General features: G+C 48.5%; 52 protein-coding genes, 1 rRNA gene and 1 riboswitch (1 of these 54 running past the window's edge). Of the genes, 48 read left to right on the forward strand and 5 right to left on the reverse strand.

Annotated features, from left to right (window positions below):
* Nucleotides 1-13: 13 nt before the first annotated feature.
* The 20 genes from rrf (at nucleotide 14) to ASL11_RS09135 (ending at nucleotide 22,518) form a co-directional block, all read left to right on the forward strand.
* Nucleotides 14-130, forward strand: a 5S ribosomal RNA gene (rrf, locus tag ASL11_RS09040).
* A gap of 536 nt (nucleotides 131-666) precedes the next feature.
* On the forward strand, nucleotides 667-1,260 hold the full coding sequence (locus ASL11_RS09045) for a chromate transporter (protein ID WP_442953053.1): 594 nt from the start codon (nucleotides 667-669) through the stop codon (nucleotides 1,258-1,260).
* Entirely contained in the window at nucleotides 1,257-1,793 is a 537-nt protein-coding gene (locus ASL11_RS09050) for a chromate transporter (RefSeq protein ID WP_056612705.1), read from the forward strand. The genes ASL11_RS09045 and ASL11_RS09050 overlap by 4 nt, the downstream gene beginning before the upstream one ends.
* Nucleotides 1,794-2,067: 274 nt before the next feature.
* Nucleotides 2,068-3,573, forward strand: a complete 1,506-nt coding sequence (locus tag ASL11_RS09055) for an ABC transporter ATP-binding protein (RefSeq protein WP_056612938.1) — start codon at nucleotides 2,068-2,070, stop codon at nucleotides 3,571-3,573.
* Nucleotides 3,570-4,691, forward strand: a complete 1,122-nt coding sequence (locus tag ASL11_RS09060; protein WP_056612707.1) for an ABC transporter permease — start codon at nucleotides 3,570-3,572, stop codon at nucleotides 4,689-4,691. Before ASL11_RS09055 ends, ASL11_RS09060 begins: the two co-directional genes overlap by 4 nt.
* Nucleotides 4,692-4,796: 105 nt before the next feature.
* The gene (locus ASL11_RS09065) at nucleotides 4,797-5,726 is read left to right on the forward strand and encodes an ABC transporter permease (RefSeq protein WP_056612709.1); all 930 of its coding nucleotides are present in this window, start codon (nucleotides 4,797-4,799) and stop codon (nucleotides 5,724-5,726) included.
* Between the two features lie 50 nt (nucleotides 5,727-5,776).
* A complete protein-coding gene (locus tag ASL11_RS09070; protein ID WP_056612712.1) occupies nucleotides 5,777-6,262 on the forward strand; it encodes a nucleoside deaminase in 486 nt (161 codons plus the stop codon).
* A gap of 908 nt (nucleotides 6,263-7,170) precedes the next feature.
* Nucleotides 7,171-8,640 carry a factor-independent urate hydroxylase gene (gene pucL, locus ASL11_RS09075; protein WP_056612714.1) on the forward strand — a complete coding sequence of 490 codons (1,470 nt, stop codon included), beginning with the start codon at nucleotides 7,171-7,173 and terminating at the stop codon, nucleotides 8,638-8,640.
* Nucleotides 8,637-8,993 (forward strand): hydroxyisourate hydrolase, encoded by a 357-nt coding sequence (gene uraH / locus ASL11_RS09080; protein ID WP_056612716.1) that lies wholly within the window; start codon nucleotides 8,637-8,639, stop codon nucleotides 8,991-8,993. The genes pucL and uraH overlap by 4 nt, the downstream gene beginning before the upstream one ends.
* Nucleotides 8,994-9,049: 56 nt before the next feature.
* Nucleotides 9,050-10,441: an allantoinase gene (locus tag ASL11_RS09085; protein ID WP_056612718.1), complete on the forward strand. Its 1,392-nt coding sequence runs from the start codon at nucleotides 9,050-9,052 to the stop codon at nucleotides 10,439-10,441.
* A complete protein-coding gene (locus tag ASL11_RS09090; protein WP_063795521.1) occupies nucleotides 10,434-11,726 on the forward strand; it encodes a Zn-dependent hydrolase in 1,293 nt (430 codons plus the stop codon). The genes ASL11_RS09085 and ASL11_RS09090 overlap by 8 nt, the downstream gene beginning before the upstream one ends.
* Nucleotides 11,713-12,948: a pyridoxal-phosphate-dependent aminotransferase family protein gene (locus tag ASL11_RS09095; RefSeq protein ID WP_056612720.1), complete on the forward strand. Its 1,236-nt coding sequence runs from the start codon at nucleotides 11,713-11,715 to the stop codon at nucleotides 12,946-12,948. Before ASL11_RS09090 ends, ASL11_RS09095 begins: the two co-directional genes overlap by 14 nt.
* Before the next feature lie 2 nt (nucleotides 12,949-12,950).
* Entirely contained in the window at nucleotides 12,951-14,546 is a 1,596-nt protein-coding gene (ggt, locus tag ASL11_RS09100; protein WP_056612721.1) for a gamma-glutamyltransferase, read from the forward strand.
* 86 nt (nucleotides 14,547-14,632) lie between these two features.
* Nucleotides 14,633-15,649, forward strand: a complete 1,017-nt coding sequence (locus ASL11_RS09105) for an XdhC family protein (RefSeq protein WP_056612723.1) — start codon at nucleotides 14,633-14,635, stop codon at nucleotides 15,647-15,649.
* Entirely contained in the window at nucleotides 15,643-16,317 is a 675-nt protein-coding gene (locus tag ASL11_RS09110; RefSeq protein ID WP_056612725.1) for a nucleotidyltransferase family protein, read from the forward strand. Before ASL11_RS09105 ends, ASL11_RS09110 begins: the two co-directional genes overlap by 7 nt.
* 323 nt (nucleotides 16,318-16,640) lie before the next feature.
* Complete coding sequence (locus ASL11_RS09115; protein WP_056612727.1) at nucleotides 16,641-17,627, forward strand: FAD binding domain-containing protein; 987 nt, start codon at nucleotides 16,641-16,643, stop codon at nucleotides 17,625-17,627.
* On the forward strand, nucleotides 17,617-19,905 hold the full coding sequence (gene pucD, locus ASL11_RS09120) for a xanthine dehydrogenase subunit D (protein ID WP_056612729.1): 2,289 nt from the start codon (nucleotides 17,617-17,619) through the stop codon (nucleotides 19,903-19,905). Before ASL11_RS09115 ends, pucD begins: the two co-directional genes overlap by 11 nt.
* Nucleotides 19,898-20,383: a (2Fe-2S)-binding protein gene (locus tag ASL11_RS09125; RefSeq protein ID WP_056612731.1), complete on the forward strand. Its 486-nt coding sequence runs from the start codon at nucleotides 19,898-19,900 to the stop codon at nucleotides 20,381-20,383. The genes pucD and ASL11_RS09125 overlap by 8 nt, the downstream gene beginning before the upstream one ends.
* A gap of 7 nt (nucleotides 20,384-20,390) precedes the next feature.
* Entirely contained in the window at nucleotides 20,391-21,518 is a 1,128-nt protein-coding gene (locus ASL11_RS09130; protein WP_056612733.1) for a BMP family ABC transporter substrate-binding protein, read from the forward strand.
* 22 nt (nucleotides 21,519-21,540) lie between these two features.
* Nucleotides 21,541-22,518 (forward strand): aromatic ring-hydroxylating dioxygenase subunit alpha, encoded by a 978-nt coding sequence (locus ASL11_RS09135; protein WP_056612735.1) that lies wholly within the window; start codon nucleotides 21,541-21,543, stop codon nucleotides 22,516-22,518.
* A 125-nt stretch (nucleotides 22,519-22,643) separates the two neighbouring features.
* Here ASL11_RS09135 and ASL11_RS09140 read toward each other — a convergent pair whose 3' ends face one another.
* Nucleotides 22,644-22,844 (reverse strand): hypothetical protein, encoded by a 201-nt coding sequence (locus tag ASL11_RS09140; protein ID WP_056612737.1) that lies wholly within the window; start codon nucleotides 22,842-22,844, stop codon nucleotides 22,644-22,646.
* Between the two features lie 77 nt (nucleotides 22,845-22,921).
* On the opposite strand from ASL11_RS09140, the gene ASL11_RS09145 reads away from it, so the two are divergent.
* The 11 genes from ASL11_RS09145 (at nucleotide 22,922) to ASL11_RS09195 (ending at nucleotide 37,615) form a co-directional block, all read left to right on the forward strand.
* Entirely contained in the window at nucleotides 22,922-25,228 is a 2,307-nt protein-coding gene (locus ASL11_RS09145) for an ATP-binding protein (protein ID WP_056612738.1), read from the forward strand.
* On the forward strand, nucleotides 25,225-25,857 hold the full coding sequence (locus ASL11_RS09150) for a response regulator transcription factor (protein ID WP_056612741.1): 633 nt from the start codon (nucleotides 25,225-25,227) through the stop codon (nucleotides 25,855-25,857). The genes ASL11_RS09145 and ASL11_RS09150 overlap by 4 nt, the downstream gene beginning before the upstream one ends.
* A gap of 15 nt (nucleotides 25,858-25,872) precedes the next feature.
* Nucleotides 25,873-26,811: a polyprenyl synthetase family protein gene (locus ASL11_RS09155; protein ID WP_056612743.1), complete on the forward strand. Its 939-nt coding sequence runs from the start codon at nucleotides 25,873-25,875 to the stop codon at nucleotides 26,809-26,811.
* 404 nt (nucleotides 26,812-27,215) lie between these two features.
* Nucleotides 27,216-28,712, forward strand: coding sequence for a response regulator transcription factor (locus tag ASL11_RS09160; protein WP_056612745.1), 1,497 nt, complete (start codon nucleotides 27,216-27,218; stop codon nucleotides 28,710-28,712).
* Nucleotide 28,713: 1 nt separating this feature from the next.
* Complete coding sequence (locus ASL11_RS09165) at nucleotides 28,714-30,465, forward strand: sensor histidine kinase (protein ID WP_056612746.1); 1,752 nt, start codon at nucleotides 28,714-28,716, stop codon at nucleotides 30,463-30,465.
* A 157-nt stretch (nucleotides 30,466-30,622) separates the two neighbouring features.
* A complete protein-coding gene (locus ASL11_RS09170; RefSeq protein ID WP_056612748.1) occupies nucleotides 30,623-31,540 on the forward strand; it encodes an ABC transporter permease in 918 nt (305 codons plus the stop codon).
* Nucleotides 31,541-31,565: 25 nt separating this feature from the next.
* Nucleotides 31,566-32,447, forward strand: a complete 882-nt coding sequence (locus ASL11_RS09175) for a carbohydrate ABC transporter permease (protein WP_056612751.1) — start codon at nucleotides 31,566-31,568, stop codon at nucleotides 32,445-32,447.
* A gap of 56 nt (nucleotides 32,448-32,503) precedes the next feature.
* Nucleotides 32,504-34,132 carry an extracellular solute-binding protein gene (locus tag ASL11_RS09180; protein WP_056612753.1) on the forward strand — a complete coding sequence of 543 codons (1,629 nt, stop codon included), beginning with the start codon at nucleotides 32,504-32,506 and terminating at the stop codon, nucleotides 34,130-34,132.
* 98 nt (nucleotides 34,133-34,230) lie between these two features.
* Entirely contained in the window at nucleotides 34,231-35,769 is a 1,539-nt protein-coding gene (locus tag ASL11_RS09185) for an ABC transporter substrate-binding protein (protein ID WP_056612755.1), read from the forward strand.
* A complete protein-coding gene (locus ASL11_RS09190; protein ID WP_056612757.1) occupies nucleotides 35,766-36,731 on the forward strand; it encodes a pectinesterase family protein in 966 nt (321 codons plus the stop codon). Before ASL11_RS09185 ends, ASL11_RS09190 begins: the two co-directional genes overlap by 4 nt.
* Before the next feature lie 611 nt (nucleotides 36,732-37,342).
* Entirely contained in the window at nucleotides 37,343-37,615 is a 273-nt protein-coding gene (locus ASL11_RS09195; RefSeq protein ID WP_056612759.1) for a Fur family transcriptional regulator, read from the forward strand.
* Between the two features lie 18 nt (nucleotides 37,616-37,633).
* On the opposite strand, the gene ASL11_RS09200 is transcribed toward ASL11_RS09195, so the two are convergent.
* Nucleotides 37,634-38,194: a YdeI/OmpD-associated family protein gene (locus ASL11_RS09200; protein ID WP_056612761.1), complete on the reverse strand. Its 561-nt coding sequence runs from the start codon at nucleotides 38,192-38,194 to the stop codon at nucleotides 37,634-37,636.
* A gap of 326 nt (nucleotides 38,195-38,520) precedes the next feature.
* Nucleotides 38,521-38,622: riboswitch (purine riboswitch) on the forward strand.
* Nucleotides 38,623-38,755: 133 nt separating this feature from the next.
* Here ASL11_RS09200 and purE point away from each other — a divergent pair.
* From purE to ASL11_RS09270, 14 genes are all read left to right on the forward strand, one after another.
* The gene (purE, locus tag ASL11_RS09205; RefSeq protein WP_056612763.1) at nucleotides 38,756-39,241 is read left to right on the forward strand and encodes a 5-(carboxyamino)imidazole ribonucleotide mutase; all 486 of its coding nucleotides are present in this window, start codon (nucleotides 38,756-38,758) and stop codon (nucleotides 39,239-39,241) included.
* Entirely contained in the window at nucleotides 39,238-40,410 is a 1,173-nt protein-coding gene (purK, locus tag ASL11_RS09210) for a 5-(carboxyamino)imidazole ribonucleotide synthase (RefSeq protein WP_056612765.1), read from the forward strand. The genes purE and purK overlap by 4 nt, the downstream gene beginning before the upstream one ends.
* 26 nt (nucleotides 40,411-40,436) lie before the next feature.
* Nucleotides 40,437-41,732 carry an adenylosuccinate lyase gene (gene purB / locus ASL11_RS09215; RefSeq protein WP_056612767.1) on the forward strand — a complete coding sequence of 432 codons (1,296 nt, stop codon included), beginning with the start codon at nucleotides 40,437-40,439 and terminating at the stop codon, nucleotides 41,730-41,732.
* 63 nt (nucleotides 41,733-41,795) lie between these two features.
* Complete coding sequence (locus ASL11_RS09220; protein WP_200962422.1) at nucleotides 41,796-42,677, forward strand: phosphoribosylaminoimidazolesuccinocarboxamide synthase; 882 nt, start codon at nucleotides 41,796-41,798, stop codon at nucleotides 42,675-42,677.
* 26 nt (nucleotides 42,678-42,703) lie between these two features.
* A complete protein-coding gene (gene purS / locus ASL11_RS09225; RefSeq protein ID WP_028556672.1) occupies nucleotides 42,704-42,943 on the forward strand; it encodes a phosphoribosylformylglycinamidine synthase subunit PurS in 240 nt (79 codons plus the stop codon).
* 36 nt (nucleotides 42,944-42,979) lie between these two features.
* A complete protein-coding gene (gene purQ / locus ASL11_RS09230) occupies nucleotides 42,980-43,675 on the forward strand; it encodes a phosphoribosylformylglycinamidine synthase subunit PurQ (protein WP_056612769.1) in 696 nt (231 codons plus the stop codon).
* Complete coding sequence (gene purL, locus ASL11_RS09235) at nucleotides 43,653-45,896, forward strand: phosphoribosylformylglycinamidine synthase subunit PurL (RefSeq protein WP_056612771.1); 2,244 nt, start codon at nucleotides 43,653-43,655, stop codon at nucleotides 45,894-45,896. Before purQ ends, purL begins: the two co-directional genes overlap by 23 nt.
* Nucleotides 45,881-47,413 carry an amidophosphoribosyltransferase gene (gene purF, locus ASL11_RS09240; RefSeq protein WP_082595342.1) on the forward strand — a complete coding sequence of 511 codons (1,533 nt, stop codon included), beginning with the start codon at nucleotides 45,881-45,883 and terminating at the stop codon, nucleotides 47,411-47,413. Before purL ends, purF begins: the two co-directional genes overlap by 16 nt.
* A 101-nt stretch (nucleotides 47,414-47,514) precedes the next feature.
* Nucleotides 47,515-48,555: a phosphoribosylformylglycinamidine cyclo-ligase gene (purM, locus tag ASL11_RS09245; RefSeq protein ID WP_056612773.1), complete on the forward strand. Its 1,041-nt coding sequence runs from the start codon at nucleotides 47,515-47,517 to the stop codon at nucleotides 48,553-48,555.
* Complete coding sequence (purN, locus tag ASL11_RS09250) at nucleotides 48,555-49,166, forward strand: phosphoribosylglycinamide formyltransferase (protein ID WP_056612775.1); 612 nt, start codon at nucleotides 48,555-48,557, stop codon at nucleotides 49,164-49,166. Before purM ends, purN begins: the two co-directional genes overlap by 1 nt.
* A 308-nt stretch (nucleotides 49,167-49,474) precedes the next feature.
* A complete protein-coding gene (gene purH, locus ASL11_RS09255; protein WP_056612777.1) occupies nucleotides 49,475-51,022 on the forward strand; it encodes a bifunctional phosphoribosylaminoimidazolecarboxamide formyltransferase/IMP cyclohydrolase in 1,548 nt (515 codons plus the stop codon).
* Nucleotides 51,023-51,089: 67 nt separating this feature from the next.
* Nucleotides 51,090-52,355 (forward strand): phosphoribosylamine--glycine ligase, encoded by a 1,266-nt coding sequence (gene purD / locus ASL11_RS09260; protein WP_056612779.1) that lies wholly within the window; start codon nucleotides 51,090-51,092, stop codon nucleotides 52,353-52,355.
* 532 nt (nucleotides 52,356-52,887) lie between these two features.
* On the forward strand, nucleotides 52,888-53,811 hold the full coding sequence (locus ASL11_RS09265; protein ID WP_157256865.1) for an N-acetylmuramoyl-L-alanine amidase family protein: 924 nt from the start codon (nucleotides 52,888-52,890) through the stop codon (nucleotides 53,809-53,811).
* A gap of 91 nt (nucleotides 53,812-53,902) precedes the next feature.
* On the forward strand, nucleotides 53,903-54,700 hold the full coding sequence (locus ASL11_RS09270) for a DODA-type extradiol aromatic ring-opening family dioxygenase (protein ID WP_056612783.1): 798 nt from the start codon (nucleotides 53,903-53,905) through the stop codon (nucleotides 54,698-54,700).
* 80 nt (nucleotides 54,701-54,780) lie between these two features.
* Here the strand turns inward: ASL11_RS09270 and ASL11_RS09275 are convergent, their stop codons facing one another.
* Nucleotides 54,781-55,194, reverse strand: coding sequence for a thiol-disulfide oxidoreductase DCC family protein (locus ASL11_RS09275; protein WP_056612785.1), 414 nt, complete (start codon nucleotides 55,192-55,194; stop codon nucleotides 54,781-54,783).
* A gap of 160 nt (nucleotides 55,195-55,354) precedes the next feature.
* Between ASL11_RS09275 and ASL11_RS09280 the strand changes: the two genes are divergently transcribed.
* Both ASL11_RS09280 and ASL11_RS09285 read left to right on the forward strand, forming a co-directional pair.
* Entirely contained in the window at nucleotides 55,355-55,615 is a 261-nt protein-coding gene (locus ASL11_RS09280; protein ID WP_056612786.1) for a metal-sensitive transcriptional regulator, read from the forward strand.
* A 24-nt stretch (nucleotides 55,616-55,639) separates the two neighbouring features.
* The gene (locus ASL11_RS09285) at nucleotides 55,640-56,029 is read left to right on the forward strand and encodes a rhodanese-like domain-containing protein (protein ID WP_056612788.1); all 390 of its coding nucleotides are present in this window, start codon (nucleotides 55,640-55,642) and stop codon (nucleotides 56,027-56,029) included.
* Between the two features lie 50 nt (nucleotides 56,030-56,079).
* Here ASL11_RS09285 and ASL11_RS09290 read toward each other — a convergent pair whose 3' ends face one another.
* Both ASL11_RS09290 and ASL11_RS09295 read right to left on the reverse strand, forming a co-directional pair.
* Entirely contained in the window at nucleotides 56,080-56,451 is a 372-nt protein-coding gene (locus ASL11_RS09290; protein WP_056612789.1) for a DUF2512 family protein, read from the reverse strand.
* Between the two features lie 75 nt (nucleotides 56,452-56,526).
* Nucleotides 56,527-56,991 (reverse strand): ferritin-like domain-containing protein, encoded by a 465-nt coding sequence (locus tag ASL11_RS09295; RefSeq protein WP_056612791.1) that lies wholly within the window; start codon nucleotides 56,989-56,991, stop codon nucleotides 56,527-56,529.
* A 279-nt stretch (nucleotides 56,992-57,270) separates the two neighbouring features.
* On the opposite strand from ASL11_RS09295, the gene ASL11_RS09300 reads away from it, so the two are divergent.
* A protein-coding gene (locus tag ASL11_RS09300; protein ID WP_056612794.1) for an MBL fold metallo-hydrolase crosses the window boundary here: on the forward strand, nucleotides 57,271-57,671 show its start. 748 nt of this gene lie beyond the right edge of the window; only the first 401 of its 1,149 coding nucleotides appear in the window; the start codon lies at nucleotides 57,271-57,273; its stop codon lies beyond the right edge, outside the window.

A 57,671-nucleotide genomic window follows, 5' to 3' on the forward strand; every position in this document is an offset into this window, starting at 1 on the left:
AACGCTTTGACTGTTTGGTGATGATGGCGGAGGGGACCCACGCGTTCCCATCTCGAACACGACCGTTAAGCCCTCCAGCGTCGATGGTACTTGAACCGTAGGGTTCTGGGAGAGTAGAACGTTGCCAAGCGACTAAAAGAGCTTTACTTGGAGATATCCAGGTAAGGCTTTTTTTGCATTAGCCTATGTTTCACCCATTTACTTAACCATCAACTGTATTTCCTACAGCTAAGTTCATGGAATTACTCCGAAAAATTGATTTAGATGGAAAACCTACATCTAATAACATGGGAATTCCCCATATTCAGTTAGTTTAACTGAAATTAACTACATAAAATCCATCTATTTCGATGATTGTGGCAAATGGAGCGAAATTAACTGGATAAAATCCATTTAAGTGTGAGGGGTGGAGAGAGACCTTTGGGGGGACGGAGTGAGGCGGGGAGTGGAGAGGAAGAGTAGTGGTCGAGTGAGTATGGAAACTAATGGAATGCTGGTGGGAGAGTAGAGTAGCTGAGAGGTGGTCAAGGGTCAGGGCGATACGTCAAGCCAAGTCCCAAGATTTCAAAATAACTTTGTCATTTTCACAAAAATATATGAAGAATCCTAATAATGGCTTCATTTTATAATACAATAAAGCTTAGTTGACTTTTAGGGGAGTGATACATAGTGGAGAACGCCTATGTTCAGATAGGTACGGCGATGTTTCGGACAGGGATTTTGGGATATGGCGGCGGGCCGTCGATCGTGCCATTAATTCGGTATGAAGCGGTGACGCGTTTTAAGTGGATGAAGGATGAGGAGTTCATGGAGGTGCTCGCGATAGCGAATACGCTGCCGGGGCCGATTGCGACGAAGCTGGCAGGTTATTTGGGGTATCGGCTCAAAGGGAGCTGGGGAGCGGTAATTGGTCTGCTAGCTCATATTTTGCCTACTTGCGTCGCGATGGTGGGGTTGTATTCATTTATTACGTTTTTCAGTACGTCGCATGTGATTAAGGGGATGATTGCTGCCGTAGTGCCGATTGTCGCGGTCATGCTAGGCGTGATGGCGTATGAGTTTGGTGAGAAAGCGATCAAAGGGTTAGGCTGGCCAGCGGGGGTTACCTTTTTCATCATTGCCTTCCTGCTGCTACAACCTTTATCGGTGCACCCCGCTATCGTGATATTCATGTTCCTCCTATATGGGGCCTTCCATCACAAGCTAAAGGACAAGTGGACGAAGAGTAAGAAGACGCTTGGCAAAGGTGATGGCGTATGATGGATTGGTGGCATTTGCTCGTTAGTTTCTTTCTTGCCAATGTATTTGGCTATGGCGGCGGTCCTTCGTCGATCCCGCTGATGTTTCAAGAGATCGTGACGAATCACAATTGGATGAACAGCAGTGAGTTCTCCAACATGTTGGCGCTGGGGAATGCGCTGCCGGGGCCGATTGCGACGAAAATCGCCGCGTACGTAGGCTACCAAATCGGCGGATGGATTGGCGTGCTGATTGCGGTGGCGGCAACGGTAGTTCCGTCGATTATTGCACTTATTATTTTGCTAAATATGCTGCAGAAATACAAGCAATCCCCTGTCATTAAAGGCATGACACTGCTGGTTCAGCCCGTGATTGCGATTATGATGGTGCTGGTCACCTGGAGCAGCTTAGTGGAGTCTACGAAAGCGATTGGGTATCTACAGTTTATCGGAATCGCCGCGGTGGCCTTTTATTTAATTCAAATTCGGAAGATACATCCAGCCTTTGTGATTCTTGCAGGGTTCGTATATGGTGGGATTTTTCTGTCCACGTAATCTAATCTCACACATTTTTGGCGCTAAGCACAAAGCTTGCGCCTCTTTTCGTTACGACACCAAACTTGATGTCACGTTTATTGACGCCCAAGATAGGCGGGCCGTATAGTGATGTGAGAGGGATAAGAAGTAAACTGATCGATGATCTCGGAATCTGGAAACAGCAAATCCCTAGTGGGAGATGCTGTTTTGTCATATCAAGGTGAGTAGATATTGTCTAACGGAATAAGGAGGTCGGGGGCCTGTGCGTACACAAGAGAAGGATGCTGTCGAGATGGTCCAAATCGTTAAGCAGTTCGGTTCTGTGCTGGCGAATGATGAGGTGGATTTCAGAGCGAGATCTGGGGAAATACATGCGCTGCTAGGCGAAAATGGTGCGGGCAAGAGTACGATGATGTGCATGCTGTCCGGCGTGTATCGTCCGACGAGCGGAGAGATTTACATACATGGCGAGCAGGTGCGTATTCGCTCACCGAAGGATGCGATGAAGCTGGGGATCGGTATGGTGTTTCAGAACTTCCGCCTCGTGCAGACCCTGACGGCTGCGGAGAATATTGTGCTTGGGGAAGCTGGCTCTGTCTGGCGCGGACCTGGTTGGTTGTCGAAGAAATCGGAGGAGATCGAGGCGATTTCGAAGCATTTTGGGCTGCTGTTTCCCGTAGATCGGCCCATCTGGCAGCTATCTGTTGGCGAGCAGCAGCGAGTGGAAATTGTAAAGACGCTCTATCGGGGAGCGGATTTTATTATTCTAGATGAGCCAACGTCGGTGTTGACACCGGGAGAGGTTGATCAGCTTTTTGAGACGCTGAACCGGATGAAAAAGGAAGGCAAAACGGTCATTATGACGACGCATAAGCTCAAAGAGGTGATGTTCGCGGCGGATCATATCTCGGTCATGCGCAAGGGCAAGATGATTGCGACAATGGCGAAATCGGAAACGAGCGAGCGTGAGCTTGCGCAGTTGATGGTGGGCGAGATGAACTTAGCGAGCCGGGCACAACAAAGAACGCGAGCGAAGGAGAAGCCGATGCTCACGGTCAAGGGGCTTGACGTGTATGCGGACCACGGACGCAAAGTGCTGGATGGGCTTCATTTTGAGGTAAATGAAGGGGAGATTGTCGGTGTTGCAGGCGTCTCTGGGAACGGCCAGAAGGAGCTGGCAGAAGTGTTGACGGGGCTGCGCGTTTGGAAGCAGGGGGAGGTCCATTTTGACGGAAAGGCGTTGCGGAATGGTTCGGTTCGGGGAGCGATTGAGCTTGGAATCGGGCACGTACCGGAGAACCGGATGCGCAGCGGCCTTGCGGGAAGTTTGGACTCGGTGGATAATCTGTTGTTCAAAACATACCGCTCCTCGGAACGGTCACGATTTGGTTTGCTGCGGACAGGGAGCAATCGGACTTGGTCTCAGCGGTTGGTTGAGATGTTCGATGTGAAAACGTCGGGGATTGATTCGCCCGTTCAATTCATGTCGGGTGGGAATCAGCAGAAGCTGCTTTTTGCTAGGGAGATTGATCAAGGTCCTAAGCTTATGATTGCAGTACATCCAACACAGGGACTCGATGTAGGTGCGTCGGAGGGTGTGTATCAACTGCTGGAGGATTTGCGAAGTAAGGGGCGCTCTGTGCTGCTCATTTCAGAGGATTTGGATGAGGTACTGCAGCTGGCTGACCGTATTCTGGTGATGTACGATGGGCGCATTGTTGGGAATATATCGAGGGAAGCGGCGAGCCGCGAACACATCGGTATGCTGATGGCCGGATCGGAGGAGGATGCAGGATGAGTGAACAACGAACAGCAGGCAGCATTCCCATCGAAAATAAAGTGAGTAAGCGCGGAATCGGCTTTCGTGTGCCATATCGTTTGGAAATCGATCCCGCAGGTGCGAATAGCCCTTGGTGGGTGACGATCATTGCCATCGCTTTGGCGTTGGTGGCTTGTGGGATTTTTATCGCGTTGAATGGGATGAACCCCTTCATGGTCTACAGCAAAATGGTGAAGGGGGCCTTCGGCTCCACCTTTGGATTGACGGAAACATTAGTGAAGGCGATACCTTTGCTCCTTTGCGGGCTAGGGGTGTCGATTGCCTACCGCATCTCTGTGTGGAACATCGGGGCGGAAGGTCAGTTTGTGGCAGGGGCGATGGCGGCGACGGCGATTACAGTTTATTTTCCGCATCTACCTATGTACCTCTCAATTCCAGCTATGATGGTCGCGGGCATCGTGGCGGGCGGCTTCTGGGGATTGCTGACGGCGATACCACGGAACTATTTTCAGGTAAACGAACTCATTACCTCGTTGATGCTAAATTATGTGGCACTACTGGCGCTGAACTATGTGGTTTTCGGACCGTGGAAAGATCCTAAAGGCTTTAACTTCCCAGGATCCCCGATGTTTACGGTTGCGCAGTCCTTGCCTACCTTTGGTACATCGCGGCTGCATTTGGGGTTGGTTTTTGCCATCATCGCTGTGCTGATTTACGCCTTCGTCGTCCGTTATACACGCTGGGGCTATGAGCTGAGACTGATTGGTGCTAATAGTGAGGCGGCTAAAAATGCTGGCATTCGTATTTCTAGACACGTGCTGCTGGTAATGGTGATTAGCGGAGGATTGGCGGGGCTTGCTGGCATGGGGGAAGTCTCTGGCGTAGCGCACCGTCTCATGTATGGGATCTCTCCCGGGTATGGGTACACGGCTATTATTGTGGCTTGGCTGGCGAAACTGAATCCGATTGGGCTTGTGGTTGCTTCGGTGCTCTTCGGTGGGCTCATTGTTGGCGGGTATAGTGTGCAAACGATCGGGCTTCCGTCTTCCATTTCCTCTATGATTCAAGGAGCTATTCTGTTCTTTCTCATTGCTGGAGGGATGGCGGGGAAATTCCGTATTCGTCGGAACAGCTAAGGGCTCTGAGGAGGATGCGGATCGACATGAGAAGTGTTGGGGAGTCGGGGGAAAGTAATTTTAGTTAATGGTGTTAATTGACGGGGAGATAAGGGGGTGTAAGAGATGGATACGATCACACAAATCATTGTTTCGGCGATCTCTTCGGGTACACCATTGCTTTTGGCCGTATTGGGCGGCATCTTGATCGAAAGATCCGGTATCATGCAGCTAGGCGCTGAGGGTTTGATGTTAATGGGTGCGGTGACTTCGTGCCTCGTTTTCATACATACAGGAAGTTTAGTACTGGCTATTCTATGTGTGCTCGCGGTAGGTGGGGTACTCGGAGTACTTCATGGTTTCTTATGCGTAACACTGCATGCGAATCAAGTTGTTTGCGGTTTGGCGATGACGATATTCGGCGCGGGGCTAAGTGCATATTTAGGTAAGCCTGTGAGTGGTCAGCCACTTGTAGGTGCGGTGCCGAAGCTCGATATGCCGTGGTTGGAGCCCGTTCCGGTGATCGGTAAAATTTTTGCCCATATGGATTTGTTTACGTGGTTAAGTTTCGTGCTCGTACTGGCTATGCACTTGTTCATCCACCGCACATCATGGGGGCTTCATCTTCGTGCAGTGGGGGATAATCCGGCTACGGCGGATGTGATGGGGATTCCTGTGATCGCGATTCGCTACGGGTGCATTGTTGTTGGCTCGATGCTGATTGGGATTGGCGGCGCGGATTTGCTGCTTGTGTATACACCGACTTGGAACGAGGGGATGACCTCCGGGCGTGGTTGGATCGCGGTGGCGCTCATTATTTTTGCGAGGTGGAATCCAATTCGTGCCCTCGTTTGCGCGTACTTCTTCGGTGTGCTAGATAGTCTGGGGTTCCGTGTGCAGCTGATCGGCAGCCATATTCCTTCTTACTTTCTGAAAATGATTCCGTACGTCGTCACCATTCTGGTACTGATGTTCCTCGGTTGGCGGAATAAAAATAAGCCATCTGGTGCGCCTGAGGCGCTGGGTGTGCCTTATATACGGGAGCAGAGATTTTAGTTTATTGGGAGACGACTAGGAAAACAGGGGAAAAACTAGGAGGGCAAAAGATGGGTGAATTTGAGGTTCATATTCCTTATTTAAAAAGATGTGTAGAGCTTTCTGTGCAGGCTAGAGAAGCTGGCAATACACCGTTTGGTTCGTTGCTTGTGGGGCCTACTGGGGAGATTCTGCTGGAACACGGTAATGTTGAGATTACCGAATCGAATTGCACGGGGCACGCGGAAACAATGCTCATGGAGGTAGCCTCCAAGCGATATAGCAAGGAAGAGTTGTGGGCATGTACGCTGTACACCTCTACAGAGCCGTGCGCCATGTGCGCGGGCGCGATTTATTGGGGCAACGTCGGGCGCGTTGTCTTCGGCATGTCGGAAGCCATGCTTGCAGGGCTGACAGGAGATAATGAGCAAAATCCGACGTTGATGCTGCCTTGTCGGGAGGTTTTTGCCAGAGGGAACAAGCCGATCCAAGTGATCGGTCCTGTTCCTGAGGTTGTGGAGGCAGCCGTCGCTGCGCATGACGGATATTGGGATTAATAAGGGAAGCCATCAGGATGTTTGTTGTCCTGGTGGCTTTTTTTGCGTGGGTTGGTGCTGGGAGATGGCCTTTTGGAGGGCTGGGTGGATGGTCCATAGCTTCAATGCTGTATTTTGTACAACATGATTGAATGTTATTGCCCTGAAAAGGGGGTGAGGTTGTATTCTGTACAACATTTTCGGCGAAATTGACCTGAAATGAACCGAATTGAAGAATAATGTTGTACGTTATACAACTCGCAAAGTGATTTAGCTTGTTTAAGGGATCGAATGTTGTATGAATTACAACATTCGGAGAAGGTTGGGAGAGGAGCGGAGGTGAGGAGTGGGAGGCTGGAGTAGAAGGTGAGGAGTAGGAGGTTGGAGTGGAAGATGAGGAGTGGAAGTAGGGAGTAGGAGGTGAGGAGTGGAGGTGAGGAGTGGGAGGCTGGAGTAGAAGGTGAGGAGTGGGAGGTTGGAGTAGGAGGTGGGGAGTGGGAGGTTGGAGTAGGAGGTGAGGAGTGGGAGGCTGGAGTAGGAGGTGAGGAGTGGGAGGTTGGAGTAGGAGGTGAGGAGTAGGAGGTTGGAGTAGAAGGTGAGGAGTGGGATGGGGAGTAGGAGGTGAGGAGTAGAAGGTTGGAGTGGAAGATGAGGAGTGGAAGTAGGGAGTAGAGCTGAGGAAAGAAAACTAGATGTGCCGGAGGTTGATTGTGGAGTAGACAAGCGGTTGGCTTAATGTGTGTATGGACAAGGGATGGGAGCCCCGCCTCCCGCCGATTTTAGCAAAAATACAAAAAAAGTTAACGATGTTATGAAAGATTACAAACTTCTTTCATATAAATTGACCCATAGGGATGGCGCAATTACAATGAAACAAATCTTGGAAAAGAATGCATGACATTTAAGGCAGAAATCGAGGTGTCGGGGTTATGAAGATCACACGGAAGCAAGTCAATGACATGAGTCAAGAAGCGTTCATTGCAGCGTTTGGTCCGCTGTTTGAACACTCGCCTTGGGTGGCAGGACGGGCTGAAGGATCTCGGCCGTTTGCTGGAATCATGGATATGATGAGTGTCCTTGAACAAGAGGTAGAGCGAGCGAGTCGTGAAGAGCAGCTGGCGCTGCTTCGGGCTCATCCTGATCTAGGTACACGCGTCCGGATGACCGATCACTCGGTTCAGGAGCAGTCAGGTGCCGGTCTCAACCAGTTAACCCCAGAAGAATACGAACAGTTTCTTTCTTTAAATAAACAGTACACAGACCGATTCGAGTTCCCTTTTATCATGGCGGTGAAGGGTCAGACCAAGGATACAATACGCGAGGCGTTAGGTCATCGTATACAAGGAACTCTGGAAGTGGAGCTGCTTACCGCACTACAAGAGGTTTGTAAGATTGGGCGATTCCGCCTGGCAGATATCGTGATGAATGAAAAGGAGGAGAAAGCGATGGAACAAGCAAAAGGCGCAGAGAGAATCATGTACTACGGGAAAGGTGATGTTTGGGTCTATCGTTCCTATGCCAAGCCGCTCACGAATATCACGCTGATTCCGGAATCGGGTTTCACAGGGCGAGATAATGTGCTGTTCGGCATGAATATTAAAGTAGCAGTGAGCGGAGAGAAGCTGTTCACATCATTTAGCGAGGGAGATAACACCAATGTTGTAGCTACGGATTCGATGAAGAACTTCATTTTACGCAAAGCAGGTGAGTATGAAGGATCTACAGCAGAAGGATTTCTGGCTTTCGCGAGCCGGCTCTTCCTTGAGAAGTATCCATGGATGACGGGGATCAAAATGAGTGCGGATCAGGTGGCATTTGAAACGTTGCCGGTACCAGGCTCAAATGGCTTCGAAGCAGGAGACTTGGTGTATCGCTATTCTCAAAATGAACATCCAACCGCATTCGTGGAGCTCGTTCGGGTTGCAGACGATATCGTCCTCGCCGATCACTCTGCTGGCATAGCCGATCTTAAACTGATCAAAGTCAAAGGAAGTTCGTTCGCTGGTTTCGTTCGTGATGAGTACACGACACTACCAGAATCGTCGGATCGCCCTCTGTTTATATTCCTAGACATCGCATGGAGCTATGAATCAGCTGAAGATGCTTTCGATGCTGATCTAGGGCGGTACGTAGCCGCTGAGCAAATTCGTGATATTGCGCATACCGTATTCCATGAGCAGCATTCGCCATCGATCCAAAACCTCATTTATCGCATCGGGCAACGTTCGTTACTGCGCTTCCCGCAGTTGAAAGAAATTCGCTTCGAGTCCAATAATCGGACGTGGGAAACGATTCTAGAGGAAGTTTCTGCTGGGGAAGGCAAAGTGTTTACTGAGCCTAGACCGCCGTATGGTTTCCAAGGTTTTTCGATGACAAAACGTGATCTGGAGGGCCTATGAGGGTAGGGATTACTTCGCACGTTCTGGATGTAAGCAGCGGCCAACCAGCGGTTGGCGTGAGAATCGACTTGTTCCGGCTTGAAGGAGGCGTAGCAGCGATGCTCCGCTCCGATGTTACGAACACAGATGGCAGATTGCCAGGGCCGATGCTGAGTGGGGATGATTTTACAAAAGGGACGTATGAGCTTCTCTTCCATGTAGGTGACTACTTCAGAGGGAGGGGTGTGGAGCTCCCTGAGCCGGCATTTCTAGATCAAGTACCGATTCGTTTCGGTATTGCGGATAACACTTGCCACTATCACGTTCCCTTATTAATTGCACCGTGGGGGTATAACACGTATCGCGGGAGTTAATGCAAAGAAGTCAGCGTTAATTGAATAGAGAGAGCTTCGAGGGAGGGTTTCGTAGGATGAATCGATTGGATCTTATCATTCGCAAAGGGACTGTGGTCCTGCAAGATGAGTGTCGACAGCTGGATATTGGCATACAGAACGGCAAAATTGCAGCATTAGGCGAAAACCTCGTTGTCTCGGAGCAAACACCTGTTTATGACGCAGAAGGCTTAACGATCCTGCCGGGCATGATTGATGCTCATGTTCATTTCAATGAACCTGCTCTTGGTCATTGGGAGGGTTTCGTCACAGGCTCAGCCTCGCTAGCTGCTGGCGGATGCACAACCTACATCGATATGCCGCTCAATGGTGTTCCGCCAACCGTTCGGCTTAGTGCCTTAGAGCTGAAATTGGACGCAGCCGAGGGGCAATCCCATGTTGATTATGCCCTGTGGGGCGGGCTCGTTCCTGGCAATATAGGCGAGCTAGAGGCACTGGCTCAAGCGGGGGTGATTGGTTTCAAAGCCTTCATGTCCTGCCCAGGCGGAGAGGGAGATGATATTTTCACGGAGGTAGACGATGAGACGTTAGTTAACGGCATGAAAGAAATTGCGCGCTTAGGTCTAGTGCTCGCTCTTCATGCTGAGAGCGAGGAAATCGTCTCCAAGCTCGCAGAGGAGGCTGCCCAAGCAGGCAAGCGCAGCGCATTGGATTTCATCGCGACAAGGCCGATTGCTGCTGAAGTAGAAGCTGTAAACCGTGCATTGGGCTATGCGAAGCAGACAGGCTGTAAGCTGCATTTCGTACATATCTCTTCCGCAGAAGCGGTGCAGGTCATTACGGAGGCGAAGGCAGAGGGCATGGACGTTACGGTGGAAACGTGCCCGCACTATTTGACGCTAACGGACGTGGAGGTCGAACGCCTAGGACCTGTTGCAAAATGTGCGCCACCGATCCGCACAGTGGAAGATCAGGCTCGTCTGTGGGCAGAGGTGAAGGCAGGTCGGCTCGACATCATCGCATCGGATCACTCTCCTTCACCTAAGCATATGAAGCAGGGGGATTTCTTCGCAGCATGGGGCGGCATTTCGGGAGCGCAAAGCTCGCTTGAGCTCATGTTGCACGAAGGCCATCTCCGCAGAGGAATTCCTCTGCCAGAGCTCGCTCGTTTGCTAGCGCTAGAGCCAGCTAAGCGCTTCGGGCTATATCCTCGCAAGGGGGAAATCGCCATAGGCGCTGACGCGGATCTAGCTTTGGTGGATTTGGCAGGGAGCTATACGCTGCAAGAGAGTGACCTGCTTTATCGCCATAAGCAAAGTCCTTATGTAGGCAAAACGTTCGGCTGCAGCGTGAAGGCAACTTTCCTGCGGGGCGTTAACGTGTACGAAAGAGGCGTGGGAGTTGGAGCAGCGTTAGAGGGAGCTTGGTTGCGTCACAGTGCATCGATCGGAGGCGGGTTAGATGGCTAAAATGAAAGGGCACCCACAGGAAGAAATGCTAGCTCAATACGGGGAGCGTATGCTGCTAGCTTTGGAGTGGTTGGCGACCTTCGGCGCCGATCCGGAAGGCGGTGTGACCCGACTTTTGTATGCAGAGCCTTGGCTTAAGGCGCAATTAGCACTGATAGACAACATGCAAAGCATGGGGCTTAAGGCAGATTTTGATGAAATCGGCAATGTGTACGGTAAATTGCAAGGATCGGACCCATCGTTAAAGCCGATGCTTACAGGTTCACATATCGATACTGTCAAAAACGGTGGGAAATACGATGGAGCCTATGGTGTCATCGCATCGATGATGGCGCTTGGTTATTTGAAGGCCGTATACGGGGCACCGAAACGGACCTTGGAGATGGTCTCCTTTTGCGAGGAAGAGGGGAGTCGGTTTCCATTGGCTTATTGGGGCTCCGGTCATGTGACAGGAGTACTTTCCTTAGCTGAAGGCGCAGGCCTTGCTGATCCAGAGGGTGTGACGTTACTCGAGGCGATGGAGCGCGCGGGCTTTGACATAGATCAGGGCCAGCTCCAACCAGCGAAACGTGATGACATAGGCGGATATATTGAAATTCATATTGAGCAAGGCGCAGTCCTTGAGTTTAAAGAGAAGCAGATTGGTGTTGTAACAGCCATTGTTGGCCAAATTCGAATGACTGTCGTCGTTACGGGGATACCCAATCATGCGGGAACGACCCCAATGACAATGCGCAAAGATGCGCTGGCTGCGGCTGCCGAAATGGTCGCGCTAACAGAGAAGATGGCACTTGCGGAGGGTGAACCTTTGGTAGCCACTGTAGGGCGCTTAGAAGTGAAGCGTGGAACATCGAATGTGGTGCCTGGTGAGGTCGAATTTACGTTGGATATTAGGCATACTGACAAGCGAAAGATTGAGGATTTTCGTGCGGAGCTGATATCGCGGTTTGTGGAAATCGCCGTGCGAAGAGAACTTTATATAGATACAGTGGAACATCTAAATGCCTTACCAGTGGCCATGGATAGCGGGATATCGGCAGAAATTGAGGCTGCCTGCGATTTCTATGGCTACGAGCATATCCACATGCCAAGCGGGGCGGGACATGATGCTCAACTATTCGGACCGATCTGTCCGTCGGCCATGATTTTCGTACCAAGTCGGGCAGGCATTAGTCATAATCCCAAAGAGTTCACGAAGCCGGATGATCTTATTGTCGGCTTTCAGACACTCGTTCATGTGTTATATCAATACGGCTACGGGGGAAAAGCAGATGAGAACTTATAAAGATTTATCACCATCCCTTCGAACGATTATGACCCCAGGTCCAGTCGAGGTTGACCCTAGGGTGCTGCGTGCGATGTCGTACCCCATTCTGGGGCAGTTCGATCCTGAATTTACCGAGCTTATGAATGAAACGATGGAGATGCTTCGGGACGTATTCCAAACGAATAATCAATGGGCGTTCCCGATCGATGGGACTTCCCGTTCAGGTATAGAGGCTGTGCTGGTAAGCATCATCGAGCCAAGAGATAAAGTACTCGTTCCGATCTACGGACGATTTGGAAATTTACTGGTAGAAATTGCCGAGCGCTGTGGGGCTGAAGTGGCAATTATTGAGCAGGAATGGGGAGCCGTGTTCGATCCTATTGACATCATTACAGCCATCGAGCGGGAGAAGCCCACCATCGTGGCCATGGTTCACGGTGAAACGTCGACAGGCTGTATCCAAAAGTTCGATGGGATAGGGGCAGCTTGCCGAGAAATGGACGCCCTTCTCGTCGTGGATGCTGTAGCGACCATTGGTGGTGTTCCCGTGAAAACCGACGAATGGCTGCTGGATGCGGTGATAGGCGGCACGCAAAAATGTTTATCCGTTCCATCAGGCATGTCACCGATTACGTACAACGATCGTATCGAAGCGAAGGTCATGCGCCGTAAAACGATCGAACGGGGATTGCGGGAGAAGGGTGCTCCTATTTCCTCGGTTAAAGCTGTGGCGAGTAACTATTTCGATCTCGGCATGCTGCAGGATTACTGGAGTCCAAAGCGGTTAAATCACCATACAGAGGCTACGACGATGTTATATGCACTACGTGAAGGTTTACGCATTGTGCTGCAGGAGGGACTGGAAGAGCGATTCTCCCGCCATAAGCGTCATGAAGCAGCTTTGGTTGCTGGTTTGCAGGCGATGGGATTGACGTTGTACGGCGATCCACTGTGTAAGCTGCCAGTAGTAACTTGTATACGTATTCCCAGCGGGGTTGATGGAGAAGCCGTTCGATCCATGCTGCTGAACAGCTTCGGCATTGAAATTGCCTCTTCCTTCGGTCCATTGAAGGGACAGATTTGGCGCATCGGTACGATGGGTTTTAGCTGTAACCAGAAAAATGTGCTCCATGTCCTTGGGGCGCTAGAAGCAACACTTCATTGGTATGGTGTGGATGTATCTGTCGGGAAGGCGCTGCAAGCTGCACTAGCCGTATATGCTCATAAACGGGAGGAATAATCATGCTAAACATCATGCCACGAGCAGAGCGAGCCATGATTGCTACGCCACATTATTTGGCTAGTTCCGTGGGGAGTGCGATTTTACAGCAAGGCGGCAATGCCTTTGATGCAGCAATTGCCATTAGCGCGACCCTAGGTGTCGTTTACCCGCATATGACGGGGCTTGGGGGAGATGCTTTTTTCCTCATGCATGAGGCGGCAACTGGCACTTATACCGGATTTAATGGGAGCGGGAAGTCCGCTGCGAGGGCGACACCTGATTTTTATAGAGAGCAAGGGATGGATCAGATTCCACAGCGCGGCATTTTAAGCGCAATAACAGTGCCGGGTATGGTGGATGCTTGGTGGCAGGTGTGGGAAAAACACGGCAAGCTTCCTTGGGCGAACTTATTGGATGCAGCTATTGGCTATGCGGAAAAAGGGTTCCCGATCTCCCGTAACTTACTGTTCTGGATGCGTAAAGATGAGCCGTTCATTCGGGCTTCTGTGCAGCTAAGTGATTTGTATATGCGAGATGGTGAGCTTCTGAAGGAAGGCGATCGGCTGATTCAGCCTGACATGGCAAGAACGCTGCGTTCCATCCAGCAAGAAGGTAGAGATGTGTTCTACTCGGGCTCGCTCATGCAGACCATTGTGGATAACGTGAAGCTGGATGGTGGGCTGCTTACGGAAGAAGATTTCCGCAGCTTCGCTGGTGAATGGGTTGAGCCCCTATCAACGACATATCGTGGATACGACATTTATCAAATGCCGCCGAACTCGCAAGGGTTCACAGCGCTCATGATGATGAATATGTTAGAACATATCGATATGGCAGCTGTGCCTAGAGCATCGGCGAACTTTTACCATCTGATGTCGGAAGTGATCAAGAAGGCGTTCAAGGACCGCGATCGTTTTTTAACGGATCCACATTTTAGAGAGATACCGCTCCAAAGATTGTTGTCGAAATCGTATGCGCAGGAGCTTTGGAGTGAGATTCAGGCGAATCCATTGAAGGTTAGTGAGCATCTTTCACCAGCGATTGGTCAGGATACTGCCTATGCGGCTGTTGTAGATGAAGAGGGGAATTCGGTTTCTTTTATCCAAAGTCTCTATTTCGATTTCGGGGCAGCTTACGTACCTGGGGATACAGGCATTATTATGCAAAATCGCGGCTCATTCTTCTCACTTGATCCTGCCTGTGCGAATGTGTTGGAACCACGTAAAAGATCGTTCCATACATTGATGCCCGCCATGGTAAGTAAGGCCGGAAAGCCTTATATGCTATTCGGCACGCAAGGTGGAGAAGGGCAGCCACAGACGCAGCTTTCGATACTTACGGGGGTATTGGATTACGGTTTATCGATTCAGGAAGCCATTTCACTACCACGTTGGGTATATGGACGTACTTGGGGAGAAGATGGGGATGCGCTGAAGCTGGAGCATCGGCTTGAACCCGAGGTATATACAAAACTCAAGCAATGGGGACATCGCGTGGAGCCCGTGAATTCGTGGGATGGCATTATGGGGCAAGCGCAGGGCATTCTCATTGATGAGCAGGGGTTCATGAGTGGGGCGGCTGATCCGCGTGGTGATGGGTTGGCGATTGGCTGGTAGCAAGGGATAGAACTGGGAGATCACAAGGTGTGAAAGGAAAGGGATAAGTGTCAGGTAGCATTTATAAATAGAAGGAGCGATGAGCGATGGAGGCCTATGACATTTTGCAAGCTGTGGAAAATAATACGGGAGCTCGTGTATTAGCGACAGTGATTCATGTGGAAGGTCACGCTTATCGCAAGCAAGGAACTGTCATGCTGTTAATGGCAGATGGAAGCACGGTAGGGACCATTTCTCCGGGGTGTTTGGAAGGTGATCTTGCTGCTTACGTACCAGGCGTGTGGGAATCGCAGAAACCGCAAATGGTCGAATACGACATGAGGCCTGCCGATGATTTTGGTTGGGGGGAGACGATTGGGTGCGGCGGGTTGATCCGTATTTTGCTTGAGCCACTTGCTGGAGAGCTGCTGGTTAACCTGCTGGTCGTGAAAGACAGATTGGATCATGGTGAAGTTGTGGAGCTCATCCGCACCTATGCCGATGGGTATTCAGATATTAGATATGCGCTGCAGGGATCAGGTATAGAAGAGGAAGGGTTTTCCGCAACTTCAGTTGTGAGAGAGCCGTTTCGCTTAGTAACCAGTACGCTGTTTATGCCAAAGCCAAGAGTCATTGTGTTCGGTGCGAATCCGGATGCGATCCCGCTCGTACAAATGGCAGCAAGCAGTGGTTTTCGTGTGGTGGTCGCGGATTGGCGTGAATCGTTCTGCAACGCAGAGCGGTTTCCAGGGGTAGAAACGATGGTTGCTTTTCCAGAGTCGTTAGTCGAAAAGCTTGCGCTGAATGAGCGAGACTACGTCGTGATCATGAGCCATCAGTTCGAGAAGGACACCGCCTTCTTCCGAGGCATTATGGCTTATCACTTACACTATCTCGGCATTATGGGCTCGAAGGAGCGTACGGCGAGAATGCTGGAAGGTTTCGAGCGCCCCGACTGGCTGCATGCGCCAATCGGTTTAAACATCGGCTCGGAAGGCGCGTTCGAGAATGCGGTTAGCATTGTATCTGAGCTGATTGCGATCAAGCGTGGCAAACATGGAGCGGGTGTGTGGTCAGCGTCCTTAGCTCATGGGCGGGACGTAGGGAGCTTTTGCTCATGGTGAAAGCGGTGGAGAAGGTGAAGCCGGAGAAGATAGTGAGATCAGAAAAGAAAAAAATCGTTGGCGTCTACTTGGCAGCTGGAAGCAGTCGGCGTATGGGGACAGCGAAGCAGTCCCTCGAGTTGGCGGAAGGTATTCGTCTCGGAGGTATTGCCTTGCTGAAAGCGCTAGGCTGCGCTGCGTTCGAGCAGGTGGTTGTCGTTGTACGCGAAGGCGATACGCTGACGTGGTTGCCGGAAGAGGCTCGTCAAGAGCTCGAGAGTGGGAGATGCCGAATCGTGGTGTGTCCAGAGGCTAGTCTGGGCATGGCACACTCGCTTCGCACGGGCATTCAAGCGGCAGATGGGCTGAAGGCTGACGGTGCGATGGTTATGCTGGCTGATCAGCCATTCATCGAGGAAGCTATGTTAGATGGGTTGATTGATGCGTACGAGGCGGGAGTGGAGTACGATTATGTTGCTAGTGGCGATAAAGGGATCCCGAAGCCGCCAGTCATTCTAGGGAGCAGAATGTGGTCAGCTATCGCTTCGTTGGAAGGTGATGCTGGCGCGCGAGCACTGTTTCATTTACCTGCATTTCGCGGGCAGATCATCGAGGCGGCGGATCTGGCATTTATGGATATTGATACCGCCAAGCAATATGAAGAGGCAAAAACGATCTACAGACCGTAATAAACGTTAGATTAAGTGACATAAAATTAGCGAGTGAGTGCATTGATACGAATGATGCGCTATTTTTTTATATAAAAAAACAAAATGATGTTATGTTAGTTGACGTTAATTTCGAATATTGTTTATAGTAGATCTAATTTACCGGAACGACGTTCCGCAACTTTGTGGAAATGGCGGATTTCGCCAAAATAGCGGAACCTGGTTCCGTTAGATGGCGCGCAACGCAACGAATATGCTAATCACGCAGCAAGCCGGCTTCTCGCGGCAAACTCAGAACACATAACGAGCACGTGGTCATTCTGAATCTCTGAGGAGGGTTGAATATGTCAGTTCCGATGCATCAGCTGCCTGAGCAGCAGCCTTCCGTATGGCAGCCAACAAGTGTGGAGGAAGCGATTCAATTGAAGCATAAATGGGGCAACGATGCTGTTCTTGTTGCTGGAGGCACTTGGCTTCGCACGCGCTGGGAAAATGGGCTCGCCCCGATGCCGCAGCATTTCATTAGTCTTGGACGAATTCTTGTTCTCTCGGGATTAACGGTTAATTCCCAAGGTCAAGTTCATATAGGCCCTGCCCTAAGCATTGCAGATTTGATGAAAAATGAGCTTGTTCAGCAGAAATGCGGACTACTCGTGCAAGCTTGTTCGGAGATTGCAGCTCCGTCGATTCGGAACTTAGCCTCGATCGGAGGCAATGTGATGACACGTACAGGAGATCTAATCCCCGCACTGCTTGTGATGGATGCACAGATAACGTGTACAGATGGACAGAACGAGCGGATGATTGCGTTGAAGGATTGGCTGGCTGCTCCGCAAGTGGCTCCTGATGAGATCATGACGGGGATTATGGTGCCGACAGGGGGATTGGAAAGCAGGGACGGCACGGAGAATGCCGCCAAGAACTCTGAAGATACCAAGTCGACGAATGGACAGCTATCTGCTGCAGCAGAGCAGGAGAGCACCCATGAGTTCTACCTCAAGGTTGGACGTAGAGAGGCGTTTACGCCATCGGTCGTTACCGTCGCGGGTAGGCTATCCCTTCAAGCGGATGGGACGGTTCGCAACATCGCTTTAGCGGCTGGCGGAGGCAACGCGGTTCCTGCGAGGTTTACAGATCTGGAAGCGGGCATGATCGGGAAACCGTTAAATAAGGCAGCTTTGCAGATGCTCCACAAAGGGGTAATAGCTGACTTCAACGCGGTGGCGGATGATTATGCCGGGGTAGCTTACCGCAAACAAACGGCAGCGAATCTAATCATTTCGGAGTGTTTCAAAGCAATGCGCAAAGGGGGCGGAGCTTATGCTCCTTAATCGGAATGCGAAGAAATGGATCATTAGACCTGATGGCAAGGAGAAAGTGACAGGGGAGCTCCGTTATCTCACCGATTTAACAGCGCCAGGCATGCTGCACGGCAAAGTACTGCGAAGTCAATACCCGCATGCTTGGATTCTTTCCATCGATACAAGTAAAGCCAAACAATTACCCGGCGTGCGCGTGGTCTTAACAGCTGACGACGTACCAGGGTTGAACCTATTCGGAATTGCTTTTCCTCATCAGCCGGTGTTTTGTCAGGATCGCGTTCGTTATATTGGGGATGCGCTGGCATCTGTTGCGGCAGATACAGAGGAACTAGCGGAATATGCGCTAAGCCTTATTGAAGTCGTGTATGAGCCGCTTCCACTTGTAGATAACCCAGAAACCGCGCTGGAAGCGGGGACGATTATGCTGCATCCCGAAGGGAATCTGCTTCATCAAACCTCCTTACAGCATGGGGACTCGAACATTGAGGATGTTTTCGATACATGTGTACACGTCGTTGAAGAGACCTATCTGACACCTCGGCAAATGCATACGTATATGGAAACCGAAGGTGGTCTCTTTATTCCTGAGGCTGATGGGAGACTGACCGTTTACTCGCCGACCCAGCATGGTTACAAGGATCGCTTCCAGTTAGCGCGAATCCTTGGCATCCCAGAAGAGCAAATCAGAGTCGTTTCCAGTCCGATTGGCGGTTCGTTTGGTGGGAAGGATGAGCTCAATGTGCAGCCTTTCGGAGCATTAATGGCACGAAAGACAGGCAAACCGATCAAAATGCACAATTCCCGCCGTGAATCTGTCATCTCCGGTATTAAACGTCATCCGATGCGGATCACGATGAAAACAGGCACAGATGCACACGGAAAGCTGATCGCGCACCAAGTTCGCATCCTTGCCGATACAGGAGCGTACGCGACACTGGGGTGTGAAGTGTTGAATTTTGCCACCGAGCATGCGATTGGACCTTACACGATCTCGCATGTCGACGTAGAAGGCAAGAGCGTCTACACGAATAACGGTGTGTCCGGTGAGTTTCGGGGCTTTGGCGGCAATCAGGTGATTTTCGCCGTGGAGAGCCAAATCGAACGTCTAGCCGAGAAGCTCGGCATGGACGCGTGGGAGCTGCGCAAGCTCAACTTGCGCCAGCCAACCGATCCGGGCCCGATGGGCCAGCAGATCGTGGCAACCGAAGGCGCCGCCCAGGTGTGGGCGAAGGCGCAGGAGTCACCGCTCTGGGCGAAGCGCGCCAGCAGCGCGCGCCAACCAGAGCAAGAGCCGTGGCTGCGCCGAGGCGTCGGCGCTGCGCTGGTGATGCACGGTGCCGGGCTCGGCCTCGGCATCCCCGATCATTCCGGCGGCCGCATCGAGCTCACGCCGGAGGGCAAGATCCAGGCCTCCTTCGGCTTCGAGGAGTTCGGCCAAGGGCTCTATGCAGCACTCACGTTGATGCTGCAGGATTGCTTCGGCTGCGCCGCCGATGACATCAGCATCGTCATCGGCGATACCGACCGCGTGCCGAGCAGCGGTTCGAGCACGGCCTCCCGCGCCACCACGATGATGTGGCGCGCGCTCCAGCGGCTGAAGCCAGCATTCGTGCTGGCGCTGCTGGAGCAGGCTTCGCAGCTCTGCGGCATTCCGGCCGCAGAGCTCGCAACCGGCGCAGGCGGGATTCATCACAAGGGTGATGAGTCGGGGGAGCCGGTTGTCACGTATGCGGAGGCGGCAGCGGCAGCGGCTACGCCGATCCTTGCGCATACGGAGTTCGACTACCCGACGACGCCCGAAGGGCGGGTCGGTGCGCACTACCTGTACTCTTACGCGGCCGCTATCGTAGAGGTGGAAGTCAATATGCTGACCGGACGGGTCAAGGTGCTGCAGACGGATCACGTCATCGCCGCAGGTCCTGTGATTAATCCGATGGGCTTTCTTGGACAAATTGAGGGCGGCAGTGTGATGGCACTGGGCTATACACTGACCGAGGATGCTGTGATGATAGAAGGTCGCTATGTCAGGCATAATCTCGACACTTATCTTGTTCCTACTTTCAGCGACAGCCCGCATTGCATTCAAGTCGAGGCCATTGAAGAGTTGCCAGAGGGAGATGCATTTGGCCCTCGTGGCGTTGGAGAAATCGGATCTGTCGGCTTGGCTCCTGCCATTACGGCGGCAGTGCGGCAAGCGACAGGCATTTGGGTAAATAAGTTGCCCATATCACCAGAAGACATCGTGCAGTCCATCGATTGGTTAGAAGGGGTGGAGGCCAGTGATTAATACATCGTTTGTGCTAGATTGCTCCATTAACGGGAAGGCAGTTTCGATCCCAGTGCCTGCATCCAAAAGGATGTCTGCCATTCTTCGGGATGACCTGTTGATGACCGGCACCAAGGTTTCTTGTGAGATTGGGCGCTGCGGCGCTTGCATGGTTCTGCTCGACGGTCAACCTGTGAATTCCTGTTTACTGATGGCTTATCAAGCATCGGGCAAGGAGATTACGACCATTGAGGGGATATCGGCAGGCGAAGAGCTGCATCCGATTCAACAAGCCATGTTAGAGGAGGGGGGATTGCAGTGCGGTTACTGTACCGCCGGCATGGTTGTAACCTTAACCGCGTTGTGGGAATCGAACCCTGCTCCAACGAGGGCTGAGGCTGAGAAAGCACTGTGCGGGAACATATGCCGGTGCACAGGGTATGAGGGGATTTTCAGAGCGGTAGAGAAATGCGGATTGTCCATAAAAAGAGAGGGGTAGAAGCGATATGAGAAAAACCATGCTGTCTATTACTGCTATTATGTTAGTGATTTTAAGTGCCTGCTCCACAAGTACGACAACAAGTTCTACAACAGCACCAGCTTCCACCACAGCTGCTTCTACGGCAGCAACAACAGAGAAGAAGCTGCCAAGAGTTGCTTTTGTCTATATCGGTGTGCCGGGGGATGGCGGATGGACGTTCGAGCATGATCAAGGCCGTCTGATGATGGAGAAAGAATTAGGAATTAAAGCGACGACGGTTGAAAATATTCCAGAAGGCCCTGACGCTGAGCGTGTATTTGAAGAATTGGCTCAGAAAAATGACATTATTTTCGGAACCTCCTTCGGGTACATGGACCCCATGGTTGCGGTAGCGGCGAAGCATCCGAATGTGAAATTCCTGCACGCCACTGGCTACAAAACAGCACCAAACCTAGGCACGTACATGGGACGTGAATATCAAAGTGCTTACCTCGTCGGTATGGCAGCAGGGAAAATGACGAAAAACAACCATTTGGGCTATGTCGGAGCTTTCCCAATTCCAGAGGTTATTTATACCATCAATGCGTTCACGCTAGGTGCGCAAAGCGTGAATCCCGATATCGATGTCTCTGTGGTGTGGAGTAACACATGGTTTGATCCTGCAACAGAGAAGCAAGCGGCTATCTCCTTGTTGGATAAAGGTGTAGACGTTTTGGCGGCTTACCAAGATTCACCCGCAAGTATTCAAGCTGCTGCTGAACGCAAAGTATGGGGCATCGGGAACGATTCCGATATGGGCAGATTCGCACCGGATACGTACATATCGAACCCGAAGTGGAACTGGGGCCCTTACTACGTGAAAACAGTGAAAAGTGTCATGGATGGTACGTGGAAGGCAGATAGCTACTTCGGCAGTATGAAAGAGGGCATCACAGACATTGCGCCGCTTGGCAAAAATGTGCCAGCGGATGTTAAAGCGCTAGTAGAGAAGAAAAAAGCGGAAATTCTGAACGGTACGTTCGATGTATTCCAAGGCCCTATCGTAGATCAAGATGGTAAAACGCGCTTCGAATCTGGGAAGAAGATGACGGACGAAGAAATTCTTGGCACGACTTGGTTTGTTAAGGGCATTAAAGGTGTTATACCTAAATAAAGGACGAAGGATGTGACTGGCGATGACAATACAAGATATCGCATTAATTCACGAGTGGCACCCGGTGTTGTTGTCGTCAGCACTCACGGATAAGCCAGAGGCTGTTGTTGTACTAGGGGAGAAAGTAGCGGTATTCCGTACCTCGCAAGGTGTCCACGCATTTAAGGATCTATGCATTCATCGCGGTGTTCCGCTCTCACTGGGGAAAGTAAGCGGCGATGAGTTGGTTTGTGCGTACCATGGTTGGTCTTACAATGGCTGTGGTACGTGTACCAAGATTCCTTCCTTACCCAAGGAACAGGCCATTCCTTCGAAGGCCAAGGCCTTCGTTTATGCCTGCGTAGAAGCACATGGACTAATCTGGGTGTGCCTAGGGACACCTGCGGGGCCTCTGCCTAAAGTGAGTGCCTTTGTGCCAGAGGGCTTCAAGGAAGTATTCATGGGGCCTTACACTTTGCAAGCCGCAGGTCCTCGCATTATTGAAAATTTCCTCGATGTGTCCCACCTTATGTTCGTACATGAGGGACTGCTTGGCGATAGTGATTTCGCTGAAATCAATGATTATCACGTGTTGGAAGAGGATGGCGTTCTGCGTTCCGAAGAAATCATCGTATATCAGCCGGATGCGGATGGGACAGGGCGCGGGGTAAATAGCCGTTATGTATATGAGGTGTTCGGTCCTTTATGTGTAGCTTTTACGAAGAGAGATGACGTATCCGATCATATCTTTCGGCTGTTTCTGATGGTGCTGCCGGTTACGGAGCAGACTAGCGTGGCTTATATGCTGAAACAAAGAAACTATGCGTATGACGAGCGCGATGAGGTGTTCATCCAATTTCAAGACAGGCTTATTGAGCAGGATCGGATCATGGTAGAGAACCAGAAGCCGGAGTTGCTGCCGCTAGATTTGCAAGCTGAGCTGCATTTGAAGTGCGATCGTTTGAGCATCGCTTACCGCAAACGCCTGCGCGAGTTAGGGGTCACCTTCGGGACGGCTTAGCGAGAATTGTCGGATCTGGTAAGAGTAGTGCGAATGACATGCATACGAATTAAAAAAAGGATTGTATAATTAGCATGTGCTAATATGCAATCCTTTTTTTTATTTGGTAAAATAAGACTACTAGATTACCACCAATAGTTAGAAGGCTCATTGGCATTTTGTTTTCTTGTGTCTGAAGGAGTTGTAAATGTTTTGATAAGTGCAGCTGTTTCTTCAGCAGATAGAGGTTGAGCCACCATAAAGGAATCTGCTTGCTTGCGCAGTTCTGCGCGTTTCACTGCTTGTACGGAACGTTGCAATTCTGGGTTCAATTGAATAATCGCCATTGTTTTAGCTCCCTCTTTTTAAATAATAGTTTACAAGAGTGATTATAGCAAAATATTGGAATTTAGGGGAGAGTTAATTGAAAATAGTAGTGAAAATTTCTGTGGGTATGTATATGGTGCTCTTCATTGCTTTGCAAATCTGGTGTTCATTTGTAACCTTCCATTTTCCCTATAATGGTATCTACTTGGACACGGCTCGTACAGACGAGTGGATCGTCAGCAAACTTGAGGCAAATAGCACGAATGATAAGATTCATATCGGCGATAAAGTCATTGCGATTGATGGTAAACCACCAGGTGAATGGTCAACCGTCAAGCGGTGGAATGTGGTTGAGAAGGCGAACACAGTTGTGATTTGGAGAGATGGCGTCGTAGAATCTATCGATTTGAGGACAAGCCGACCGGCCCTGTTCGATATCATTTCGCTCGCGGAGGAATTCGTCTGTCTATTCATGTGCGTATTATTATTGGTGAGGGAAAATCGTTCGCCTTCCGCACGATTGCTCGCTTTCTCGTTTCTTAGCGCTGCCTTAATCTTTATGAGCTTAGGTGCATCCATGCGGGGAGATTTAATAGGCAAGTTGATGATTGCTAGTTCGATGATGGTGCTGCCCATTGTCTTTCTACATTTCCTTGTGGTGTTCTTCAAAGAAAAGGGAGACATGGAGTTGCCCAAGGGCCATTTTAAATATTTGTACGGGATTGCCTTCCTAGCTTTTGTATTGAGAGGTTTATACTTCTTTCCTTCGATGGCTTTCGTATATCGGTATGACGGATCGGTCACGATGGGATTCTTCATCATTGTTATTTCCTTAAATATTTCTCTATTGGCAACGTTGTTTGTAAAGGTTAGGAAAGCACAGACGCCGCTCGCTGGTATTATCAAAAGTGTGTTCTACTCCTTGCTCATTTCGTTTCTACCTATTATCTGTCTCTCGTTCCTCCCCCAGCTCATTATCGGAGATTGGATATTCGACCCTATTTATACAAGTTGGCTATTATTAATATTTCCAATCACGTTCTCTTATTTAATAGCTTCCGATCAGTTATATGATATTGGCCTTGTCGTGCGGCGTGTTTTATTTGCTTGTTTGATGGCAGTAGTACCCGTCAGCTTGTTTACTGGCGCTTTTGCTATTATTTTTCATGGGGAAACCAACGGAAAGCAAATTTTATTCGTATTCCTAGGCTCAATCTTCCTTCTTTCTGCTATGTTGTATGCAGCCGAATATTGGACGACGAGATTAGAGCCCTATTTGTTCCCGAGAAAGTACGTACTGAAATCAGCGCTAAAAAAGATTTCAAAAAATTTAGGAACCATCTCCAGCTTCCGTGATTTGAAGGATATCATCCTAGTGGATATTGTGGGCACGCTGCAAGTGACAGGTGGCGCGATTGTTTTTCGGCATAAAAATGATATTGAAATTTTCTGTGAAGGTGAAGTTGATACGGCAGAAATTCAACGTTTGGTGAATTCATCTGCGATGCCCAATCATCCTTACTATACATTCTTGGAAATGAACTGCCATGAGGAATATACGAGCTATCTCATCGTAACTCGGAAGAAGACGAACACGCGAATCGCGAAGGAAGAGTTGCATTGGCTGCAGCTAATCACCTCCTACTTGGAAGTAAGTATGGAAAATGTGTATCTGATTCGTAAGTTAACGGGCAGACTTCAGCAAATGGTTTCCCATCTACCGCAGGAAGAACATCTCTGGTTACGGAAGGTGATGTTCGAACTGCAGGAGGAGGAACGTGTTCGGATTGCCACGGATCTTCATGATACGACGATGCAGGATTTGTTCTTCCTTAAGCGAAGATTAACCTCATTGGCTGAGAAACCATCGATGCGTCAAGAGGATCGCGAACAGCTGAACAGCATGAACAACTTTGTGGAAATGATCAATGCCAGCTTGCGTCAGAGCTGCTTCGAATTGAATCCTCATCTGTTGAAAGAGGTAGGGTTGAAGCAAACCTTGAAGACGTTCGTCGAGAAGGAATCGTATACGACGCCGTTCGAGATTTCCTTCCGAGCCGAGCAAATTTCTGAAATCGAAGGCAAGGATTTATCGGCCAAACGGCATATCTTCCGGATTGTGCAAGAATTACTTAACAACGCTAAAAAACATTCGCAGGCGGCTAATGTCAGCTTTCATCTGTGGGAAGAAGATCATTTCTTTTATCTAAGTTATCGGGATGATGGCGTAGGGTTTCATGTGAAGGAAGAGGTCGCCGTTGAAATCGCCGCATCCGGTATGGGGCTTGCTTATATGAGAAGCCGTGTTCTGCATGTAGGCGGGAGCTTTGAACTGGAGACCGCTGAGGGGGAAGGGACCCATATTTTAATCACAATACCAACTGAGGAAGTGATGTCAGCATGAGTGAAATCGTCAAAACATTAGTGGTCGATGATCATCCCTTATTTGCAAGAGCGACGAAGACGTTGCTTGATGAGATAGATCGTATCGAGGTGGTCGGAGTTGTTAGTAATGCGAGGGAATGTTTGGAATATGTGAAGTTGCATCAGCCTGGGCTCATATTTCTAGACTATCAGCTTCCCGATCAGACGGGCACAGAAGTTGCTGCACAGCTCAAACAACTATACCCGCACATCCATATTGTCATCTTCACCGGCATTGAGTTGGCAGGTATTTACAATAAATTGATTGAAATGAAAGTAAGCGGTGTACTGTCGAAAGAGTCAACGGAGCGGACGATCAAGAATATGGTGTATTGTATTTTGGATGGGTATACGATGATTCCGCTGTCTGTTTTTAACCAGATGCAATTAAATGAAGCCGATGCAGGCGAAGAATGTGAACTGCAAGAGGAAGAAGTGCTCATGATGAACATGCTGGTTAAAGGGGCTACACACGAACAAATTGCTGAACGAATTTTCATGAGCAAGCGTACAGTTGATAATTATTTGCGTAAAATTTATGACAAATGGGGCGCGAAATCAAGGACAGAGGCTTTGGAAAAGTTTATCAAAAGTAAATATTACACCTGAAAGTAGGCGCTTCGCATGCAGGACATTCAGCAGCACATGGCACGGATGATGGATGATTATATGTTTGATGAGGATTTGAAAACGCTGCTGAGATCATGTATGTCAGATAACGAGACCTCGAGTCTATCTTGGGCCAAAGTCACGCTGTGCACACACGCTATGCTAGGTGGGGGTTCCCCTGACATCTATCGCCGAGCGGCATTGACGGAGTTAGTTGTTCTTATCCTGGATATCGTTGATGATCTGCAGGATCAGGATAGCGATAGTAAGCCTTGGATGCGAGTGGACACGGCGAGTGCGTTGAATGCTGTATTAGCGCTAATGATCGGTGTAGTAGGTGAATTGGGTAGAATGAATGCCAGCGGAACGATGTTGGTCGAAATTAGCAAAATTATTGCTAGGTCGATTAATGGTCAGCATAAAGATGTGATTAATGCGGTTTCCACTGTTGATGACTACTTATGGATAACGCAAGAGAAATCGGGTTCGTTATTCCGTCTTGCTTGCTTCCTAGGTTATTTCGATACAGCCTGTACAGAAGGAACGGTAGAGCAGCTGCATCAGATCGCCGATTGTGTGGGACTTCTCCACCAGATTCAGAACGATGTGCGAGATCTTGTTCGCTATGATGAGAAAAGTGACCTCATGGCGAAGAAGCGGACGCTGCCCATCCTATATCTACTCTCTATTGAAGATGAAGAGTTCTCACCCGTGAAGGCTTACTACAGGGGGGAGATTACGGCTGAACTTTTTGCAGAAAAGGAAGACGAAGTGAAGCAGTTGATTCAGGATTCCGGATGCTTGGAATATGCACGCATCGTTCAATCCGTATGCATGCAGAAAGCAGAGGAGATATGGGCAGAGCTGCCAGCGTTGTCGCCATGGAAGGAAGAGTTCCGGACGCTCACATGGGGCGATTTCGTAAAGCAGGGTGTAGAAGTGGAGCAGGCCTAGTGCCTGCTCTTTTCTCAATATCTCCTGAGCCCCAGGAGAATAAATGTATTTTATGTAGTTAAATATTTGGGTTTATCAGTCAAAAGCAGATTAGATGGAAAATATACAGTTAATTATATACATTTTTACCTATATAAACTAAATGAGTGATTTTAACTACATATTTTACAGTTAAATCGAGTTTTCGATGAAATTTCTCATAAATAGCTGTACATTTTCCAGTTAATGAAAATCTCTGGCGTACTAACCTCTCAAAACCAACAAACTCGCCCAACGAAGCCCGAGCGCCGAGATCTCGCGTACACCATAAAAATATGTTATGGATCGCAAAAATGTTGAATTTTAATCAGAAGCGGTCTTCTGATAGAATTTAGATGGAGTTGGTTTGGAAGGGAGGAAGCGCTTTGTTTCAGATCCTCATCGTGGATGACGAGCATATTGAAAGAGAAGGGATTAAGCGATTAATCCACAAATATAAACTGCCCTTGGCTGTGTTGGAAGCTGAGAATGGCGAAGAAGCCTTAGAGATGTTAGCTTCGCATCCAATCGATATTGTATTAACCGACATCAAGATGCCATTTATGGATGGCCTTACTTTGTGTGAGCGGGCACGAGCGCAGTTCCCTGAGTTGAAAATTATTATTTTCAGCGCCTATGGGGAGTTTGAGTATGCACAGAGGGCGATTCATTATCAGATCTCCGCGTATTTGCTCAAGCCCATCGATGTGAGTGATTTCCAGAGAGTCTTTGATGAAGTCATTGCGCTCTGTCATAAAGATCAAGAACAAGAGAAGGAAGAACTGTTCTTAGAGATCCTTCATGCTGCGCAAGCTTCTTCATCGCACTCTCGTAAGTTAGAGCTCCTCGGGCTTCATTTTGGTCAGATGTCCGTTCAATTAATTCTAATAGACTACAGTTCATCGGTCTTTGATGTAGAGCACGACTTGCTGCCAGAGAGACTCCAGACCGTCATTCGTGCACCGTTCGATTATGTGAATTTGAATGAAAGTCAGAGCTTAGTTTGTGTACGATGGGATCACACAGTGCGTAAGGAAGATCTGGAGTCGTTAGGCAGCAAGTTAAAAGCAAGCATTGCGGATGCCTACAACGAAACCTTTACGATGGTCATTTCTAGGTTAATCCACACAGGAGATGAGTTGGCTCCCGAGTTTAAGCTCATGGAGAATGTGCTGGACTATAAATTTTTCTTCCATGAAAGCACAGTGCTCTATACAGATGAAAGCCAAGGGCAAGAAGAAATAGCGAGCACCATCCCTAAGCTGATGGAAACTCTTTATTGGCACTTAGAAGTCAAGGATGAGTTCGGCCTACGCCAAGGTGTTGAGCTATTCTTTAAGACGATTGACGGGAGCGGGCAGCATTCCGCGATTTACGTGAAGTACATGTGTACAGAGCTGGCTAAGAAAATAGGGGAAACGGCAGGGAAAACAGACGTCCACGCGTTTAAGTCGATTGTGGAGGCTATATTCGGGTGTAAGTCCCTAGCTGAGCTGAAAGCGCAGATTCAGACTGTTCTTGGTATGCTAGACGGCGATACGGATGTACATAATCCGGAATTCAGTAAGAAAGTGATTAAGGATATCCGAAAACTGATTGAAGATAACTACACATCGGATATCAGCTTGCAATGGATTGCGGATAAGGTGTTTCTTACACAGACCTATGTGAGCTACCTGTTTAAAAGGGAAGTAGGACTAACGTTTGTTAAATATCTTACAACCATTCGGATGCATAAGGCGGAGGCGCTGCTGCGGGAAACGCATCTCACGATTGCGGATATCAGTCAGCAGGTCGGCTATATGAATACGTCGTATTTCTGCAAAACATTTAAACAGGTTCATGGGCAAAGTCCAGCCAAATTCCGAGAGAGAACGAGCTGATATGAGAACTTTCCTCGCTTATTTTCAAAACTTAAGATTTAAGCAAAAGCTGTTTATCTCCTATATGGTCGTCTCCATTATTCCTGTTGTCGTATTGGGGATGTTTTCCTATCATCAAGCTAGCTCTTTCCTGCTTCAACAGGCGAAACAGAATTTGGATGGAGCGATTAGTCAAATTGCAGAGACGATTAACTATCGCGCGAAGCAACATGAAGCGATCATTAATTCGATCACACAGAATGTTATATTTAAGCGCATCTTTATTAGTAATGACGGTGATTTTCCCGTCTTGTATCGGGATTATGTGGATCCGTTTTTCAGTAACATTCTTGATTTTAATCAGGATATCTTACAAATATCAGTATTTACCGAGAATCAGTCTATTCTGCGAGGCGAATATATTCTGCCACTCGATTTGACATCCGATCTGAAGTGGGCGAATCAGCAGACGCATTCGAAAGAAACGCAGTGGAACATTAAGAATGGCAAGCTCTTCGCTACAAGGCCTTTCGTGAGTGAAGAGGGAGTGCCGTTAGGGAAGGCGCCCGCCGTGTTGTTCCTGAGCATCGATGCCGATAGTTTGTTTCAGGGATTGGATGATATCAAAACGAATGCCTATGGGATTTTGATTTTAGATAAAGAGGGCAATCAAATTCTATCTAAAAATATACAGATGAGCCCATCGCTTCCCATCGCTTCGCTGCCATCCTCCCAGTTAATGGAGCGAATCGGTTCATTTTCGATGCAGGCAACGGATTACATGTACATTACAGCGGATATGGCGGAGCCGGGCTGGAAACTTGTTTATTTTACACCTAAAAATGGGATTTCGGTGGATGCAAGGAGCATTGTCAGTGCGACAGCCTTGATTGTCTTGGTGTGTTTGGCGGGACTGCTGCTCATCATCTGGATATTCTCCAACACCTTCGTCAAACGTATTATTAAGCTCAATAAGAAGATGATGATCGTCGAAAATGGGAATTTGAAGATTGACGTATCCAGTCAGTCTAGGGATGAAATTGGCCAATTGACGAATCGGTTCGGCAATATGCTTGTGAATATTAACACCTTGATCGAAGAAGTGTATCAAAGTAAGATCACGCAGAAAGAAGCGGAGCTCAAGGCGCTGCAGACGCAGATAAATCCCCATTTTCTATATAACACCTTGTCGATTATTAATTGGAAGGCATTAGAGATTGACGCGATGGAAATTAGTCAGATCACGAATACGGTTTCACGATTCTATCGAACGGTTCTTAATAAGGGGAGAGATTTCATCCCTGTCCGAAATGAATTGGAGAATGCCAAGGATTATATGCATATCCAAAGTATCATGCACAATTATCGCTTTGATTTCATTTGCGAAGTAGATGAAGCATTACTGCGATATGACATGATTAATCTTATTTTTCAGCCGATTTTGGAAAATGCGCTAGAACACGGTATTGATAAGCTCCGTAAGGGGGATGGGCGCGGCTGTATCACCTTGCGAGGTTACAGGTCGGGAGAAGATCTGGAGTTCTGTATCGCAGACAACGGGCCAGGGATGAGTAAGGAGTTGGCGGAAGAAGTTATTCAACTAAGTTCAGTCGGGTATGGGTTGAAAAATGTACACGATCGCATCCAGATTCGCTTTGGTCAAGGCTATGGCTTGCGAATTGATAGTGAACTTGGGCACGGCACCAGCGTATTTCTGAACTTTCCCGCCTATACGGCGGAGAGGTATTCCAAGGAAGATGATAGTACTAGATGAGGAAACACCTATGAAGTCGGCGTGAAGACGTCCGGGCTGAATGGGTGTTTTTTTACGTAAAAAAGTGTTACATATCGCAAAAATGTTGGATATTTGCAAAGTCAGTCATGCGCTAAAATTACCTTATTGGATGATTGATTGAAAGGAGTTGGAGTTATTGGGGGATAAGAAACCGCTGCTCATCAAACTGATACGCAGAGATAAACTGCTGCTGCTGATGTTTTTACCGGTGTTTTTGTATTATTTCATATTTTGTTACTTGCCGATGCCGGGGATCCTTATTGCATTCAAAAACTTTACACCGGGACATGGTGTATTTGGAGGCGATTGGGTAGGGCTTAAGTGGCTGGACCAGTTCGTCCATTCTCGTTATTTCTGGCGCTTACTGAGGAACACATTCCTGCTTGCGTTCTATCCGCTAGTCATCGGATTCTCGATCCCGATCCTCTTTGCCATATGCGTAGTTGAGATTAAGAATGGCCTCTTCAAGCGTTTTGCCCAAACGGTGACCTACCTGCCGCACTTTATCTCAACGGTTGTTATCGCGGGGATGATCATTAATTTCCTGTCTCCGACAGACGGTATTGTGAATACGTTCTTGGCTTCGATGGGCATGGCCAAAATTAATTTCATGATGGCGCCCGAATGGTTCCGATCCATCTTCACGGCGTCAGGTATCTGGCAAAGTTTCGGTTTTAGCTCCATTATCTACATCGCGGCTATTATGGGGATCGATCAGGAAATGTACGACTCTGGAAAGATTGATGGCGTTAACAAATTTCAAGAGGTGTGGCATCTTACACTGCCAAGCTTGAAGCCAACGATTGTGATTCTGTTTCTACTCTCCATCGGCGGCATTATGAGTGTGAATTTTGAGAAGGTGTATCTGCTCTACAACGGTGCCACGTACGAAACGGCCGATGTGATCTCGACTTATGTATACAGGCAAGGGATTGAGTCACAGAACTTTGGTTTTGCTACAGCGGTGGGGCTATTCAATTCAATTATCAGTTTCATCTTAGTATATGCGGCCAACCAAGCGAGTCGTCGAGTGAACGACATGTCTTTGTGGTAGCAGCGCCTCAAGAAAGGAGGCCTTCATGGTTAAATCATGGACGGACCGGAGTTTTTATGTAATCGTTTACAGTCTCGTCGCACTTGCGATTGTTGTGACCTTATATCCATTTATTTATGTGGTGAGCATCTCAATGAGCTCGGTAGAAGCCATAGACAATAAGTTAGTCACGTTCTTACCGGTTGATCTGAATTTCGATGGGTACAAAATGGTGCTCGGTTATTCCGAATTATGGAAGTCTTATTACAACACCATTTGGTATACCGTCGTGGGGACGGTCTTTAATCTGGTGGCCACATGTTTAGCGGCCTATCCGCTTTCGAGGAAGGCATTCTTCCTTCGAAGAAAGCTCAATTTCTACATTGCATTCACGATGTACTTCTCTGGCGGGTTGATTCCCATTTACATGGTGATCACGGAATTAGGGCTCTACAACACGAGGTGGGCGATGATTCTGCCTGTGCTTGTAAGCACCTTTAACGTCATGATCTTGCGCTCAGCCTTCGAGAATATTCCGAACGAAATATTTGAGAGTGCGAATATGGATGGAGCTAAGGATTTCACCTTACTGTTCCGTATTGCGATACCGCTTACAAAACCGACGCTTGCTGTTCTTACGCTGTATTATGCGGTCGCGCACTGGAATGACTTCTTCAATGCCCTTCTGTACCTAGGGAAGGCGGAGTTGCAACCGTTGCAAATTTTTCTCCGAAGGGTGCTCATTATGGCCTCACCTGAAATTATGCAGAAAATGGGGGGCGAGACAGCGGCTAAAGCTCTGGCTGTTTCGACATTGCAAGTCCGCTACGTTTCGATTGTTGTCAGCATTTTACCGATTATTACGATCTATCCGTTCATTCAAAAGTATTTTGTACGTGGTATCACGCTAGGTGCAGTCAAAGGGTAGCAATGCTCTTGCTGGATAGATAAGTGGGCTTTATACATTGAGGGAGGGTTTCGTATATGAAAAAAACACTCAAAACAACGGCAAGTTTGTCTCTGATTACAGCATTATTTGCAATGGTAGCCGCAGCTTGTACAAGTGAGGGGAGCTCTACGCCTACGGCCAGCTCCGCGGCAGCAACGCTGAAACCAGATGCGAGTTCTGCTGCAACACCAGCGGGCTTCACGTACACAGGTACAGGGCCAATCACCGATAAAGCGGGATCGCTCAAAATTCTAGCAACGAATGCATGGACGAACAATGTTGATCTAAACCAAGCTCCGATCGTCCAAGAGTTGAGTAAGCGAGCAGGCATTACGGTCAATTGGGAGCTACTTCCACCATCGACCTATCAGGATGCGATTAGCCCGCGACTTGCCGCAGGAGCTGATCTCCCCGATGTGATCTATCAGTTGGATCAGGATCAGACGATGAAAAATATTCAAGGTGGATTGTTCAAACCGCTGAACGATTATATCGATAAGTATGGGGTCAACATCAAGAAGCTGTTCGAGAAATACCCTGCTTTGAAAGCAAGCTTAACGACACCAGACGGGAAGATTTACTATCTGCCGCAGCTGGCCGTGACCAAGAACTATATGCCTACGTTTATGGTGAACCAGAGATGGTTAGATAAGCTGGGCTTACAGGATCCAACAACGCTCGATGAATTCACGGATATGCTTCGTAAGTTCAAAGCGAATGACCCGAATGGCAATGGCAAGCAGGATGAAATCCCATTCTCGGTTGCGCCTAATCAACTAGCGAATGCGTTTGGACCGGTATTCGGATTGGATTTAGCCAATAACTTCTATGCAGACAAGGACGGGAAGGTGCATTATTCGTACTATGAGCCGAACTATAAGGAATATTTAACCTACTTAAATAGTTTGTACAAAGAGGGATTGTTAGAAGCGGATTTCGCCAGCGTCACCGCAGATCAGATTACCTCGAAATTTTCGCAAAATATAACAGGTGCTACATTTAACTTTAGTTGGTATACCTCGATGGTGTACAGCAAGCTGTTCAAGGATTATGATCCAACGAAACCATTGATTAAAGGGATTGCTCCATTCAAGGGGCCGCACGGCGATCAATTCTATATAGGACGGAACCCGATCACAGGTATATTTGGTGTTACGAAGAATGCTAAGGATCCGGAACTGGCATTCAAATTCTTGGATTATGCGAGCAGTGAAGAATCCAAGGAGATGTATGTGTGGGGACTGAAAGGACAAACCTTTGATGTGGTTGATGGCAAGAAACAATTTACGGAGAAAGGCAAGGATAATGATTTTATCCAGAAATTCGGTATCAATCCAACTAATTTGCCAATTGAGCAATCCGTCGAAGCAACGGATGTACTGGTAGCGCCATGGCATGCTAAGATTGATAAAGAGATGGAGAAATATATCAAAGCACCGTTCCCATTCGTATACGCGCTGAAAGCTGAGGCTGACAAAGAGAATACGGTGATGCCAGATATTACGACGTACGTTAATGAAATGAATATTAAGTTCATCACGGGTAAGGAAAGCCTAGATAAATTCGATAGCTATATCAAGTCGTTGAAAAGTATGGGCGTTGAGGATGTCATTAAAGGTAGACAAGCGCAATATGACCGTTACCTCACAGCCAGTAAGAAATAAACAACGATTGTCGTTTGTATAACTAGCACAGCAGCCGCGGAAATGGCTGCTGTGTTTATCCATTTGCGGCGACGAATCACAAAAAGGACGGTTTCAGGATGAAAAGATCCACCTATGTGCTGCTGTTCATCGTGATTTGTACTTCTGTTGTTGTGCTCATGATAGTCGGCAAGGGAGGAGATCCAGGGCGGACACCGGCATCGTCACACACGAACAAAGCGGGGCAAGGCCTAGCGCCAACCACTTTACATCTCTTGTTTCCTTTGGAGAAGCCAGCTGCTCAAGATGAAGTTATCCAAGCAGTTGAGAACAAGCTTGCCAAGGACGGCTTGCCGATCAAGCTGGAATTTACGTATATTCCGTATGATCAGTACTGGAATAAGCTGTGGCTGAATGCGGCGAGCGGGGAGCCTTATGATATTGCTTTATCGGCATTTTCGAATATCGCAGATTTAGTTTCGAAGAAAGTACTAGCACCCTTGGATGATGCGCTTCGCGATTATGGTCATGCGATAGTAAACAGCACGCCGGATTACGCCTTTCAAGGCGCAACGATAAACGGGCATATCTATGGAATTCCTCGCGTGATGCCGATTGCTGAGTTTCAGAGTTTCGTGCAGATTAGAGGCGATCTGCGAAAGAAATACGGTTTGCCGGAAATTAAGACGGTGGCCGATATGGATAACTATTTGGAGACGATTCATCAGAATGAACCGACGATTACACCCTATTTTTACGACACAGGCCGTTTCTTGCTTCGAGAATATGGGGATGTCGCTTTTTTTGCGGGGGGTTACCTGAATGCTCCTGTGTATATTGATCCAGCGGATCCTCAGCTGAAAGTCAGGGATACCTATGAGTCTGATTTTTTCGTTCATATCATGGAGAAGATGCATGAATGGCAGAAGAAGGGCTATATCCCATATGGCCCATCGGACACCTCGAAGTATCCAGATCCAGAGCTTGCTTTTATCTCAGGTAAAGTGGCCGCAACATGGAGTGTTGTCATGAAGCAAACGGAGCGAATTGATGCGTTCAAAGCGATGCTCCCAGAGGGAGAACTAGAAAATGTGTATTTGCATCCAGAGAAGCCGAAGTATTTATATACGGGTGCTGATAATATTCTTTCGGTATTTTCGACAAGCCAGCATGTGAATGAGTCTGTTGCTTTCCTGAATTGGCTGAGAAGCAGTCAGGAGAACTACGATCTCTTCACATATGGAATCAAAGATGTGAATTACAAGCTGAAGGACGAAGCCATCGTTTATGACGGTATTGCGCCCGAGCATCAATATAACCCGATCAGCTGGACCTGGAATGATATTCGGTTTGCTCGGTTTAGTACCTATATCTCACCTGCCTATAGCAAAGAACTGCGGGACTGGGATAAGGAAGCGATCGTGTCGCCAACGCTCGGCTTTGTACCTGATCTGGCTCCCATTAAATCGGAGATTGCCCAGCTCAATGTCATCATTACGGAGTATTTGCCGATACTGTATGATGCGAAAGTGGATTGGAACGCTACGATGGCTAGCTTCAGAGCCAAATTAAAAGATGCTGGCATGAATCATGTTATTTCTGAAATTCAACGTCAATTTGATACTTACCGAGCTAGTAGAAAGGGTGAAAAGCCATGATTACCGTTGCAGCAGATGGGAGCGGCGACTTCATTAGCATACAAGAGGCTGTTGATCATATCCCAGAGGGACAGACGGAGCCGACGATTATTCACATCAAAAGCGGCGTGTATAAAGAGAAGTTATATATCGATAAACCATGGATAACGTTGGTTGGCGAGGGGGCGGAAACGACTGTAATCTCCTATGACGATTATGCGAAAAAGTTGTATCCGAGCGGAGAACCGTACCATACTTTTCATTCCTACACGGCTTACATAGGTGGGGATCATATTGAGGTGAAGGGGATCACCTTCGAAAATACAGCAGGGAGCGGGGACATCGTGGGGCAAGCCTTAGCTGCATATGTTGATGGGGATTGCGTTAGCTTTCGCGATTGCCGATTCCTCGGGCATCAGGACACACTGTTCACAGGGCCGTTGCCACCGAAACCGCGAGATCGCGGCAGCTTTGGCGGTCCAAGGGAAGATGCGCCGAGACGTCCGGTGAGGCAGTATTACGAACGCTGCTATGTGGAGGGCGATGTTGATTTTATTTTTGGCTCGGCGACAGCTGTGTTTCAGGATTGTGAGATTGTCTCCTTGGGACGCGGCTGGATCACAGCTGCCTCTACCCCAGAGGAGGTTCCATATGGTTACGTATTTCTGAGGTGTAAACTAACCGGTGATGCGCCTGAGCAGTCCGTTGGTCTAGGAAGACCGTGGCGGAATTATGCGAAGACGGCGTTCGTAGATTGCTGGGTAGGACCGCATATTAAGACTGCGGGTTGGGATCGATGGAATGAACAGGAACCGATAGATGAGGTCGTGTACATGGAGTTTGGGAGCGTGGGTCCTGGGGCTCTAGCCAGCGGACGTGCGGAGTGGGCACGGGAGTTGACTGCAAGCGAGGCAGGGGAGCTGACAGCTCGGCGAGTTCTGGCAGGTGACGATGGATGGGATCCAACACGAATAGTTGAATAAATAAGCAAGTTTAGCTTGCTTATGGCCGTCAGGAGGATAGCTCTTGGCGGCTTTTCTTTGTAGCGTGCAGAGGCACGAAGTATCGATGAAAAACACGCTTACAGCGTGTAAAAGAGTTCGCCTTGTCGACCTTATCGCGCTGAAGTGACGGAAAACACGCTTACAGCGTTCGAAATCGCCCGTTCCACCGGCTCCCTCCGACTTTAACGCTGAAATAGATGCTCAAAGATGCAAAAGAGCACTCATTTTCGGGGAATCAGCCTATCAAGTGGTAAATTGATGCGAAAGTGCAACCTTTTGGGCCGAATATAGACCGAAGTGAGGAGTGGAGGTCGAAATAGTTGCACTTTCGCACTTATTTCATTTGGACAGAGGACTTCGCCAAAAAAGGTTGCACTTTTGCATTTTTAAGCTCCACAGCTGTACTTCTGCTTCGAACAATGGGGGTGTAGAATGTTGAGCATAAGCTTGTTGACAATCGTTATCAACAAAATTATAATTAATATTATATTAAAATAATTATAATTAAAGAAATGTGAATATTTGTAGTTATTTGCATCATGTGAAAAAGTAAAATAAAGTCCCCACCAATAAAAGAGGAGGTTACCCTAATGGTCAAACATGATCTGAAGCAAGCATTACAACGGATGCGAGCAAGGAATATCACGTTAACCCCGCAGCGGCAAGCGTTGCTAACGTATCTTTATGCGCAGGAAAGTTACGTGGCGGTGAAAGACATTTGCGAGGCGATGGTCGGTGAATATCCGCATCTGAACGCGATGACAGTCAACAGCTCTCTGCACGTTTTTAAACAGCTGGGATTAGTGAATGAGTTGACAGTTGGCGGAACTTCTTTACGATATGAAGCGGCTATATGCTCGTAAGTGAATCCCCGTATGGATTTAGTATGCAATCAGTCGGCCGTCATCATGCCATTGTCCATATAAGTTATTCAAACGGGTCTGTTCAATAAACTTGGTTAATCGATTCTGATACAACGTTGCATCGTGGCGTACAGACTGAATATTGTCGATTTTGACTCTAACATAGAGCTCTGGCAAGGATTGAAAATGGTGATATAGTACTTCGTCCTGCCGTAATTGCGTTAAGATATCTTCAAGTATAATGAAAGATTCAGGGTTCATATCGGGTAATACCTTATATCCTGCTTCTGTCATGAGGCCTAATTTATCTAACCTTCTGACGCGCTCTTTATTGAGCTCTGTCCAGTTACTCTTCTTTTTCCTTGGCGAGTATCGATGCGCTGTTTGCGTGTCATCTAATTTTTTAATGGTGCTATCAATCCAGCCGAAACATAAGGCTTCTTCTACAGAATCTAAGTAACTTTCGGAATGTCGACCTGTAGGAACTAACCAACAATATTCTTCCGTACTGTGATTCTCACTTAGCCAATTTCGCCAATCTTGCCGTGTGTGTACGTTCACAATTTTATCTATGATCATAAGTTTCTAGTCACCTCTGATTATTATTATAACCAAACGCACTGACAGCTGTATGTCAGTGTGTTTGTTGTTTTTCCATAAGAATGAAGTCATGTCGAAAAATATGAATGCTCGTCATACAAATTAAAGAACAAGGGATGATCTCATATAGAGATGTTGAGAAAGGGTTGATAAACGCATCTTTCCTCATTAACAGGTAAAAGCTAGAAAATGTGCCTAAAAAGCGAACTATTTAAAAGAAATAAGAGAAAATCGTTCGTTTTTTCAAATTGACATGGCACGTTAGTTGGTAGTAAACTAGGAAAGCGGGAAATGAAGCCGCACTAATTGAAAATGTCGAATCAACTCGTATAAAATCAGGAATAAGGCCTGGAAGTATCTACCCAAAAACCATGAATTTTTGGACTACGAGGAAGCGAATGAGGGGAACCATAGGAAATGATGGTCTTTTTGCATTCGGTTCTTTTGCTGTCCAGCGTATAGAATCGTGAATTCTAGCACTGGGCATTTTTTATTATTAGATGAAGATTTTAAAAGTCGGCTTTCAGAAAGAGGTTTGAGATGACGGTACGTGTTGGTGTAATTATGGGAAGCCAGTCGGATTGGGAAACGATGAAGCATGCTTGTGATATGTTGGACGAACTGGGTATAGCGTATGAGAAGAAGGTTGTCTCCGCGCATAGAACGCCGGATCTGATGTTTGACTATGCAGCATCGGCTATCGAACGCGGGCTACAAGTCATTATTGCCGGAGCAGGCGGTGCGGCGCATTTACCAGGAATGGTAGCAGCCAAAACTGAGCTTCCGGTTATTGGTGTTCCAGTCAAAACGTCCACGTTGAATGGTATGGACTCTTTGCTCTCTATTGTGCAAATGCCAGGCGGCATTCCGGTTGCTACAGTGGCTATCGGCCATGCGGGTGCAACGAACGCAGGCTTGCTTGCTGCGCAGATCCTGGGCGCTTTTGACCCGGAGATCCAAGCGAAAGTGAAAGCACGCCGCGCGCGTATCACACAAACGGTGCTGGAAAGCAGTGACCAGCTATGAGCGAGGCATCCAGCGGTAAGGTGATCCAGCCAGGAGGCACAATCGGCATCCTTGGCGGCGGGCAATTAGGGCGCATGCTTACGCTAGCCGGACGCAACATGGGGTATCGCTTCGTAACGCTCGATCCGACAGAGGACGCGCCTTGCGGCCAAGTCGCGGATCAGATTCAAGCGAATTTCGACGACGTGGAGGCAGCTAGAAAGCTTGCCGCACGTTCGGACGTAATCACGTACGAATTCGAAAACGTCGACGCACACGTCACCAACATCTTGATGGAAGAGTCCTATGTTCCACAAGGCAGTCATCTTTTATACACGACCCAGCACCGTCTTCGCGAGAAAAGAGCGATTGAAGCGGCAGGCGTTCCCGTAGCGCCTTATGCAGAGATCACAAGCGAAGCGGAGCTGCGGGAAGCAGCCGAACGCTTCGGTACACCATGCGTACTCAAAACCGCTACAGGCGGTTATGACGGCAAAGGGCAGTGGGTGCTTCGCTCTTTAGATGAAGTCACTGAAGCTTATGAAACGTTAAGCCGCGCCAAAACCGAGCTGGTTCTCGAACAATTCATTCTTTTTGACAAAGAATTATCCGTTATTGCAGCTAGAAGTCCACGCGGCGAGGTAAAAGCATTTCCTGCTGCTGAAAATATACATGTACATAATATTCTGCACGAATCCATCGTGCCGGCACGTATTCCTGTGCCCGTGCAGAAGGCAGCCGAAGAACTGGCGATTCGCATCGCTGAGTCACTCGGCGTGATCGGGCTCATTGCGGTTGAGCTATTCCTAACCAAGGATGGTCAACTATATGTGAATGAGCTCGCGCCACGCCCGCATAATTCGGGGCATTACACGATGGAAGCTTGCCGGACCTCACAGTTCGAGCAGCACGTACGCGCGATTTGCAACTTGCCTCTGGGTTCAACAGAACTGATTACACCTGTGGTCATGGTCAACTTGCTAGGTGAGCACATTGCACCGCTGCACGATAGACTAGCGGAACCTGGTTTCCTAGAAAATGAAGCGTTAGGTGTCAGCGCGAAGCTTCATCTGTACGGCAAGAAGGAAGCGAAAGAGAAACGCAAGATGGGTCATATCAACCTTTTAACAGACGATGTTGAGAAAGCATTGACTTGGATAGAACAGACAGGCATTTGGGAAAGTAAGTAAATGAAACTCATTGGAGGAACGGAAACATGATTGAACGTTATACACGCCCCGAAATGGCACGCATTTGGACAGAAGAAAATAAATTTAACGCTTGGCTGGAAGTTGAAATTCTTTCTTGCGAAGCATGGTCTGAACTAGGTGTAATTCCGAAAGAAGATGTAAAAGTATTGCGCGAAAAAGCAAGCTTCAACATCGATCGTATTTATGAAATCGAGCAAGAGACGCGCCATGACGTGATCGCCTTCACAAGAGCAGTTTCCGAAACACTAGGGCCTGAGCGCAAATGGGTTCACTACGGCCTAACATCCACAGACGTTGTTGATACAGCACTTGGTTACTTGCTGCGTCAAGCGAACGAAATTTTGGACAAAGACATTCAAAACTTCATCGAAATCCTTCGCAATAAAGCGATTGAGCATAGAGATACAGCGATGATGGGTAGAACGCATGGTGTTCATGCAGAGCCAACGACGTTTGGTTTGAAAATGGCGCTATGGTACGAGGAAATGAAGCGTAACCTGGAGCGTTTCCGCTTTGCCGCTGATGGCGTGCAATTCGGTAAAATCTCTGGAGCAGTAGGAACATATGCAAACATCGATCCGTTCGTTGAAGAGTATGTATGTGGCAAGCTTGGAACAAAAGCAGCGCCAATCTCCACACAAACATTGCAACGTGACCGTCACGCTGAATACATGGCTACATTGGCACTAGTAGCAACATCCCTTGATAAATTTGCTACGGAAATTCGCGCACTTCAAAAGAGTGAGTTCCGCGAAGTTGAAGAGCCGTTTGCAAAAGGTCAAAAAGGCTCCTCCGCAATGCCGCACAAACGTAACCCAATTGGTTGCGAAAGCATTTCCGGTCTATCCCGCGTAATTCGTGGACACATGGTGTCGGCTTACGAGAACGTAACGCTTTGGCATGAGCGCGACATTTCGCATTCCTCTGTTGAACGTATTATTTTGCCAGATGCGACGCAATTGTTGAACTACATGTTGAACCGTCTTGGCAACATCATCAAGAACCTAACGGTGTTCCCAGAGAACATGAAACGCAACATGCGCAGCACGTACGATGTTCCATTCTCAGGCCGCGTCATGACGAAGTTGATCGACAAAGGCTTTGCTCGTGAGCAAGCGTACGATACGGTGCAGCCGAGAGCGATGCAAGCATGGGAAGAGCAACGCTCCTTCCGCGAAATCGTTGAGAATGCATCGGTAATTACAGAAGTATTAAGCCCAGAAGAAATCGCAGATTGCTTCGATCCAAGCTGGCATTTGAAACATGTAAGCACGATCTTTGATCGTCTTGGTTTGAACTAGAAGATAGTGAACGAACAGATAGATTTGAAGGGGAAGGGTGTGGAATTCGTGGCAAACGCAAGCGTGATCGTAGATACAGCTGAGGAAATGATTAATGCACCTCTGGTGCACAAAGGCAAAGTACGTGAGTTGTATGATCTTGGCGATAGCTTTTTGATCGTGGTAACGGATCGGATTTCGGCTTTTGATTACATCTTGAAGCCTGGCGTTCCAGATAAAGGGTATGTGCTCAATGCTTTGAGCAAGTACTGGTTCGGCATTACTAGCGGGTATATGAAGAATCACATTATCCACACGGATGTCGAGAAGCTTCAAGCGATTATTCCAAGTGCTGAGGATCGAGAGCTTTTGAAAGAGCGTATCATCGTGGCGAAAAAGGCAGAGCGCATCTCCATCGAGTGCGTGGTACGCGGCTACATTACGGGGAATGGTTGGAGACAGTACGCAAGTACTGGTGAAATCAATGGCCGCAAGTTGCCTGAAGGATTACGCAAGAACGAGCGTTTGAACGATCCGATTTTCACACCTGCAGCGAAAAATGATGTGGGTCACGATGAGGACATTTCCATTGAACAAATGATCGAGCTTGTTGGCGAAGATCTAACGTATGCCTTGCAGGAGCGCAGCATCATGCTGTACACGCTGGCACATAGCATCTGTGAGCAAAAAGGAATCATTTTGGCCGATACGAAGTTTGAATTCGGTTTTTATGCGGGTGAACTTATTATTATTGATGAGATCTTTACGCCGGATTCTTCCCGTTACTGGTCACAAGATAAATACGCCTTGGATGTCGAGATCGATTCCATGGACAAAGAGCCTGTTCGTACGTATTTAGCGGGATCTGGTTGGGATAAAAATAGTGAACCGGATGAGCTTCCAGCCTCTGTTGTGGAAGAGACTTCGAACCGATATAAAGAAATTTTGCACCGATTGGTTGACTAAAATTAATACTGAGGAGCGATTTCACAATGAAAGCAACAGTCTATGTAACGATTAAACAGAACGTATTGGACGTGCAAGGAACGGCAGTACAAGGAGCACTTCACTCCATGGGCTTCGAAGAAGTTGGCAAAGTGCGCATTGGTAAATACTTGGAGCTTGAACTTGGTACAACAGACAGAGCAGAAGCAGAAGCACGCGTGAAAGCAATGTGCGAGAAGTTGCTTGCAAACACAGTTATCGAAGACTACCGTTACGAATTGGTGTAATCAACCATTAAAGCAAAACCTTTAGGAGGAAAAACCATGAATTTTGCGGTTCTTGTGTTCCCGGGATCGAATTGCGATATCGACTTGTACAAAGCGATTGAAGATACAATTGGTCAACCAGTTGACTATGTGTGGCATACGGACGGCGACTTGTCCAAATACGATTGCATCCTAGTACCAGGAGGATTCTCTTACGGGGATTACCTGCGTTGTGGAGCGATTGCTCAGTTTACGAACGTGATGAAAGCTGTCGTGAAGGCTGCGGAAGAAGGCAAATACATTCTAGGTATTTGTAACGGATTCCAAGTGTTGACGGAAGCTCGCTTATTGCCAGGCGCATTGCTGCGCAATAACGGCATGAAATTCCGCTGTCACCAAGCGGTTCTGAAAGTTGAAAACAACACAACGGCGTTCACACGTGATTATGCCGAAGGTGAATTGATCAACATTCCGATCGCTCACGGTGAAGGCAACTACTACTGTGACGATGCTACACTAAAAGAATTGCAAGAAAACAACCAAATCGTGTTCCGTTATGAAGCGGGCAACAATCCGAACGGATCACTTGATGATATCGCTGGAATCAGCAACAAAGCAGGGAACGTAGTGGGTATGATGCCCCATCCAGAGCGCGCCATTCATGAGATTCTAGGCTCCGCAGACGGTAAGAAAATGTTCACATCAATTCTAAGTGCTTGGAGGGAAAAACATGACGCAGCAGCTATCCGCTAAGGAACCATCTCCGGAACAAATCGCGGAACAGAAGATTTACAAGCAAATGGGTGTAACCGACGAGGAGTTTGCTAAGATTTGTGGTTTCCTTGGACGTACTCCGAACTATGTAGAAATCGGCGTATTCAGCGTAATGTGGTCCGAGCATTGTTCTTACAAGAATTCCAAACCTGTTCTTCGTAAATTCCCAGTAACAGGACCTCGCGTTCTTATGGGACCTGGTGAAGGTGCAGGGATTGTAGATATCGGGGACAACCAAGCGGTTGTTTTCAAAATTGAAAGTCATAACCACCCTTCCGCAATCGAGCCTTACCAAGGCGCGGCGACAGGTGTGGGCGGTATTATTCGTGATATTTTCTCCATGGGCGCTCGCCCAGTTGCTCTACTTAACTCCTTACGTTTCGGTAAATTGGAAAACGATCGCGTGAAGTACTTGTTTGAGCACGTTGTCTCCGGTATTGCTGGATACGGTAACTGTATTGGGATTCCGACAGTTGGCGGCGAAGTGATGTTCGACGAGAGCTACGAGGGGAACCCGCTAGTTAACGCAATGTGCGTGGGTCTTATCGACCACGACATGATCCAACGCGGTGTTGCCAAAGGTGTTGGCAACCCAGTCTTCTACGTCGGCCCAGCAACAGGCCGCGATGGTATCCACGGTGCGACATTCGCATCCGAGGAATTGACAGCTGAATCCGAAGCGAAGCGTCCAGCGGTACAAGTTGGCGATCCGTTTATGGAGAAGCTAGTTCTAGAAGCTTGCTTAGAGTTAATCGATTCCGGCATCGTGCTTGGAATTCAAGATATGGGCGCAGCAGGACTTACATGTTCCAGCGCTGAGATGGCTAGTAAAGCAGGTAACGGCATGGAGCTGTACCTGGATGAAGTTCCACAACGCGAAGAAGGCATGACAGCGTATGAAATGATGTTGTCCGAGTCCCAAGAGCGTATGCTATTCGTAGTTGAGCCGAAGGATGAGGCGCAAGCTAAGGGCATCTTTGAGCGTTGGGGCTTGCACTGTGCAAAAGTCGGTAAAGTTACTGACGACGGTTTCTTGAAATTAATCCACCACGGTGAAGTCGTGGCGAACATGCCTGTAGGCGCACTCGTTGACGAGTGCCCGGTTTACAATAAGCCAAGCAAAGTGCCGGCTTATTATGAAGCAAGCGCAGCGATCGATACAACACGTTACCCTGAGGTAACGAAGTTGACGGAAGCGTTGAAATCCGTACTCGCGTCCCCAACGGTAGCGAGCAAAGAGTGGGTTTACAACCAATATGACTACATGGTTCGTACAGAAACAGCTGTGCGTCCAGGTTCAGACGCAGCAGTTGTCACGATCCGCGGCACGCGCAAAGGTCTTGCGATGACGACGGATTGTAACGGACGCTACGTATACTTGGATCCAGAAGTGGGCGGACGTATCGCAGTATCCGAAGCAGCACGTAACGTTGTTTGTTCCGGTGCTGAGCCGCTTGCTGTGACGGACAACCTGAACTTCGGTTCCCCGGACAAGCCAGAAATCTTCTGGCAGTTGGAGAAATCCACGGACGGTATGGCAGAAGCTTGCCGCTTCTTGGATACGCCGGTTATCGGCGGTAACGTTTCTCTTTACAACGAGAACTCCAAAGGCGCGATCTACCCTACACCAGTTATCGGGATGGTTGGACTTGTTCATGACATCGACCACATCACGACACAGAACTTCAAAAACGAAGGCGACATCATCATCCTGCTAGGCGAGACGAAAGCTGAGCTCGGCGGCAGCGAATTCCAATATGTGATTCACGGTGTAACCGAAGGCCGTCCTCCTGAGTTGGACTTGGCTACGGAGAAACGCCTGCAAAACGCAGTACTCAAAGCGATTCAAGAAGGTCTTGTTGCATCTGCGCATGACTTGTCTGAAGGCGGATTGGCTGTAGCACTTGCAGAAAGCTGTATTAGCGGAAACATCGGCGCAGAAGTTAATGTAGCGTCCGATCTTCGTCCAGATTTCGCATTGTTCAGTGAATCGCAATCACGTATCGTACTTAGCGCTACACCAGAAAAAGCAGATGCCCTTAAGCATTGGATCGCTTCCCAAGGTGTACCTTATCAAGAAATCGGAAAAGTAACAGGTTCTTACCTCACTGTGAAAATCAATGACGAACAGCGTCTCCAGTCTCCTGTAAACGAGCTGGCGAAAGTCTGGAAGGATGCGATTCCATGTCTAATGGCGTGAAACAATCCAAGGCCCTAAAGCTTCCTGTGGCTCCATTTGAACAACTTGAGAATGGGCAGCATGAGCTTTGGACAGGCGACTATTACAACGAAGGTATTGGCGGCCAAGGTGGATTGTTCGACAAGCTGAATGAAGAGTGCGGGGTGTTCGGGGTGTATGGTCATCCCGAGGCTTCCTCCCTGTGCTATTACGGGCTGCATGCCCTGCAGCATCGCGGACAGGAAAGTGCCGGCATCTGTACAGTCGATGAAGGCAAATTCAACTATTACCGTGGGATGGGACTTGCGAAGGAAGTTTTTACAAATGATAATTTACATCCACTTACAGGCTCAACAGCTATCGCGCATGTTCGTTATTCAACAGCAGGCGAAAGCAAGCTGGCGAATGCACAACCGCTCGTGTTCAAATACCGTGAGGGCGATCTAGCGATTGCGACGAACGGGAACCTTGATAATGCCAACATTATCAAGCGTGAGCTGGAGCGGAAGGGTTCCATTTTCCAAACAACAAGTGATACTGAGGTTATGGCGCATCTGATTGCTCGTTCCGAGCATGATGATATCGTTGACGCTGTGAAAGATGCGATGAATCAAGTCATCGGCGGCTTTGCATTCCTTATTATTACGAAAGATAAATTGATTGCTGCGCTTGATCCGAACGGCTTACGTCCGTTCATGATCGGCCGACTCGGAGATGCTTACTTATTCGCGTCCGAGACATGTGCATTTGATGCGGTTGGGGCAACCTATTTCCGTGATGTACAGCCTGGCGAGATCATTGTAATTGATCGTGACGGCTTCCGTTCCGAGCAGTTTACAGAAGGCAGCAAGCGTGCGATCTGTGCAATGGAATACATCTACTTTGCTCGTCCAGACAGCGACATTGACACGGTCAATATTCACTCCGCTCGTAAACGGATGGGTAAACGACTAGCAATGGAAGCTTTCGTGGATGCGGACATTGTAACAGGCGTGCCGGATTCCAGTATTTCAGCTGCGATTGGCTTTGCGGAACAAACGGGGATTCCTTATGAGTTGGGTCTGATCAAGAACCGCTACACTGGCCGGACGTTCATCATTCCAAGCCAAGAGCTTCGTGAGCAAGGTGTCAAAATGAAGCTGAGCGCCGTTCGCAAAGTGGTCGAAGGCAAGCGTGTCGTGATGATCGATGACTCCATCGTTCGTGGGACAACGTCCTTACGTATCGTTAACCTGCTTCGTGAAGCAGGAGCAACGGAGGTTCATGTGCGGATTTCTTCGCCGCCATTTATGAACCCTTGTTACTACGGGATCGATACGCCAGACCGCAAAGAGCTTATCGCGGCGATGAATTCGATCGAAGAGATTCGCAAGGCGATCAACGCGGATTCACTTCATTTTCTAACGAAGGATGGATTGTTAGATTCAATCGGTCAAGGTTCCGCAGGGAAAGAAAGCGGATATTGTACAGCTTGCTTCGACAACAGCTATCCAACGGAAATCGTTGATGTGACGAAGGTTGGTTGTGCTTGTGATTAAAAGCTGATTTCGTGGCAGCGTTGGGCCATGGTCAGAAAAAGAGAGAAAACGGGGGTCTAACGACCTCCCCCATATATAGACAAACTAAGGAGTGTTGGTCAGTGTCGGATGCTTATAAAAAGGCTGGCGTCGATATCGCGGCGGGGAACGAAGCAGTAGAACGGATGAAAAAGCACGTTAAACGGACATTCCGTCCTGAAGTGTTAACAGATCTCGGTGGCTTCGGCGGGCTGTTCAGCTTGAACAAAGACAAGTATGAGGAGCCTGTACTCGTATCGGGTACGGACGGCGTGGGCACGAAGCTGAAGATCGCTTTTGCCATGGATAAGCATGATACGATTGGGATTGATGCAGTTGCGATGTGTGTGAATGATATTATTGTTCAAGGCGCAGAGCCATTGTTCTTCCTTGACTATCTCGCTTGTGACAAAGTCATTCCAGAGAAAATTGAAGCGATTATTAAAGGGATCGCCGACGGTTGTGCGCAATCTGGTTGCTCACTAATCGGTGGCGAAACGGCGGAAATGCCGGGCATGTATGCACAAGGGGAGTATGACATTGCCGGCTTTACGGTTGGAATCGTCGACAAGAAAAAGATCATCGACGGAACAACGATCCGTCCTGGAGATGTCGTGCTAGGACTAGCTTCAAGCGGTGTGCACAGTAACGGGTTCTCGCTTGTGCGTAAGCTTTTGCTAGAAGATAACGGATATACCCTTCAAGGGCATGTAGAAGAGCTTGGCGACAAGCTTGGTAACGTGTTGCTTGAGCCAACGAAGCTGTATGTGAAGCCAGTTCTAGCTATGTTGGAAGACGTAGCGATCAAAGGTATGGCGCATATCACAGGCGGCGGTTTCATCGAAAATATCCCGCGCGTTCTGCCAGATGGCGTGAACGTGGATATCCAATACGGATCATGGCCGATCCTTCCGATTTTCTCCTTGATGCAGCGTGTAGGCAACATCACGAACAATGATATGTTCCGCACGTTCAACATGGGAATTGGGATGGTTGTCATTGTAGCAGCTGACGATGCAGAGAAAGCCATTGCTGCAGCGGAAGCGCAAGGCGAAAAAGCATACCGTTTAGGCGTTGTAACTGAAGGCGAGCGTGTAGTTACGTTCCAAGGAGCTGACGTCTAATGCAGCCTTATCGCATTGCGGTTATGGCTTCAGGCAGCGGCTCGAATTTTCAGGCTATTGTGGATCAGGTACAGAAGGGGAAGCTTGATGTCAGCATCGAGCTTCTTGTCTGTGATCGCCCAAAGGCATTCGTTATTGAGCGTGCCAAGGAAGCGAAGGTACCTGTGTTTGCCTTCAATCCGAAGGAATACGAAAGCCGCGAGGCGTATGAGTCGCTGATCTTAAAAGAGCTGCAGGAACGCCAGGTTGATCTGGTCGTGATGGCAGGTTACATGCGGATTATTACGAATGTGCTGGTTGAGCCTTACTTTGGGCGGATGATTAACATTCATCCTTCTTTGTTGCCTTCGTTCCCCGGCGTCCGCGCTGTGGAACAGGCGGTTGAGTATGGCGTGAAGCAGACAGGCGTCACGGTGCATTTTGTCGATGGCGGGCTGGACTCCGGCCCGATCATTGCGCAGCGTGCCGTAGAGATCCACGAGCACGAGACAGCCGATTCGCTTACGGAGCGAATCCATGCGGCTGAGCACGTGCTGCTGCCGCAGGTTGTGCGGTGGCTGCGCGAGGGCCGCGTGAGCTTGGACGGCCGCAGGGTTAGCGTGCGGAAGTAGGTTTTGAGATTAACACGCGCTTACGTGCGTGTGTGGCACTTATATATTTTATTTAGAATTGGGCTTGGCGGCGCACTGTAGTGATGTTTTTCATCACGATATGAGGCGTAGCGCGAGAAAAAGCTGCTTTAGTGATGTTTTATAACGTTACGGAGCCAATTATGCCCCGAAAGTTGGCGTTACGGGTGTGTTAGTGATGATTTTCATCACTAACGCATGGCTTCCCGCAAAATATATCCGCAGTAGTGATGTTTAACATCACTAAGTACTCATTCACATACAATCCCATTCCCTAAGGAGGAAGCATAGTGGCAATCAAAAGAGCACTGATCTCCGTTTTCGATAAAACGGGCATCGTTGAATTCGCGAGCGAGCTGTCAAAGCTGGGCGTTGAGATCATTTCTACAGGTGGTACGCTTAGTTTGTTAAAGGATAAAGGGGTACCGGTTATCGGTATTTCCGAAGTTACAGGGTTCCCGGAAATTATGGATGGCCGTGTGAAGACACTTCACCCGAACGTACATGGCGGACTTCTGGCTGTTCGTGACAACGCAGAGCACCAAGCAAGCATGAAAGAGCTAGGCTTGGAGTACATTGATCTGGTTGTCGTGAATTTATATCCTTTTGCAGAGACGATTGCTAAGCCTGATGTGACTTACGAAGATGCGATCGAGAACATCGATATCGGTGGACCTACCATGCTTCGTTCCGCAGCGAAAAACCATGCTTTCGTTTCCGTTATCGTCGACACGACGGACTATGCGAAAGTGTTGGAAGAAGTGCAAGAGACTGGTGACACTACGCTGGCGACGCGTAAACGTCTTGCAGCAAAAGTGTTCCGTCACACTGGCGCTTACGATGCTTTGATTGGCGACTATTTGACTGGCCTCCAAGGCGAGCCTTACCCAGAGCGTTACACAGTAACGTATGAAAAAATGCAAGAGCTTCGCTACGGCGAGAACCCGCACCAAAGCGCAGCGTTTTACCGCACGCCGAATGCGGCTGCTGGCAACATCACAACGGCTGAACAATTACACGGTAAGGAATTATCGTACAACAATATTAATGATGCGAACACGGCTCTTCAAATTGTCAAAGAGTTCACCGAGCCAGCGGTTGTTGCCGTTAAGCACATGAACCCTTGCGGCGTGGGTATCGGTACGAATGTACTAGAAGCCTACACGAAAGCGTACAATGCAGATCCAACGTCCATCTTCGGTGGTATCGTAGCTGCGAACCGTGCGATCGACGAAGCGACTGCACAATTACTGCATGAGATTTTCTTGGAAATCGTCATCGCGCCAGATTTTACACCAGAAGCACTTGAGATTCTGGCTAAAAAGAAAAACATCCGCCTACTGAAAGTAGCCGGTTTGGATACAATTGCTGGACGCGAGTCCCAGCCAGTCATCACAACAGTTGAAGGCGGCATGCTGGTACAAGCTAGTGACGCTTACCAACTGACAGAAGCAGATCTGAAAGTCGTTTCCGAGCGTCAACCGACAGCGGAAGAGATGAAGCAATTGCTTTTCGCATGGAAAGTCGTTAAGCACGTTAAATCCAATGCCATCGTACTTGTGGCTGACGATATGACAGTTGGTGTAGGCGCGGGTCAAATGAACCGTGTCGGCGCAGCCAAAATCGCGATCGAGCAAGCTGGCGACAAGTCCAAAGGTTCCGTCCTTTCGTCCGATGCCTTCTTCCCGATGGGCGATACGCTCGAAATGGCAGCAAAAGCAGGCATCACTGCGGTGATTCAGCCAGGCGGCTCCATCAAAGACGAAGAATCCATTCGCGTTGCTAACGAAAACGGTATTGCGATGGTTATGACAGGCGTTCGTCACTTTAAACACTAAAACAATTGAGAATGCTCACGATTCGTAAGTGGACCGTGGGCATTCCCCATGAGAGGGGTTTCCAAAGATGCGTGTATTAGTTATTGGACGTGGCGGACGTGAGCATGCGATTGTATGGGCACTAAGCAAAAGCCCAAAAATCAGCAAACTGTTCTGCGCACCAGGAAACGGCGGGATTGCCGGTTTAGCGGAATGCGTTCCGATTACGGAGCTTCAGTTCGACGAGATCAGCACATTTGCCAAGGAGCAAGCGATTGACTTGGTTATGGTCGCGCCTGATGATCCGTTAGCGGCAGGATTGGTTGATCATTTGGAGTCAAAAGGGATCGAAGCATTCGGTCCTCGCGCCAACGCTGCGATCATTGAAGGCAGCAAAGTGTTTATGAAGCAGCTACTCAAAAAATACAGCATTCCGACGGCGGCATACGAGTCTTTTGACGCGTATGAGCCGGCACTTGCGTACTTGCGCTCGCAAACAGCGCCAATCGTTATTAAAGCAGACGGCTTAGCAGCTGGTAAAGGTGTTACAGTTGCCCAAACGATGGAAGAAGCGGAAGCTGCGCTGAAAGACATCATGGTTGGGCAGGTTTTTGGGGCATCGGCAGGCGCAAGCGTCGTGATCGAGGAGTTCCTGACAGGACAAGAAATGTCCTTACTGGCATTCGTTGATGGTTCGACTGTGCGTTTGATGGTACCTTCACAGGATCATAAGCCGGTTTTTGATAACGATAAAGGACCGAACACAGGCGGAATGGGAACATACTCCCCACTTCCACATATTCCTGAGTCCATCGTGCAAGAAGCACTTGTGAACATCGTTCAGCCTACGGCTGATGCGATGGTGGCAGAAGGCCGTCCGTTCAAAGGCGTGCTGTATGCGGGTCTGATTTTGACGCCTAACGGTGTGAAAACAATTGAGTTCAACGCACGCTTCGGTGATCCGGAGACGCAGGTGATTTTGCCACGATTGAAAACGGATTTGCTGGATATTTTCCTCGCGATTAACAACGGCACGTTGGCTGAGCAACCAATCGAGTGGAGCGAACAAGCGGCAGTATGCGTGATCGTGGCTTCGCCAGGATACCCTGGACCGTATCCAAAAGGATTACCGATTTCTGGATTAGATCAAGTGCAGGATGCCCTTGTGTTCCACGCGGGTACGGCAGTTGATGAGAACGGACAAATCGTCACGAATGGCGGACGTGTTCTTGGTATCACGGGACTTGGCAAGGACATCGTAGAAGCTCGTCAGAAGGCTTATGCGGATGCGGATCGGATCCATTTTGAAGGTAAGCATTACCGGACGGATATTGCGATGAAGGCATTGAGATAGGTTGTAGGAACGGCGGCAAGAGCGGAACAACAAAACACAGTCCTCTTAGAAGCGAGTACCCAATAGGGGGCGTGCGCGTGGGGGCTGTGTTTTGTTGTATGTGTGAGGTTGTGGTGGGCGGCGGAATAACTGGATTTCATACAGCTAATTTGGTGCGATTCTTGCAATCTAGGCGATTAGATGGATTTCCTCCAGCTAATTGGAGGCTTTCAGCCAACTATGGGGAAAATGATCAGAAATAGCTGTAGATTTTCCATCTAAGTCCGATAATAAGGGGGATGGCGGAGAATTAACTGTAGGTTATCCATCTACTTTTTATCCCAGCCACGAATATATTTACTCCTGTTCTTGTAGACGAAAAAGCACGCCAATAAGGCAAGAACAATTAATGAAATTGACAGCCAGTGATCAGTGAAATAATGCCAAAGTGCCTGCATAGCGGAACCTCCCAAATGTGGAGAAGCATGGTCGTGTTAGTTTCGCGAATGGCGGCTGTTTTTATACAGAGCATAGAGAAGAAGGGGAATTGCTGATGGTTTATAAAAGAATGCTACTACTCTCTGCGGTCATATCGCTGGTTGGTGTGTTGGCTGGTTGTGGAGATAAACAGCCAGTACCTGTGACGTTGCCTACAACGGAGGCTGTGCAAAGTGCTTCGCCGCAGGCCACAGCAGCGCAGGCAACGGCTGCACCCTCCGAGGTGCAGGCGGCACCTACGCCTTCGCCCTCGCCAACATCGGCTCCAACACCTGTCGCAACGCCAGAAACGAAGCCAACACCAACAAAGACGGCTGCACCAATCACATTGCCGAGTGTGCCTAAGAGCAATAAGCTTGTCATGATTGACCCCGGACATCAACGGGTTGGTAATAACGCGCCTGAGCAAGTGGGGCCAGATACGCGGGAAACGAAGGCCAAGGTCAGTTCCGGCACTGTTGGGGTACGCACGAAGAAACCAGAGTATGTGCTCAACCTGGAGGTATCCCTGCTGCTTAAGGCGGAGCTAGCCCGCCGGGGGATCAACGTTGCGATGACACGCGAAACGCATGATGTGGATATCAGCAACAAGCAGCGTGCGGATATGGCAAATGAGGTGGGAGCAGCGCTGGTTGTAAGGATTCATGCAGATGGTGACGCCTCGGCAAGTACGAAGGGATTTTCCGTTCTGTACCCGTCAGCTGCGCAACCAGCTGTTAAGCCTATCGCCGCTGACAGTAAGCAGGCTGCAGGTTTTCTCCTAACTGGCTTGCAGCAAGCAACTGGTCAGAAGGGACGTGGCCTATCGGCGCGAGACGATCTGAGCGGCTTCAACTGGTCGAAGGTACCCGTCGCCCTCGTGGAGATCGGGTTCATGACGAATCCCGAAGAGGACGAGCTCATGTCGGAAGCAGCGTATCAACAGAAGCTTGCCGTAGGCATCGCGGATGGAATTGAGCAGTTTGTGAACGGTAAGTGAGGAAGACGGAGCGTAGCGTGGTTTTATTTTCACAGATTCGAGAATAATGTAGATAACTGGCACTGATTAGTTTGTGGGAGGGGGTGCTGCTGTGTTGCCTGCATTTTTTATTGCGCATGGCTCACCGAATTTGGCGATTGAGCAGCATGCGTATACGGAGTTTTTGCAAAGACTTGCGATGTCGCTTCCAAAACCTAAAGCTATCGTTGTTTTCAGTGCGCATTGGGAAAGCGCTGTGCAGAAGATCAGCTCGGCCGTTGAGCCGGAGATGATGTACGATTTCTCAGGGTTCTCGGAAGAACTTTATGACATTAACTATCCGGCCAAAGGGGATCTTACCTTAAGCCTCCATATCCAGCAGTTGTTTCAGCAAGAGGGTATACGCTGTGAGCTGAATGACAGGCGAGGCTTGGACCACGGAGCATGGGCGCCGCTCTCCATTATGTACCCCCATGCACAGATCCCTGTTGTGACACTTTCCGTTAACCCACGGTTAACACCTGAGGAGCATTACCGAATTGGTGCTGCGCTAGGCTCCCTGCGGGAGGAGCAAGTGCTGATCATTGGCAGTGGCGGAACGGTTCACAATCTGCAAAAGCTGGATTATAACAATCCAGTGCCGCAGCTATGGGCCGTGGAGTTTGACGAGTGGCTAGCGGAGCAGCTAGAAACGTGGAATTTGGAGGCGCTGATTCGCTACGACGAACGCGCGCCTCATGCGCGGGAGGCGGTGCCGACGCCGGAGCATTTTGCGCCATTGCTAGTCGCGATGGGAGTAGGAGATGCTACACGGAACGCGAAGCTGCTGCATCATAGCTTTCAGATGGGCAGCCTGAGCCTAAGCTGTTGGATGTTCGGCAGTCTACGTTTGCGCAAGCAAGAGACTTAGGCTCGTTGTTGGGTTGTTGTTCGAAGACCTGCGAATGTTGCAGGTTTTTTTGTCGTTAGGGTTGCTGGCATGAGGCCGACTCAATCCAGAAACCGCCCCTTATGCTCTGGCTTCGGCAGCATGCAATGCTCAGTCTTGCCGAACCAGCGATAGCGGTTGCGTGCGACGAAGTTGTATCCGAGATTCCGGATCGGAGCTGGGATCACGATCGCCGAGTAGGCGAGCGGCCAAGCGCCTCGCAAGCGCCGAGCTATACGCAATGCGGCTGAGCTGCGCGTATAAGCGCGATTGCCTTCGATCAGCACAATGGTGCTGAGTCGATCTAGCGGCAGCTTGTGCTCGGCGAGCAGTCGTTGTCCCGTCTCCGACTGAAGAGAAGCGAAGTGAAACACACCCTTCGGGTCGTTGCGCAAGATGAACTGGACCGCGCTACTGCAGAGCAGGCATACCCCGTCGAACAAAATGATAGATGAATGAGGAGTGAGATTCGACATGGTGCCTCCTTTTGGCTGCACATTTTGAATGTAACCATCTCTATTATACGTTGGTGTCACTATATAGCAACACTGGCTCTTTCTCAAAGATTTCATATTGTTTTTATACGTAACATGGACAATAATATACCTATACAGGTATAGGGAAGGAAGGGTGTCTATGAAATACGATGATGATGTGAAGAAGCGTTTAAAGCGTATGGAAGGCCAGATTCGTGGGATTTTACGGATGATGGAAGAAGAACAGGATTGTAAAGATGTCGTAAGCCAGATCTCTGCTGTTCGCAGTGCTGCTGATAAAACGATTGCCACCGTTGTTGCTGTCAATTTGGAGAATTGCATTATGGAGGAAAAAGAAGCGGGTAGAGACACAAGTAAGCTGGTCAAGCAGGCTGTAGAATTGTTAGTTAAAAGCCGTTAATGTGTTTAAGAAAAGAGGCAGGTCATGGATAGTAATATGATTTTCAATCTCGTTGCGCTAGGTTTTATTGTTTGGTTCTTCTACTCACGTTTTGCAGGGGTCAAAGGGCTGCACAATCTGTCGTCCGAACAATTTCAAGAGGCTTTAACAAAGGACAACCATAAGCATGTACTGATCGATGTGCGTGAGCCTGGTGAAGTGAAGCAAGGATATATCCCGGGAGCGGTTAATATCCCTTTGTCGACTATGGGGAGAAGATTGGCCGAGATTCCTAAGGATCGACCAGTCTATCTTTACTGCCGAAGTGGCATGAGAAGCAAGCAAGCCGCGAAGCTTCTACGGAAGCATGGTTTTAACGAGTTGTCTCATCTGAAGGGCGGTATCATGTCCTGGAATGGTAAGCAAACGCAATAAGTAAAAAAGTCATTAGCCCTCTGGCCAATGACTTTTTTTGCGCGCCATGATTATTCATGGAAGCTATGCCGACCGATTCGACCTTTGTCCTTTTGAAAATAAGCATGGAAGAAGAACTCCATCACACCATAAGCAAGAGCTACGATCGTCATATCCGTAAAAGTTAGGGACCAATCGTAGAAGTGCCTTTCCACGAGCCAGAAGTAGGCATAAGTTAATAACATATCGGCCAGTACAGCAGCCATGTTATTCGTAAGTCTTAAAAACAGTTGATCAACAACGATGTAGGTAAGGAGGGAAAACGTATACGTAGCAGAAAGTGCCCCCATAAATGTAGCATCTGTAAGGTACATCAAGATGGGAACTATGATGATGCCATTTATCAAAAGTTTTAAGAGCAACTTCCCTAACATGGCCAACATGGTCTCGCCTTCTTTCATTCAAGGTATGCAGTACTGATCTTAATATGGCTTCTGCATACTTGAACTATGCTTGTTCTAGCGATTCAAAGTAAACAAATAATTATATTTACTTGCATGCTTGAGCTCATCAAGGATAATACCAAAGACTGTATCCTTATAGATGCCATAAGGGAGCCCGAACCAGATTTTACGATATTTCTCTACCGCTGATAGTTCGCCTTGAAGGGCCTTTTGAATGCCTTCTGAATACGTGCGTACAGGCTGGTACTGCTCATCGCTAACCCCATAGACATCATGACCGGTCAACTCTCGATACATGCTGCGAAACATGGCGTTATGACTGCGTTCATCATCACGTATGGATGTAATGATTGCGGCTTGTTCAGGGGTAGGTGCGAGCTTGATCAGTTGATCATAGAATAATTCATCGTTCCGCTCATCTTGCACCGCGGCTTTGATTAATTCTAGGGCTTGCTGATATCCTACGTTCCACACAGGTTGAAAGGTGTTGCGATAATCATACGGATATGTCCAATACATAAATGCTCCTCCATGACTAAGCTTTTAGCTCAGCATATGTGTGAAAGCCTAAAGGAGTTCAATAGTTTGAGGATTGGTATAGAAGGGGTTGACGAAAAGCAAAAGTTTTATTATAGTATACACATACCCCAACGGGTATACGTATATATCTTAGATAAGTATCATGAAGTAATATTCTAATACATGAGTAATAGTCATTTTTTTTGCTCGAAATAATACCCCATGGGGTATATGGAAGTGATCTTTGGATTTCAATCTTATTCTAGGGAGGAATAAACAATGGTAAATGGAGTTCAATTGCAAGGAATGAGCGCCGCTGTATTAGCGAAAAAGGTATTAAATAACGAACCGATTTTCATCTTAGACGTACGTAACGAAAGCGACTTTAAGGATTGGAAAATCGAAGGTCATCATGTTCATATCCTAAACACACCCTATTTTGATTTGATCGATGGGGTAGAAACTGTTGTAGATCAACTTCCAGATGATAAAAAAATTTTGGTCGTGTGTGCCAAAGAAGGCTCTTCGAAATTTGTTGGGGAACAATTGATCGAACAAGGGAAACAACATGTTTCTTACTTAGTAGGAGGCATGAAATCCTGGAGTGAGCATCTAGAGCCCGTAAAAGTTGGTGATTTGCAAGATGGTGGAGAAATATTTCAATTTATCCGCATAGGTAA

Origin of the sequence: Paenibacillus sp. Soil750, from assembly GCF_001428045.1 — a bacterium.
Lineage (GTDB): Bacteria > Bacillota > Bacilli > Paenibacillales > NBRC-103111 > Paenibacillus_E > Paenibacillus_E allorhizoplanae.

What these genes read in the sequence shown, in the direction of transcription:
- ASL11_RS09105 (WP_056612723.1), top strand. Translation starts at nt 14,633, where the DNA reads ATGGAGGCCTATGACATTTTGCAAGCTGTGGAAAATAATACGGGAGCT.
- ASL11_RS09165 (WP_056612746.1), top strand. Translation starts at nt 28,714, where the DNA reads ATGAGAACTTTCCTCGCTTATTTTCAAAACTTAAGATTTAAGCAAAAG.
- ASL11_RS09130 (WP_056612733.1), top strand. Translation starts at nt 20,391, where the DNA reads ATGAGAAAAACCATGCTGTCTATTACTGCTATTATGTTAGTGATTTTA.
- purN (WP_056612775.1), top strand. Translation starts at nt 48,555, where the DNA reads ATGCAGCCTTATCGCATTGCGGTTATGGCTTCAGGCAGCGGCTCGAAT.
- ASL11_RS09275 (WP_056612785.1), bottom strand. Translation starts at nt 55,194, where the DNA reads ATGTCGAATCTCACTCCTCATTCATCTATCATTTTGTTCGACGGGGTA.
- uraH (WP_056612716.1), top strand. Translation starts at nt 8,637, where the DNA reads ATGAGGGTAGGGATTACTTCGCACGTTCTGGATGTAAGCAGCGGCCAA.
- ASL11_RS09060 (WP_056612707.1), top strand. Translation starts at nt 3,570, where the DNA reads ATGAGTGAACAACGAACAGCAGGCAGCATTCCCATCGAAAATAAAGTG.
- ggt (WP_056612721.1), top strand. Translation starts at nt 12,951, where the DNA reads ATGCTAAACATCATGCCACGAGCAGAGCGAGCCATGATTGCTACGCCA.
- ASL11_RS09280 (WP_056612786.1), top strand. Translation starts at nt 55,355, where the DNA reads ATGAAATACGATGATGATGTGAAGAAGCGTTTAAAGCGTATGGAAGGC.
- purS (WP_028556672.1), top strand. Translation starts at nt 42,704, where the DNA reads ATGAAAGCAACAGTCTATGTAACGATTAAACAGAACGTATTGGACGTG.
- ASL11_RS09055 (WP_056612938.1), top strand. Translation starts at nt 2,068, where the DNA reads ATGGTCCAAATCGTTAAGCAGTTCGGTTCTGTGCTGGCGAATGATGAG.
- ASL11_RS09265 (WP_157256865.1), top strand. Translation starts at nt 52,888, where the DNA reads ATGGTTTATAAAAGAATGCTACTACTCTCTGCGGTCATATCGCTGGTT.
- ASL11_RS09085 (WP_056612718.1), top strand. Translation starts at nt 9,050, where the DNA reads ATGAATCGATTGGATCTTATCATTCGCAAAGGGACTGTGGTCCTGCAA.
- ASL11_RS09185 (WP_056612755.1), top strand. Translation starts at nt 34,231, where the DNA reads ATGAAAAGATCCACCTATGTGCTGCTGTTCATCGTGATTTGTACTTCT.
- ASL11_RS09135 (WP_056612735.1), top strand. Translation starts at nt 21,541, where the DNA reads ATGACAATACAAGATATCGCATTAATTCACGAGTGGCACCCGGTGTTG.
- ASL11_RS09050 (WP_056612705.1), top strand. Translation starts at nt 1,257, where the DNA reads ATGATGGATTGGTGGCATTTGCTCGTTAGTTTCTTTCTTGCCAATGTA.
- ASL11_RS09200 (WP_056612761.1), bottom strand. Translation starts at nt 38,194, where the DNA reads ATGATCATAGATAAAATTGTGAACGTACACACACGGCAAGATTGGCGA.
- ASL11_RS09140 (WP_056612737.1), bottom strand. Translation starts at nt 22,844, where the DNA reads ATGGCGATTATTCAATTGAACCCAGAATTGCAACGTTCCGTACAAGCA.
- ASL11_RS09070 (WP_056612712.1), top strand. Translation starts at nt 5,777, where the DNA reads ATGGGTGAATTTGAGGTTCATATTCCTTATTTAAAAAGATGTGTAGAG.
- ASL11_RS09295 (WP_056612791.1), bottom strand. Translation starts at nt 56,991, where the DNA reads ATGTATTGGACATATCCGTATGATTATCGCAACACCTTTCAACCTGTG.
- pucD (WP_056612729.1), top strand. Translation starts at nt 17,617, where the DNA reads ATGCTCCTTAATCGGAATGCGAAGAAATGGATCATTAGACCTGATGGC.
- purQ (WP_056612769.1), top strand. Translation starts at nt 42,980, where the DNA reads ATGAATTTTGCGGTTCTTGTGTTCCCGGGATCGAATTGCGATATCGAC.
- ASL11_RS09175 (WP_056612751.1), top strand. Translation starts at nt 31,566, where the DNA reads ATGGTTAAATCATGGACGGACCGGAGTTTTTATGTAATCGTTTACAGT.
- purF (WP_082595342.1), top strand. Translation starts at nt 45,881, where the DNA reads ATGTCTAATGGCGTGAAACAATCCAAGGCCCTAAAGCTTCCTGTGGCT.
- ASL11_RS09190 (WP_056612757.1), top strand. Translation starts at nt 35,766, where the DNA reads ATGATTACCGTTGCAGCAGATGGGAGCGGCGACTTCATTAGCATACAA.
- ASL11_RS09155 (WP_056612743.1), top strand. Translation starts at nt 25,873, where the DNA reads ATGCAGGACATTCAGCAGCACATGGCACGGATGATGGATGATTATATG.
- purB (WP_056612767.1), top strand. Translation starts at nt 40,437, where the DNA reads ATGATTGAACGTTATACACGCCCCGAAATGGCACGCATTTGGACAGAA.
- purL (WP_056612771.1), top strand. Translation starts at nt 43,653, where the DNA reads ATGACGCAGCAGCTATCCGCTAAGGAACCATCTCCGGAACAAATCGCG.
- ASL11_RS09180 (WP_056612753.1), top strand. Translation starts at nt 32,504, where the DNA reads ATGAAAAAAACACTCAAAACAACGGCAAGTTTGTCTCTGATTACAGCA.
- purD (WP_056612779.1), top strand. Translation starts at nt 51,090, where the DNA reads ATGCGTGTATTAGTTATTGGACGTGGCGGACGTGAGCATGCGATTGTA.
- ASL11_RS09150 (WP_056612741.1), top strand. Translation starts at nt 25,225, where the DNA reads ATGAGTGAAATCGTCAAAACATTAGTGGTCGATGATCATCCCTTATTT.
- purK (WP_056612765.1), top strand. Translation starts at nt 39,238, where the DNA reads ATGAGCGAGGCATCCAGCGGTAAGGTGATCCAGCCAGGAGGCACAATC.
- ASL11_RS09110 (WP_056612725.1), top strand. Translation starts at nt 15,643, where the DNA reads ATGGTGAAAGCGGTGGAGAAGGTGAAGCCGGAGAAGATAGTGAGATCA.
- ASL11_RS09065 (WP_056612709.1), top strand. Translation starts at nt 4,797, where the DNA reads ATGGATACGATCACACAAATCATTGTTTCGGCGATCTCTTCGGGTACA.
- ASL11_RS09285 (WP_056612788.1), top strand. Translation starts at nt 55,640, where the DNA reads ATGGATAGTAATATGATTTTCAATCTCGTTGCGCTAGGTTTTATTGTT.
- pucL (WP_056612714.1), top strand. Translation starts at nt 7,171, where the DNA reads ATGAAGATCACACGGAAGCAAGTCAATGACATGAGTCAAGAAGCGTTC.
- ASL11_RS09095 (WP_056612720.1), top strand. Translation starts at nt 11,713, where the DNA reads ATGAGAACTTATAAAGATTTATCACCATCCCTTCGAACGATTATGACC.
- ASL11_RS09090 (WP_063795521.1), top strand. Translation starts at nt 10,434, where the DNA reads ATGGCTAAAATGAAAGGGCACCCACAGGAAGAAATGCTAGCTCAATAC.
- purE (WP_056612763.1), top strand. Translation starts at nt 38,756, where the DNA reads ATGACGGTACGTGTTGGTGTAATTATGGGAAGCCAGTCGGATTGGGAA.
- ASL11_RS09115 (WP_056612727.1), top strand. Translation starts at nt 16,641, where the DNA reads ATGTCAGTTCCGATGCATCAGCTGCCTGAGCAGCAGCCTTCCGTATGG.
- ASL11_RS09195 (WP_056612759.1), top strand. Translation starts at nt 37,343, where the DNA reads ATGGTCAAACATGATCTGAAGCAAGCATTACAACGGATGCGAGCAAGG.
- ASL11_RS09290 (WP_056612789.1), bottom strand. Translation starts at nt 56,451, where the DNA reads ATGTTGGCCATGTTAGGGAAGTTGCTCTTAAAACTTTTGATAAATGGC.